This window comes from Ensifer sp. LBL (assembly GCF_050435225.1).
In the GTDB taxonomy this organism is placed as follows: Bacteria; Pseudomonadota; Alphaproteobacteria; order Rhizobiales; family Rhizobiaceae; genus Ensifer.
The window spans coordinates 112,475-169,682 of sequence record NZ_JBNDJY010000002.1 but is presented as its reverse complement, the minus strand read 5'-3'; the positions used below and the strand labels follow the sequence as shown (position 1 = coordinate 169,682).

The 57,208-nt window shown below is 63.4% G+C and carries 51 protein-coding genes (2 of these 51 cut by a window edge); 35 read left to right on the top strand and 16 right to left on the bottom strand.

The genetic code is table 11. The annotated features are described in order from the left end of the window. Both OKW20_RS08115 and OKW20_RS08110 read left to right on the top strand, forming a co-directional pair. Positions 1–11, top strand: partial view of a DNA translocase FtsK gene (locus tag OKW20_RS08115; RefSeq protein WP_429171372.1) — the 3' portion only. 2,842 nt of this gene lie to the left of the window's left edge; only the last 11 of its 2,853 coding nucleotides appear in the window; the start codon falls outside the window, past its left edge; it ends in the stop codon at positions 9–11. 449 nt (positions 12–460) lie between these two features. Continuing rightward, entirely contained in the window at positions 461–853 is a 393-nt protein-coding gene (locus OKW20_RS08110) for a DUF930 domain-containing protein (RefSeq protein WP_429171370.1), read from the top strand. Positions 854–931: 78 nt separating this feature from the next. On the opposite strand, the gene OKW20_RS08105 is transcribed toward OKW20_RS08110, so the two are convergent. From OKW20_RS08105 to OKW20_RS08080, 6 genes are all read right to left on the bottom strand, one after another. After that, complete coding sequence (locus OKW20_RS08105; protein WP_429171368.1) at positions 932–1,810, bottom strand: SDR family NAD(P)-dependent oxidoreductase; 879 nt, start codon at positions 1,808–1,810, stop codon at positions 932–934. Further along, on the bottom strand, positions 1,807–2,589 hold the full coding sequence (locus OKW20_RS08100; protein ID WP_429171366.1) for a hypothetical protein: 783 nt from the start codon (positions 2,587–2,589) through the stop codon (positions 1,807–1,809). Before OKW20_RS08100 ends, OKW20_RS08105 begins: the two co-directional genes overlap by 4 nt. A 10-nt stretch (positions 2,590–2,599) precedes the next feature. Then, complete coding sequence (locus OKW20_RS08095) at positions 2,600–3,187, bottom strand: protein-S-isoprenylcysteine O-methyltransferase (RefSeq protein ID WP_429172294.1); 588 nt, start codon at positions 3,185–3,187, stop codon at positions 2,600–2,602. 181 nt (positions 3,188–3,368) lie between these two features. Beyond that, on the bottom strand, positions 3,369–3,938 hold the full coding sequence (locus OKW20_RS08090) for a hypothetical protein (RefSeq protein WP_043616286.1): 570 nt from the start codon (positions 3,936–3,938) through the stop codon (positions 3,369–3,371). A gap of 144 nt (positions 3,939–4,082) precedes the next feature. Continuing rightward, complete coding sequence (locus OKW20_RS08085; protein ID WP_082006004.1) at positions 4,083–4,214, bottom strand: ABC transporter; 132 nt, start codon at positions 4,212–4,214, stop codon at positions 4,083–4,085. Positions 4,215–4,403: 189 nt separating this feature from the next. Further along, positions 4,404–4,991 carry a L,D-transpeptidase gene (locus tag OKW20_RS08080; protein ID WP_082006005.1) on the bottom strand — a complete coding sequence of 196 codons (588 nt, stop codon included), beginning with the start codon at positions 4,989–4,991 and terminating at the stop codon, positions 4,404–4,406. Positions 4,992–5,326: 335 nt separating this feature from the next. On the opposite strand from OKW20_RS08080, the gene OKW20_RS08075 reads away from it, so the two are divergent. The 13 genes from OKW20_RS08075 to OKW20_RS08015 all read left to right on the top strand — a co-directional run bounded on the left by OKW20_RS08075 (position 5,327) and on the right by OKW20_RS08015 (position 22,830). After that, positions 5,327–6,082 (top strand): SDR family NAD(P)-dependent oxidoreductase, encoded by a 756-nt coding sequence (locus tag OKW20_RS08075; RefSeq protein WP_043616289.1) that lies wholly within the window; start codon positions 5,327–5,329, stop codon positions 6,080–6,082. A gap of 178 nt (positions 6,083–6,260) precedes the next feature. Next, complete coding sequence (locus OKW20_RS08070; protein ID WP_429115844.1) at positions 6,261–7,334, top strand: LacI family DNA-binding transcriptional regulator; 1,074 nt, start codon at positions 6,261–6,263, stop codon at positions 7,332–7,334. 19 nt (positions 7,335–7,353) lie between these two features. After that, entirely contained in the window at positions 7,354–8,100 is a 747-nt protein-coding gene (locus OKW20_RS08065; RefSeq protein WP_043616293.1) for a transporter substrate-binding domain-containing protein, read from the top strand. Between the two features lie 78 nt (positions 8,101–8,178). After that, on the top strand, positions 8,179–9,834 hold the full coding sequence (locus OKW20_RS08060; protein ID WP_429171364.1) for an amino acid ABC transporter permease: 1,656 nt from the start codon (positions 8,179–8,181) through the stop codon (positions 9,832–9,834). 10 nt (positions 9,835–9,844) lie between these two features. Further along, the gene (locus OKW20_RS08055; RefSeq protein ID WP_429172292.1) at positions 9,845–10,507 is read left to right on the top strand and encodes an SDR family oxidoreductase; all 663 of its coding nucleotides are present in this window, start codon (positions 9,845–9,847) and stop codon (positions 10,505–10,507) included. Positions 10,508–10,520: 13 nt separating this feature from the next. Then, the gene (locus tag OKW20_RS08050; protein WP_429171362.1) at positions 10,521–13,553 is read left to right on the top strand and encodes an aminotransferase class III-fold pyridoxal phosphate-dependent enzyme; all 3,033 of its coding nucleotides are present in this window, start codon (positions 10,521–10,523) and stop codon (positions 13,551–13,553) included. A 198-nt stretch (positions 13,554–13,751) separates the two neighbouring features. Further along, the gene (locus OKW20_RS08045) at positions 13,752–14,900 is read left to right on the top strand and encodes an ABC transporter ATP-binding protein (RefSeq protein WP_429171360.1); all 1,149 of its coding nucleotides are present in this window, start codon (positions 13,752–13,754) and stop codon (positions 14,898–14,900) included. Between the two features lie 20 nt (positions 14,901–14,920). After that, a complete protein-coding gene (locus tag OKW20_RS08040) occupies positions 14,921–16,150 on the top strand; it encodes an ABC transporter substrate-binding protein (RefSeq protein ID WP_429171358.1) in 1,230 nt (409 codons plus the stop codon). Between the two features lie 25 nt (positions 16,151–16,175). Beyond that, entirely contained in the window at positions 16,176–17,129 is a 954-nt protein-coding gene (locus OKW20_RS08035; protein WP_429171356.1) for a carbohydrate ABC transporter permease, read from the top strand. Continuing rightward, positions 17,122–17,934, top strand: a complete 813-nt coding sequence (locus OKW20_RS08030; RefSeq protein WP_043625687.1) for a carbohydrate ABC transporter permease — start codon at positions 17,122–17,124, stop codon at positions 17,932–17,934. Before OKW20_RS08035 ends, OKW20_RS08030 begins: the two co-directional genes overlap by 8 nt. A 4-nt stretch (positions 17,935–17,938) precedes the next feature. Continuing rightward, positions 17,939–19,642 (top strand): amylo-alpha-1,6-glucosidase, encoded by a 1,704-nt coding sequence (locus OKW20_RS08025; RefSeq protein WP_429171355.1) that lies wholly within the window; start codon positions 17,939–17,941, stop codon positions 19,640–19,642. Positions 19,643–19,656: 14 nt separating this feature from the next. Continuing rightward, the gene (locus OKW20_RS08020) at positions 19,657–20,691 is read left to right on the top strand and encodes a LacI family DNA-binding transcriptional regulator (RefSeq protein ID WP_402325034.1); all 1,035 of its coding nucleotides are present in this window, start codon (positions 19,657–19,659) and stop codon (positions 20,689–20,691) included. Between the two features lie 126 nt (positions 20,692–20,817). Then, on the top strand, positions 20,818–22,830 hold the full coding sequence (locus OKW20_RS08015; protein WP_429171353.1) for a beta-galactosidase: 2,013 nt from the start codon (positions 20,818–20,820) through the stop codon (positions 22,828–22,830). 281 nt (positions 22,831–23,111) lie between these two features. On the opposite strand, the gene pcaF is transcribed toward OKW20_RS08015, so the two are convergent. From pcaF to OKW20_RS08000, 3 genes are read right to left on the bottom strand one after another with little or no spacing between them, the layout of a single operon-like run. Beyond that, a complete protein-coding gene (pcaF, locus tag OKW20_RS08010) occupies positions 23,112–24,317 on the bottom strand; it encodes a 3-oxoadipyl-CoA thiolase (protein WP_429171351.1) in 1,206 nt (401 codons plus the stop codon). Beyond that, positions 24,317–25,099, bottom strand: a complete 783-nt coding sequence (locus OKW20_RS08005) for a CoA-transferase subunit beta (protein WP_429171349.1) — start codon at positions 25,097–25,099, stop codon at positions 24,317–24,319. Before OKW20_RS08005 ends, pcaF begins: the two co-directional genes overlap by 1 nt. 11 nt (positions 25,100–25,110) lie before the next feature. After that, on the bottom strand, positions 25,111–25,971 hold the full coding sequence (locus OKW20_RS08000) for a CoA transferase subunit A (RefSeq protein WP_429171347.1): 861 nt from the start codon (positions 25,969–25,971) through the stop codon (positions 25,111–25,113). 177 nt (positions 25,972–26,148) lie between these two features. Between OKW20_RS08000 and OKW20_RS07995 the strand changes: the two genes are divergently transcribed. The 4 genes from OKW20_RS07995 to OKW20_RS07980 all read left to right on the top strand — a co-directional run bounded on the left by OKW20_RS07995 (position 26,149) and on the right by OKW20_RS07980 (position 34,655). Then, complete coding sequence (locus OKW20_RS07995; RefSeq protein WP_429171345.1) at positions 26,149–26,904, top strand: IclR family transcriptional regulator; 756 nt, start codon at positions 26,149–26,151, stop codon at positions 26,902–26,904. Positions 26,905–27,458: 554 nt separating this feature from the next. Beyond that, the gene (locus OKW20_RS07990) at positions 27,459–28,442 is read left to right on the top strand and encodes a GAF domain-containing DNA-binding protein (protein ID WP_429171343.1); all 984 of its coding nucleotides are present in this window, start codon (positions 27,459–27,461) and stop codon (positions 28,440–28,442) included. A gap of 258 nt (positions 28,443–28,700) precedes the next feature. After that, entirely contained in the window at positions 28,701–33,683 is a 4,983-nt protein-coding gene (locus tag OKW20_RS07985) for an autotransporter domain-containing protein (RefSeq protein ID WP_429171341.1), read from the top strand. 309 nt (positions 33,684–33,992) lie between these two features. Next, entirely contained in the window at positions 33,993–34,655 is a 663-nt protein-coding gene (locus OKW20_RS07980) for a sulfite oxidase-like oxidoreductase (RefSeq protein WP_429171339.1), read from the top strand. Here the strand turns inward: OKW20_RS07980 and OKW20_RS07975 are convergent. Continuing rightward, positions 34,640–35,305, bottom strand: coding sequence for a TetR/AcrR family transcriptional regulator (locus OKW20_RS07975; RefSeq protein WP_429171337.1), 666 nt, complete (start codon positions 35,303–35,305; stop codon positions 34,640–34,642). The genes OKW20_RS07980 and OKW20_RS07975 overlap by 16 nt on opposite strands. Further along, positions 35,290–36,759 (bottom strand): amidase, encoded by a 1,470-nt coding sequence (locus tag OKW20_RS07970; protein ID WP_429171335.1) that lies wholly within the window; start codon positions 36,757–36,759, stop codon positions 35,290–35,292. Before OKW20_RS07970 ends, OKW20_RS07975 begins: the two co-directional genes overlap by 16 nt. 31 nt (positions 36,760–36,790) lie before the next feature. Here OKW20_RS07970 and OKW20_RS07965 point away from each other — a divergent pair, with 31 nt between their 5' ends. Next, positions 36,791–37,234 carry a hypothetical protein gene (locus OKW20_RS07965; RefSeq protein ID WP_429171333.1) on the top strand — a complete coding sequence of 148 codons (444 nt, stop codon included), beginning with the start codon at positions 36,791–36,793 and terminating at the stop codon, positions 37,232–37,234. Then, on the top strand, positions 37,234–38,175 hold the full coding sequence (locus OKW20_RS07960; RefSeq protein WP_429171332.1) for a sterol desaturase family protein: 942 nt from the start codon (positions 37,234–37,236) through the stop codon (positions 38,173–38,175). The genes OKW20_RS07965 and OKW20_RS07960 overlap by 1 nt, the downstream gene beginning before the upstream one ends. A gap of 29 nt (positions 38,176–38,204) precedes the next feature. On the opposite strand, the gene OKW20_RS07955 is transcribed toward OKW20_RS07960, so the two are convergent. After that, complete coding sequence (locus OKW20_RS07955; RefSeq protein WP_429171330.1) at positions 38,205–39,092, bottom strand: LysR substrate-binding domain-containing protein; 888 nt, start codon at positions 39,090–39,092, stop codon at positions 38,205–38,207. A gap of 272 nt (positions 39,093–39,364) precedes the next feature. On the opposite strand from OKW20_RS07955, the gene OKW20_RS07950 reads away from it, so the two are divergent. From OKW20_RS07950 to OKW20_RS07930, 5 genes are read left to right on the top strand one after another with little or no spacing between them, the layout of a single operon-like run. Further along, a complete protein-coding gene (locus OKW20_RS07950) occupies positions 39,365–40,360 on the top strand; it encodes an ABC transporter substrate-binding protein (RefSeq protein WP_429171328.1) in 996 nt (331 codons plus the stop codon). Between the two features lie 42 nt (positions 40,361–40,402). Next, positions 40,403–41,767, top strand: coding sequence for an MATE family efflux transporter (locus tag OKW20_RS07945; protein WP_429171326.1), 1,365 nt, complete (start codon positions 40,403–40,405; stop codon positions 41,765–41,767). After that, positions 41,764–42,771, top strand: a complete 1,008-nt coding sequence (locus OKW20_RS07940; RefSeq protein WP_429115880.1) for a FecCD family ABC transporter permease — start codon at positions 41,764–41,766, stop codon at positions 42,769–42,771. Before OKW20_RS07945 ends, OKW20_RS07940 begins: the two co-directional genes overlap by 4 nt. Beyond that, positions 42,771–43,799: a FecCD family ABC transporter permease gene (locus OKW20_RS07935; RefSeq protein WP_429115882.1), complete on the top strand. Its 1,029-nt coding sequence runs from the start codon at positions 42,771–42,773 to the stop codon at positions 43,797–43,799. The genes OKW20_RS07940 and OKW20_RS07935 overlap by 1 nt, the downstream gene beginning before the upstream one ends. Positions 43,800–43,806: 7 nt before the next feature. After that, complete coding sequence (locus OKW20_RS07930; RefSeq protein ID WP_429115884.1) at positions 43,807–44,589, top strand: ABC transporter ATP-binding protein; 783 nt, start codon at positions 43,807–43,809, stop codon at positions 44,587–44,589. A gap of 46 nt (positions 44,590–44,635) precedes the next feature. Here OKW20_RS07930 and OKW20_RS07925 read toward each other — a convergent pair whose 3' ends face one another. Next, complete coding sequence (locus tag OKW20_RS07925; RefSeq protein WP_043626402.1) at positions 44,636–46,084, bottom strand: NCS1 family nucleobase:cation symporter-1; 1,449 nt, start codon at positions 46,082–46,084, stop codon at positions 44,636–44,638. A 246-nt stretch (positions 46,085–46,330) separates the two neighbouring features. Between OKW20_RS07925 and vapB the strand changes: the two genes are divergently transcribed. Both vapB and vapC read left to right on the top strand, forming a co-directional pair. Further along, positions 46,331–46,564, top strand: coding sequence for a type II toxin-antitoxin system VapB family antitoxin (gene vapB, locus OKW20_RS07920; RefSeq protein ID WP_043626405.1), 234 nt, complete (start codon positions 46,331–46,333; stop codon positions 46,562–46,564). Further along, the gene (gene vapC / locus OKW20_RS07915; RefSeq protein WP_043626407.1) at positions 46,564–46,971 is read left to right on the top strand and encodes a type II toxin-antitoxin system tRNA(fMet)-specific endonuclease VapC; all 408 of its coding nucleotides are present in this window, start codon (positions 46,564–46,566) and stop codon (positions 46,969–46,971) included. The genes vapB and vapC overlap by 1 nt, the downstream gene beginning before the upstream one ends. 12 nt (positions 46,972–46,983) lie before the next feature. Here vapC and OKW20_RS07910 read toward each other — a convergent pair whose 3' ends face one another. Beyond that, a complete protein-coding gene (locus OKW20_RS07910) occupies positions 46,984–47,871 on the bottom strand; it encodes a helix-turn-helix domain-containing protein (RefSeq protein ID WP_429115887.1) in 888 nt (295 codons plus the stop codon). Between the two features lie 121 nt (positions 47,872–47,992). Between OKW20_RS07910 and pobA the strand changes: the two genes are divergently transcribed. Then, positions 47,993–49,165, top strand: a complete 1,173-nt coding sequence (pobA, locus tag OKW20_RS07905; RefSeq protein WP_429171324.1) for a 4-hydroxybenzoate 3-monooxygenase — start codon at positions 47,993–47,995, stop codon at positions 49,163–49,165. On the opposite strand, the gene OKW20_RS07900 is transcribed toward pobA, so the two are convergent. Beyond that, on the bottom strand, positions 49,159–49,698 hold the full coding sequence (locus OKW20_RS07900) for a GNAT family N-acetyltransferase (RefSeq protein ID WP_429115890.1): 540 nt from the start codon (positions 49,696–49,698) through the stop codon (positions 49,159–49,161). The two genes, pobA and OKW20_RS07900, sit on opposite strands and share 7 nt — an antisense overlap. Positions 49,699–49,785: 87 nt before the next feature. Next, a complete protein-coding gene (locus OKW20_RS07895) occupies positions 49,786–50,700 on the bottom strand; it encodes a LysR substrate-binding domain-containing protein (RefSeq protein WP_429115892.1) in 915 nt (304 codons plus the stop codon). Positions 50,701–51,068: 368 nt separating this feature from the next. Between OKW20_RS07895 and OKW20_RS07890 the strand changes: the two genes are divergently transcribed. From OKW20_RS07890 to OKW20_RS07865, 6 genes are all read left to right on the top strand, one after another. Further along, the gene (locus OKW20_RS07890; protein WP_429171322.1) at positions 51,069–52,109 is read left to right on the top strand and encodes an extracellular solute-binding protein; all 1,041 of its coding nucleotides are present in this window, start codon (positions 51,069–51,071) and stop codon (positions 52,107–52,109) included. Between the two features lie 111 nt (positions 52,110–52,220). Continuing rightward, positions 52,221–53,207, top strand: coding sequence for an ABC transporter permease (locus tag OKW20_RS07885; protein WP_156133980.1), 987 nt, complete (start codon positions 52,221–52,223; stop codon positions 53,205–53,207). Beyond that, the gene (locus tag OKW20_RS07880) at positions 53,207–54,001 is read left to right on the top strand and encodes an ABC transporter permease (RefSeq protein WP_043612760.1); all 795 of its coding nucleotides are present in this window, start codon (positions 53,207–53,209) and stop codon (positions 53,999–54,001) included. Before OKW20_RS07885 ends, OKW20_RS07880 begins: the two co-directional genes overlap by 1 nt. After that, the gene (locus tag OKW20_RS07875) at positions 54,001–55,083 is read left to right on the top strand and encodes an ABC transporter ATP-binding protein (RefSeq protein ID WP_043612758.1); all 1,083 of its coding nucleotides are present in this window, start codon (positions 54,001–54,003) and stop codon (positions 55,081–55,083) included. Before OKW20_RS07880 ends, OKW20_RS07875 begins: the two co-directional genes overlap by 1 nt. A 69-nt stretch (positions 55,084–55,152) precedes the next feature. Beyond that, positions 55,153–56,262, top strand: coding sequence for an NAD/NADP-dependent octopine/nopaline dehydrogenase family protein (locus OKW20_RS07870; RefSeq protein WP_197067101.1), 1,110 nt, complete (start codon positions 55,153–55,155; stop codon positions 56,260–56,262). Next, positions 56,263–57,208, top strand: partial view of a glycine C-acetyltransferase gene (locus OKW20_RS07865; RefSeq protein WP_429171319.1) — the 5' portion only. Its footprint extends 242 nt past the window's final position; only the first 946 of its 1,188 coding nucleotides appear in the window; its start codon is at positions 56,263–56,265; its stop codon lies beyond the right edge, outside the window.

The following is a 57,208-nucleotide window of genomic DNA, read 5'->3' as shown; positions in this document are numbered from 1 at the left end:
ACATGGATTGATACCGGTCGCAGGCGTCGCCCAAAACACGGATATCAAGCCGTCGCTGACAGATTGTCGGCGGCGGCTTTTCTATTGTCGCGTTGGTGCTAGTGTCGCCTGCGCCAGGAGCGGCCGTGATGCTTTCGGCCCTGATATCGCGCATGGGATGATCTGATCGGTGCAGGCAGTAACGCATCGTCGCAATGAGACACCGATCTGGCCAAGCCTGACGCTTGCTTTCATCCTTCATGCGCTAGCCGTGTTGGCGCTTTTCCTCCTCCCGTCACCGCGGCCACCTGTTCCGAGCCCGGACGAGGGGGTCGCCGTTCAGATACTGGAATTGCCGCCCCCACGCCCTGAGGTGGTGCAGCCAGTTCTCGGACCGCAAAATGCGCCGGCCGTCGCACATTCCGTTGGGGAGACGGCGCCTGCTACGGAAAGAGCGACGCTGCCACAGGCTGCCCAGCCGATGGTGCAAGCAAAGCGGTTCTTCTCGGCGGCGATACTGGCCGATTCACGCAGCAGACAGGCGCTGGAAGGACTTTCGCAGCTTGCCGCCGATGAGCGGATCGTCCAGCTCTGCAATCTCGAGGCGATGGAACAGGTTCATCGCTGGCGCGTCGACTTTATCCCCGACTTGCTCGTCGCCTACGCCACGTCGAATGTCCGCCTGACGGGGCGGGACCTCCGCGCCGATGGCGCCGCCTTCCGCAGCAGGGGGCGTTGGTTCAGCATCAAGTTTGGCTGCGCCGTGGCGCCGGATATCAAAAGCGTCGTGCGGTTCGAGTTTCAGGTCGGCGATGAAATTCCGAAAAGGGAGTGGGAGGCGCATTTCCTCCCTGCAGGCGCCGAAGCCCACTGATCGTCGCCATGGCCAGGGTCCGCCTGCACCCGGCGCATTTTGGTGAGGCGCCGGACGAGAACAGGCTGCGAAGGGGGATCACGCCGGGGCCGGTCCGCCTTTGGCGTGGCCTGCGCGACAGCAGTGCTTGAGTTGCTTGCCGGATCCGCAAGGGCAGGGGTCGTTGCCGCGCAGTTGCAGGCGACCGACAAGCGGCAGGAGCGCTGAGGAGGGAAGGAGGCTCGCGATCAGGATCGCCAGCCTGGCGGAAATGCCGGGAATGACCAGCCGCCGCCGGGCCTTGAAACCGCGCCAAGCGCATCTTGCCACGTATTCCGGAGTGGCCTTCGGAAGCGCTTTGAACAAGGCCGCCCTGTTGGCGCCGGATTTTTCGAGGAATTCGGTCGACACCGGTCCCGGCGCAACGCAGGTCACGGTTACGCCCGTCTTTCGCGTCTCCTGGTAGAGCGCCTCGGAGAAGGAACGAACGAAGGCTTTGCTCGCATAATACATCGCCATGTACGGGCCGGGCGTGAAACTGGCGACGGAGGCCAGATTAATGATGCCGCCGCGGCCGCGCGCGACCATGCCCGGCAACAGGTGCAAAGTCAGGGTAGCAAGTGCGCGGATGTTGACGTCGATCATGCCAATCTGGTCGGCAACCGGCAAAGCGGTCGCCGCGCCGCGCAGGCCGTAGCCGGCACTGTTGACAAGAACGTCGCAGACGAGGCTTTCGCGCGAAAGAAATTCGTCGAGAATGCGCGTGGCATCGGGGGCGGCAAGATCGACTGGCAAGGAGAATGCCTCGCCGCCCGCCTGGTTGATCGCAGCCTCCACGACGTGCAAGCCTTCGATGGACCGCGCGACCAGAACGACCGGCGCGCCGTCTCGCGCGGCAAGCTCCGCAATTGCTCTGCCGATGCCCCGGGACGCTCCGACGACGACAATGGCGGCTCGTGGTGATGGCTGCAATGTCATGCGGAAGGCTCCGGCGCAGCGATGGGCGCATTGTCGGCTTTCGTAAGACCTGCCACCTCATCGGCGATCTCGCCGTTCAATATTTCCTCGAAACGCGCCAGAGCGCGCGCGACGTTGGCGCCGTCCATGACGCGGTGGTCATAGTGGATTCTCACGGTAACCGACCCGTCGTCGCCGATCGGCCCATAGTTGAAGATGGTGGTGAGCGGCGTCAGCGGATTGAGCGATTCTGCACCCAGGCCGGAATAGACAGACAATTGGAAGGTGCCGAAGCGGTGGCCCCGCTGGCGCCCCATGTTCAGGCTGAGCCACATCAGCAGCCGCCGCAACGGCGCCGGCAGGCGCGCGATCTTCAACGCCCGCCGGAACTCCCTGATCTCAAGCACGGGACGGGAACGGGCCTCCTGGAGCAGGGCGCTCAATTCGCCAATGGATCGCCGTTCGGGTGTCTTGATCGTGCTGAGAAGAACGACCCGCTCGCCTTCGTACTCGCGCTCGTGCGCCACGGACGCGATGCTTCCGGGGTACTCATAGAGTTGCGGCCTCGGAAGCTTGATATAGGCCCGGCGGAAATCTGGCGTCTCCTGCGAGAGTAACCCGTAGCCCTTGAGAAACAACACCATCCACGAGGGCCGGTCCGAGCGGCTTGCCCGGGCTTTGTGCAACGCGCTGATGTCCATCTGCCGCTGCACCGTGACCCGAGGCACGCCGATGGAAAAACGCATCAGATCGCCGACGAGGCGTCGTGCGGCGGAAAGCTTGATCGGTCGGCCCCGCATAGTGCCACCTCTAGTAGATGTAGGGTATAATTCGCTTCGTCCTGTCCATGTAGTCGCGATATTCGGGCCCGAAGAATTCCAGCATCAGGCGCTCCTCCTTGCCCACGCGCAGGAAGAAAAGAACAGCGAATCCAACGAGCCCTGCAAGTCCGACCACCCAGTTCGACAGCAGCAGCATCTGGCCGAGGCCCATAAGCAGGAAGCTCGTATACATCGGGTGGCGGACGGTGGCGTAAGGGCCCGTGCTGATCAGCTTGTGTTTTTCGCGGATTTCCAGCGAAATGGACCAGTTGCGGCCAAGTTCCTTGTGCGTTCGACGGAAGGTCCAGATCGCCGCGGCGAACACAAACGCCCCGAGTCCGACCAGCCATGGTTGGGCGACGTAGTCGGCAAATCTCGGAATTCCTGTCGCCACATAGAGTGCTGGCACAATGGCAAGGCCGAGCGAAGCAGCAGCCAGGCCAATCGTATCGGTCGTCGATCGACGGTTGCTCATCACCCGCACACGCCTTGCACGGCGTTCGAACGGGTAACGGACGACATACCAGGCAATGATGCCCACGACCCAGACGATTTCGCCGATGGAAGCGGCAGACATGTTCACGTTGGCTCACCCAAGCTTTTTTGTGCGGATGCTGGTCCGCAGGTGGCAATCACGCACGAGACTGCCATGCGTCGCTCGGACCTGACAAGGCAATAAAACCGTAGCGGTCGAGAACGCCGTTGACGGGCGATGGAGGCGCTTCCTTGTGCCTGGTCAGGCGTGGCGTGCTCGCCCGCTAGCCGCCGTTCATCTCACGCAGCCGCGTGATGAACTGCTGCGGCCGAAGCCAGATGCCAGGTGTCTTGTAACCCATGGAGCGCGCGATGTCGGCCACGAAAGCGTTGCAGTTGTAGATCGACGCCTGCCAGAAGCGGGCTTCGGACTTGAGCTTTCGGATCTTGGCAACGACGTCGCGATATTGCGCCTCCGTCAACATGACGCGCCAACTCGCGGACCTGTATTGTTCTTCAAGGTCGCCGTCGCTGGCGCCAGTTTCGGCCGGGACCGGCAGAAGGTGGCCAATAACATAGGGAGCGGTATCGCTTGTCGCGGGTGCAAGCCCCGCAACTTCCGGATTGACCATTGCTCCGGACTTGCTGAGCTGGCCGAAAATTACATAGGAGTGCCCGTAACTGAGCGCATAACGAGAGCGGAACTCGATGAAGTAGCCCTGATTGCTCTGTTGCGACGTGCCCGCATAGCTTGAGACAAACCGCGGCTGTGGGCCCTTATCTTGCGATTGACACGCCGTGAGCGCCATTGTGGCCAATACGGCGAACGAAATAAGACCTCGTGAACGCATCATTCCTGCGCCATCTTTCCCGAATTCTGATGAGCACGCGAGAATGCCACCTAAGGCTTTCGGTCCGCGCGCCCCTACGAGTGGCCGGGCTGGCCACGATCAGATAGGGCGGGGAGGACCATGGTCCTCCCCGAACCAAGGTCAGAATTATTTGTAAACGGGCGCCGGTTCTGCGGCCACCGGTGGTGGGGCCTTGCCTTTGCCTTTGCCGATGGTCCCGCACGCCGCGAGGCTGGCGACGGAAAGCAACGCAACTGTAACGATTAGGATTCTGCTCATCAATATGTCCTTTCCTCTGTGGTCGGAATGGTTATTCGAAGGCAACGCTTACAGTATTAGTAGCAATTCACGATTCGGCCTAGTGCGGAAAGAACACACTCCCTGTCCGCTTTATCGTTACCAAAATCCAAACTGTGTTTCGGAACATTCCCGCCCTACTCCAATACGGAAGAGAGATAGAGTACGCTATCAAATGATCAATACCGGAGTTCCAATTGGTGTCCGCGCGTAAAGATCGACTATATCATCATTGGTTAGACGTATGCAGCCGTTTGAAACGGCCTGGCCTATAGTCCAGGGTGCATTCGTGCCGTGGAGGCGGAACTTGGTGTCCTGTCCGTTGCGATAAAGGTATAGAGCCGACGCGCCCAAAGGGTTGTGAGGGCCGCCTGTAACGCCGCCGGCGTATTGCGCCAGTTCCGGTTTGCGTCGGATCATGCTTGCGGTGGGCGTCCATGACGGCCACTCGGCCTTGCGACCGACGATGGCTCGCCCTTTGAGTGTGAGCCCTTCCTCTCCGACGCCGATTCCGTAACGCATCGCCCATCCGCCGTTTTCGATCGAATAGAGGTAGCGTTGCGATGTATCGACGAGAATTGTTCCGGCCGGTTCCTTGCCGTCATACCGGACGTGTCTCTTTCGGTAGCGTGGATCCACACCCGGTGTGCCACCGTACAGCGATGGGAACGAAACGCCCTGCCAGCTTGAACTGCACCCGGCCAGCAAGCCAAGGCTGCTGATAAACAGGGCTCTCCGAGTAATGCGCTGATTGTCCATCTTTACCTGCTGAGAAAAATGGTACACCCCGACTCGCTTTTAGCATTGCAATATTTGCCGGCAAAGTTCCGATCAGTCAAACTAAACCATGCGTCAGCCTATGCGTTCGGAACAGGAGATATTTTTGCACGTTCCGCGGGAAAGTCTGCGCAAGAATAATGTATTCGTGCGGACGAATCTGAATGGTGCTCGGAAATCTCATTAAAATTGCTGGTGTTTTTCGCGTCTTTCTGTGGACGGTGGGTCGATAAATCTGTGCCTCGCATCGAATGCATGAAATGATTTGCGACATCGCACACGTTCGATTGGTCGAATGTGACAACTGGAATGACGGTATGAATTTAGGCTTCACTGGCAAAGTCGCTGTGGTGACCGGCGCCGGTTCAGGAATCGGCGCGGCCGTATGCCGGCAACTCGCGGCCGAGGGCGCGGAAGTCATTGCTGCCGATGTCGATGCGGACGCAGTGCGTCTCGTCGTTGAAGATATTTGCGCGAATGGAGGCAAGGCCCATCACGTCGCGCTTGATGTCGCGGATGCAGCCGCCGTTGAAAAGCTGGTGAACTACGCCGTTCAGACCTGTGGTGGCCTGCATCTCGCAGTCAACAATGCAGGGATCGACGGCGTGCGCAAGGCAACCGCCGACTATCCAATCGACAGCTGGCACGCGCTGATGGACGTCAACCTTCATGGCGTTTTCTATTGTATGAAATACGAGATCGCGGCCATGGCGGCGCAGGGTGGCGGCGCGATCGTAAATACAACGTCCATTCTCGGTTCGGTCGCCTTGCCGACCGCCGCCGCCTACACGGCGGCCAAGCACGCAGTGGTCGGGCTGACGAAGGCCGCTGCGATCGAGTACGCCCGTAGCGGTATCCGCATCAATGCGGTGGCGCCCGGCTGGATCGACACGCCGCTATCGGGCGAAAATGCCGACGTGTCCAGCAGCCGGCGCATGATGTCGCTGCAGCCGATGGGACGCCGTGGCACGCCGCAGGAAGTGGCGGCCCTGATCTGTTTCCTGTTGTCGGAACAGGCAAGCTTCATCACGGGAAGCGTTCACCTCGTCGATGGCGCCTACACCGCTCACTAGCGGGCCGCGCACGCACCGTTCCAATCCCCTCCCGTTGTTCAGGGCACGCAGACGCGTGTCCGGCTTCGCGTAGCGTTTGCTGTGGCGCATGAATAAAAACGTTTTTATTTTTCTTGAAAACGTTTTTATTGGCTGTTACCTCTAGTCTCCAGGAGAAGGCCTAAGCCTGGGAGGGCGCATGGCGACTGAGATGCACAGGGCGCGACGCACGCCGACGCCGACGATCAAGACCCTGGCGGAGATGACCGGCTATTCCATTGCCACGATCTCCAAGGCCCTGCGTGAATCGCCCGTGGTTGCACCGGCGACCAGAGACATCATCTACAAGGCGGCACGCGAAGTCGGCTACCAGGCCAACGCCCGCGGCATGGCGCTTCGCACCGGCAAGAGCTTTCAGGCGGCCGTGCTGATGCCGGTGACCGCGGCGCGCGACTATGAATGGGACGGCGTCGAATACACCCAGACCCTGAGCGGCATCAGTCAGGCGCTCGAAGGCACCGACTACCGCATGTCCGTGCATGTCATCCGCGATGCCGCCGATGGCGCGGATGCGGCGCGCCGCATCGTCGACCAGGGGCTTGCCGACGGGCTGATCTTCTCCGGCATTCTCGCCGACGATCCGCGCATCGATCTGCTCGTCGGCGAGGATTTCCCCTTCGTCTCGATGGGACGTTGCCGCGGGGATCTCGACTATGCCCATGTCGACATCGACAACGAATGGGCTGCGCATGCGGCGACCGCGCGGCTGATCGCCGGCGGCCACCGGCGGATCGCGCTGGTCAATCCGGAACGGCGGCTTTCCTACGCGCTCGACAGGATCGACGGCTTTGTCCGGGCGTTTCGCGAGGTCGGCCTGGAAGCCCCGACGGATCTGATTGCCGAGGGTGATCTCTCGACCCATTTCGGACGGCAGACGGTGATCGATTTCCTGCAATTCGACGACGCGCCGACCGCCTTCGTCTGCATCAACGAATCCACCACGCTCGGCGTGCTCTCGGGCCTCGGCAGCCTCGGGCGCCAGGTCGGCGTCGATGTCGATGTCATCGCCTATGACGACATCAATGTCAGCGCCTATTTCACGCCACCGATCACCACTTTCTATCAGCCGATCGAGGTGCTCGGTCGCACGCTCGGTCAATTCCTGCTGCGCCGCATGGAGGGGGAGGACCCTGGGGCGTTGCGGCAGGTCTTCCGGCCGACGCTGATCGAGCGCCAACCCGACAATCTCGGCGGCCGTCTGATCCAAAACTAATCATCCAAGGAGGAGAACCATGAAAAAACTGATGATTGCCATGGCCATTGCGGCCCTTGCTTCGAGCGTGTCGCACGCCGCCGATCTCGGCGGCAAGCTCTTGAAGGTCGGCTCCGACACGACCTCGCCGCCGATGGAAAGCATCGATCCGGCAACCGGACAGGTCGTCGGCTTCGACGTCGATGTCGTCAATGCCGTCTGCGCCAAGATCAACTGCCAGGCCGAATTCATCACCACCGGCTGGGACGGCATCTTCGCAGCCCTCGACCAGGGCAGCTTCGACCTCGTCGCGTCGGGCGTCTCGATCACCGAGGAACGCAAGAAGGCGATGGACTTTTCTGACCCTTACATCGTCAACAGCCAGGCCGTGCTGATGCGTGCTGACGACCAGGGCATCACGCTCGACGCCTTCAAGGACGCCGGCAGGAAGCTTTCGGCCCAGGCCAACACCACCGACGCCCAGGTTGCCGAAAGCGTCGTCGGCAAGGAGAACGTCGCCGCTTACGACACGTTCAGCGCCGCGATCATCGCGCTCAAGAACAAGGACGTCGACGGCGTCGTCATCAACGGCGCCAATGCGGCCGCCTACGAGCGCGAGTTCGCCGGCGAGCTCGTCGTTGCCATCAAGGATCTCGAATCAGATCCGCTCGGTCTCGTCTTCCGCAAGGGTGACGAAAACGTCGCGGCCTTCAACGAGGGCCTGAAGCAGATCAAGGACGACGGCACGCTCGACCAGCTGATCAGCAAATACTGGGGCCTCAAGTAAGCCTTTGAAATCGATCGGATCCGGAGCGTGCCGCGCTCCGGGTCGTCTGTTTGTCTGTCCTGTGCCCCGGAGGAATGAATGTCGTTCCTGAGAAGCGTGCGTCCGAGCAATCTGATCATCCTGACCGCGCTGCCCTTCATCATCTATCTGTTCATCTCCTCCGGCGACTATCAGCGCTCGCTGCGTGCGATCCTCGGCGTCGAGAACGGTTCGTCGGCCTTCGTGCCGGGCTTTCTGGCGCTGGCGATCGCGTTTTGCTCGGGCATCGCGGTGCTCGTGTTCTCGCGCGCCAAGGCGCCGCGCCCGCGGCTTGCGAACGTTGCCGCGCTGCTCAATCTCGCTGCCGCCGCCGTTCTCGTCATCGGCCACAACATCCACCCCTTCGTCGCATCCGTCGTCGCCAACGGCGTCGATCCGTTCAAGTCGACGCTGATCGTCAAGGGCGTGACGCCCCGGCAGTTGACGGAAGCCGCGGACCTGATGGTGCAGGGCGTCGAAGCCTGGCTGTTCCCCGCCTATCTCGCCGTCACGCTGGTTGGCCTCGGGCTTCATTTCTTGAGCAGCCGTCCAGATGCCCCTTCCGACGGAAAGGCGCGTCGCGTCGCCCGCTGGATCCTGGGTCTCACCAATGGCGCCGGTTTGGTCTTCGTCTTTTTCTTCGCCCATATCGCCTTTGCGGCCGGGGTCGCGACCACCATCCGCGCCGCGATCGCAGCCTATATCCTGGCGGCGCTCATGGGCCTTGTCTGGGTCGGACTGCTGCAACTGCATTCGACCGTCAGAACCAGCCTCTATTTTGCCATTGCCACCCTTGTGCTGGCGGTTGCGGCCGGCTGGTTCCTGATGCAGCCGCGCGACACCTACGTGCTCGCCGGCACGCTTGAGGGCAAGGTCGGCATCGTCACCAACACGCCGGCGGGCCTGATCAGCGCGGTGCGCTTCGGCCAGTATGACGGTGCGCCGCAGACGGAAACGCCGGTGCGCACCTTCGTCGGCCCGGCCGAGGCGCTCGCCTCGATTGCCAAGGGTGAAGGCGTTTCAGGTGCCCTGCTGCCGGCCGCTTCCGCGCCCGCCGACATGCCCGTCCTCTGGAAAACCGAGGCGCTGAACGATCGCGATCGTGCCGCCGGTGTCACCGTTGCCGTGCTTGCGATCATACTTGGTCTCTTGACCTTCGGCGGCTATCTGCATCAGCGCCATCCGCTGGCGATCGGCTCGGAGTTCATCGTCGACACGATCCGCGGCATTCCGATGCTGGTGATCGTGCTCTATGTCGGCCTGCCCTTGAGCGGGGCGCTCAAGGACGCGACACAAGGCGTGCTCGACCCGCCAAATCTGATGCGCGGCATCGTCGCCATGGCGCTCGCCTATTCGGCCTATCTCGCCGAAATCTTCCGCTCCGGCATCAACGCGATCCCGGTCGGCCAGATCGAGGCGGCGCGCAGCATCGGCCTCAACCGCTGGAAGACGGCGCGTCTCGTCGTGCTGCCGCAGGCCTTCCGCATCATCATTCCGCCGCTCGGCAACGAGCTGATCGCGATCCTCAAGGACACGTCGCTCTTGTCGATCCTGTCGATCCGCGACATCACCCAGCGCATGCGCGAGTTCCAATCGGCAAGCTTCCTGCCGTTTGCACCCTACAACTCGGCGGCGATCTTCTACATCTTCCTGACGCTGGCCGCGGCAAGCCTCGTCAACATGGTCGAGCGGAAATATGACATCAAGCACCGCTAAATCTCGCACGGTGCTGATCACTGGCACCTCGCGCGGCCTCGGCGCGGAGCTCGCGCGGCTCTACGCCGAAGATGGCTGGCGGGTGATCGCCTGCCAGCGGGAGCCGATCTCGAGCGAAGGCTCGGCGGATCGCTTGGCGCTGGATGTTGCCGATCCGGCATCAATCGACGCCCTTGGGCGGTCGCTACAGGGCGTCGCGATCGACTTGCTGATCAACAACGCGGCCGTGCGCGGCGATGTCGGGGGCCTTGCGGCGCTTGAGCCGGGCGACTTTCTCGACGTGATGCGGGTGAATGCGCTGGCGCCGCTCTTGGTGACGCGGGCGCTGCTTCCGAACCTGCGCGCCGGCAAACAGACTGTCGTCGCCAATATCAGCAGCCGCGCCGGGTCGCTCGCCGAAGGCACGCTCGACGATGACGACGGCGACTATGCCTACCGCTGCTCCAAGGCGGCGTTGAACATGGCGACGGTCAAGCTCGCGCAGGACCTGAAGCGTGACGGGATTTCCGTCATCTCGCTGCATCCGGGCTGGGTGCAGACGGACATGGGCGGCAACGACGCCGTCGTTTCGGTGGCCGAAAGTGCGGTCGGGTTGAAGGCGATCATCGACCGCACCGGTTTGGCCGATAGCGGCAGTTTCCGCGCCTATGACGGGCGCAGGGTTTCGTGGTGACAGGACAGTGAATATGGCAGACAGAGATTTGAGAACCGAGCAGGAACTGGCGACGATCCGGGCCTGGCTCACCGAGACCTACGGCATCGAGGCGAGCCTGTCGCCGCTACCGGGCGAGCACGATCTCAACTATCGCGTCTCCGCCGCCGATGGCCAGGAGTACCTGCTGAAGCTGCACGCCGCCGGCGATGCGGACGAACTGGACATGCAGGTGGCTGTGCTCGAACACCTCGCGGCTAAGGCATCGGGCCTGCCGATATCGCGGGCGTTTCGTGATCGTTCAGGCGGTGTCGCCAGCCGGGTCGAACTTCGGGGTCCGCGCACCGCACGGCTTCTCTCCTGGCTGCCGGGCGATATCTGGGCGAAGGCGCCGCGGCGCGATACGGCAAGCGCCGAAAGTCTCGGACGCCTGCTCGCCGGACTTGATCGCAGTCTCGAAGATTTTTCCCACAGCGGCGCCAAGCGGCTTTACGGCTGGGACATCGGCCGGGCCGACATGCACCGCAAACATGTCGAGCTGATCGACGGCGTGGAAAAGCGGTCGGCCGTCGATGGCATTCTTGACCGTTTCAGCGCGGTCGTCCTGCCGCGACTTACGACCTGCCCGATGCAGGTCATTCACAACGACGCCAACGATTACAACGTGCTGCTCGACGAGAACGGCGCGGTCAGCGGTCTTCTCGATTTCGGCGACATGGTCGAGACCTGGCGGGTGATCGAGATTGCGGTCGCTTCCGCCTATGCGCTGATCGGGGCTGCCGATCCTGTCGGCACGATCGCAGCCCTTGCCGGTGCCTACCACCAGGTCAATCCGTTGAGCGAAACGGAAATCGAACTGGTCTTCGATCTGGTCGTGACCCGCTACGCCGTCAGTATGTGCATGGCGGCAAAGCAGATCCGCGATAATCCCGAAAATACCTATCTGCTCGTCAGCCAGGAGGACGTCTGGCGCGAACTCAATCGCCTGCAGGGCGAGAACCGCGCAATCGCCATCGCGCGCATCCGCGACGCCTGCGGTTTCGCACCGATCCCGCAGGCCGCCGCCGTCGTTCGCTGGCTGGAAAAGAACGCGCATGACTTCGCGCCGATCGTTCAGCCCTCGGTCGAAAAGCCGAAGGTGACGGTGTTCGATTTCTCCGCCTCGGGACCTGAAGCCGCACAATGGGCGAGCCTCGATGCGGCGGAAGCTGAAGCCCGCATCATGGCCCGGATCGGCAGCGAAGGCGCCGCCTTCGGCATCGGCCTTTACGGGGAGGATCGCGGGATCTACCGGGGCGAGGCCTATGAGACGGCGATCGAAGGCGCTCGGCGCTCGGTGCATCTCGGCGTCGACATCTTCGCGCCGGCAGGCGAGCCGGTCTCGGCGCCCTTTGCCGGCAAAGTCGCTTTCATTCATGACGATGCAGTTGCCTTTGGTTTCGGTCCGACCGTACTTCTCGAGCACGAGATCGAAGGCGGTCTGCGCTTCTGGACGCTCTACGGCCATCTTTCTCGCGACAGCGTCGCCAAGCTTTCGCAAGGCCAGGCGATCGCCAAGGGCGAGGTTTTTGCCACCTTCGGTTCCGCTGACGAAAACGGCAACTGGGCGCCGCATCTGCATTTCCAGGTCGTCACCGATCATCTCGGTCTTGGCGGACAGATGCATGGCGTCGGCGTTGGCGACCAATGGCAGGTGTGGCGCGAGGTGAGCCCGGATCCGAGCGTCGTGCTTGGCCTTTCGGTTCCGGTGTCGGTGATCGTGCCGCGCGACAAGGCGTTTCTGGTACGCGAGCGCCATCGCCGCATCGGCCGGTCGTTGAGCATCGCCTATAGCGCCACCCCCTTGAAGATCGTTGGCGGCGAGGGAGCGCATCTGATCGACGAGGACGGCACGCGCTGGCTCGACATGGTCAACAATGTCTGCCACGTCGGCCATTGCCACCCGCGCGTCGTCAAGGCGGCGCAGACGCAGATGCAGCGGCTGAACACCAATTCGCGCTATCTGCACGATTCGCTGGTCGAATATTCCCGCCGGCTTGCCGCGCAGTTTCCGGATCCGCTCAACGTCTGCTTCTTCGTCAATTCCGGCAGCGAGGCGAACGACCTCGCGATCCGCCTGGCGCGTGCCTATACCGGCAACCGCGACATCATCACCGTCGACCATGCCTATCATGGCCACCTGTCGAGCCTGATCGACGTCAGCCCCTACAAGTTCGCCGGCAAGGGCGGCGAAGGGCAGGCGTCGCATGTGAAGGTCGCCGAAATGCCGGATCTCTATCGCGGGCGCTATCGCTACGGCGACGCGGATGCCGGTCGCAAATATGCCGAGGACGTGCGCAGCCAGGTGGCGGCCCTTGCCGCCGAGGGTCGCCGCCCGGCATTGTTCTTCAGCGAAGGCATTCTCGGAACCGGTGGGCAATTATCGTTGCCGGAAGGGTACCTGCGCGAAGCCTATGCGCATGTGCGCGCGGCCGGCGGCCTCTGCCTTGCCGACGAGGTGCAGGTCGGCTTCGGCCGTGTCGGCAGCCACATGTGGGCGCATGAACTCCAGGGCGTCGTGCCTGACATCGTCACCATGGGCAAGCCGATCGGCAACGGCCACCCGATGGCAGCTGTGGTCACTACCGAGGCGATCGCGGCCTCCTTTGCGAACGGCATGGAGTATTTCAACACCTTTGGCGGCAATCCGGTCTCGGCCGAGATCGGCCTTGCCGTGCTCGATGTCATCCGCGACGAGCGGCTGATCCATCATTGCCGCGTCGTCGGCGAACGGCTGATGGACGGCGCACGGGCACTCGCTCAAAAGCACGCGATCATCGGCGATGTCAGGGGGCATGGCCTCTTCAACGGCATCGAGCTGGTGCGCGACCGCGAGACGCTGGAGCCGGCGGCGCGCGAACTCGATTTCGTCATTGCCGAGATGAAGCGCAAGCACCGCATTCTCCTGAGCAGCGAGGGGCCGCACCACAATGTGCTGAAAGTGAAGCCGCCGGCGCCCTTCAGTGCTGAGGATTGCGACCGCTTCCTCGATGCGCTCGACGATACGCTCCAGCGTCTAACCGTCTGAGACAAAAGACCAAAAACGGCCGCCTCCGGGCGGCCGTTTGTCTTTGCCCGCTGCTCTCAACAGCAAAATCGGATCGATGTGATTTTCCGCTTTACAAGAAAGTTAAACGTTTTTATCGTACATATAAACGTTTAACTAGTCGCGCTGAACTCCGGCCTTGGGTCGCCGTTACAGCGCTCCGCCGGCAGGGAGGGCCCGTTGGCAGCGATCCGCATCGACAATTTGCGCAAAGGCTTTGGTTCGCTCGAAGTCTTGAAGGGTATCAACCTCGATATCGCCGACGGCGAGTTCGTCTGCTTCCTTGGGCCATCGGGCTGCGGGAAGAGCACGCTGCTGCGCTCCATCGCCGGGCTCGAGGATCTCGATGGTGGCTCGATCCATCTGGGTGAGCGCGACATCACCGACGTCGCCTCGGCCAAGCGCGATATCGCCATGGTCTTCCAGAACTACGCGCTCTACCCGCACATGAACGTGCGCAAAAACCTGTCCTTCGGCCTGGCGCTGAATGGCATGAAGCGTGACGAGATCGATCGTCGTGTCGACAACGCCGCCGACATTCTGCGCATCAAGGAACTGCTCGCTCGCAAGCCGCGCCAGCTTTCCGGCGGCCAGCGCCAGCGCGTGGCGATCGGCCGCGCGATCGTGCGCGAACCGAAACTCTTCCTTCTCGACGAGCCGCTGTCGAACCTCGATGCTGGCCTGCGCGTCACCATGCGCGTCGAGCTCGCAGCCCTGCACGAGCGCCTCGGCGTAACGATGATCTACGTCACCCATGACCAGGTGGAAGCGATGACGCTTTCCGATCGAGTCGTCGTGCTCGACAAGGGCAAGGTCAGCCAGTTCGGCACGCCGCTCGAACTCTTCTATCAGCCGGCCAACCTGTTCGTCGCCGGCTTCATCGGCTCGCCGCGCATGAACTTCGTGACAACAGAAGTGACATCGCAGGTCGATACGGCGGTGACGCTCAACGGCGGCGGTCTTGCCCATCCGCTCACGCTCGAAATGCTCTCGGCCACACCGATCGCAAAGCCCAAGGCGGTGACGCTCGGCATTCGTCCGGACAAGATCGAGCTGGTTTCGGCCGAAGAGGGTCATCTTGTGGGCGACGTCCGCCTGGTCGAACGCCTCGGTACCGAAAGCCACGTCCATATCAGCCTTCAGAACGGCGGCGACATGACCGCGGTCGTGCGCGGCACGCATCCGGTTTCTGCCCGCGAGCGCGTGCATCTGCGTCTGCCGGCCGAGCATTGCCATCTGTTCGACGGCGAGGGCCAGGCGGTTGCGCGGCGTCTCGACGTAGAGACGCAGGCGCTCATCAATCAGGAAAAGGCAAAGCGGGTCGCGTAACCCGAAGGAGGAGGAGAAACATGCTCAACAGGAAGTCGATCATCGGCTCGCTGATGGTTCTGGCGATGGCCGGAGCCGCGACGGCCCGCGCGGAAGAAGTGCTGCGTTTTGCGACCTGGGACACGGATGAAAGCCTGGCGATCCAGCAGGAAATCGCCAAGAAGTTCGAGGAAAAGCACCCGGGCGTGAAGGTTCAGGTCGAGCCCTATGCAGACGGCTACGATCAGAAACTGATCGCCGCCTTCGGTGCCGGCAACCCGCCTGATGTCATGTATATGTGGAACTTCCCGCAATACTACACGTCGCTGAAGCCGCTCGACGATCTGATCGCCAAGGACGCGGCCGAGATCAAGCCGGACGATTTCCCTAAGGGCCTGATGAACACCGTTCGCGTCGAGGGTAAGACCTACGGCATGCCGTCGGGCTTCACCACCCAGGTTGTGTTCTACAACAAGGACATGTTCGCCAAGGCCGGCGTCGAGGAGCCGAAGGACGGCTGGACCTGGGACGACCTGCGCGCCAAGGCCGCCAAGTTCCGCGACGAGCCGAACAAGGTCTACGGTTTCGCCGTCGACGCCAAGCCCGACCCGTACGACTTCGAGCAGTTCCTCTGGTCGAACGGCACCAAATACATCTCCGACGACGGCAAAAAGATCGACGGCTACATGAACAGCGATGCGGCCGCTGAGGTGCTCGACATGTTCGGAGACATGGCCAAGAAGCAGGAAGCGATCACGCTCAACCTCGGCGACGACACGTCGGGCAGCACGCTCTTCAAGGGCGGCAAGATCGCCATGTTCCAGAGCGCCATGTGGTCGAAGTCCGGTATCGACGCGTCCGGCATCAAGTATGGTGTCGCGCCGCTGCCGAAGTTCGGCGACAAGACCGCGCACTCGGCGCTTGGCGTCTCGGCCATCTCGATCGCCAAGGATGCGGCCCATCCGGACCTCGCCTGGGAATTCGTCAAGTTCTTCTCGTCGCCGGAAGCGGTCGCCATGCGCATCAACGACCTGCCGGTGCGCACCAGCGTCGCGGAAGAGAAGGGCATGACCAAGGACCCGATCTACAAGCCCTTCTTCGACATCCTTGCGACGTCCAACACCGAGACCCATGCGTTCCTGAAGAACGCCAACTGGGGCAAGGTTCAGGACAATCTCGCCCGTGCCATCGAGGCGACGATGATCGACCAGGGCAATGCCAAGCAGCATCTCGACGAGGCGGTCGCCCGCTCGAAGCGGCTGATCAAGTAAGAAAAGGGAGCCCGGGGAGATGGACATGACCTACGCAACAGCCGCAGTGCCGGCCGCGGCCAAGCGCAAGCGCTCGGCCTTCGCCCGCCACGTCGCGGCCTATCTGTTCATCTCCCCGTGGATCCTTGGATTCCTGTTTTTCACGCTCGGTCCGCTTGTCTTCTCGCTGACAATGAGCTTCTACGACTGGCCGGTCGTCGGGGAACGCACGTTCGTCGGATTCGAGAACTACCGCTCCATGCTCTTCGAGGATCCGCAGTTCTGGGAAAGCCTCTGGATCACGGTGAAGTTTGCGGCGATCTACGTGCCGTTCAACATCGTCATGTCGTTCCTGCTGGCGCTGATGCTGCATAACATCACCTTTGCCAGCGGCTTCTTCCGCACCGCCTTCTACCTGCCGAGCGTCATTTCCGGCGTCGCCCTTGTGACGATCTGGAGCTGGATCTACAGCCGGGAATACGGCCTTTTGAACTTCATGCTCTCCTTCATCGGCATTGACGGGCCGAACTGGCTCGGCGATCCGAACCTTGCGATCGTCGCCATCATCATCGCCAGCCTCTGGGGGCTTGGCGGCACCATGCTGATCCTTCTGACAGGCCTGAAGGCGATCCCGAAGGAACTCTATGAGGCGGCGACCGTGTCCGGCGTTCCCGGCTGGGCGCAGATGCTGTTCATCACCCTGCCGATGCTCGGGCCGATGCTGCTCTTCACCTTCATCACCTCGATCATCTCGGCCTTCCAGCAACTGACGATCGCGCTGCTCCTGACCAAGGGCGGCCCGCTCGGCTCCACCTATTTCTTCGCCATGTACATCTACGACAACGCCTTCAAGTATTTCGACATGGGTTATGCCGCCGCCGGCTCCTGGGTGATGTTCATCATCGTGCTCTTGCTCAGCCTCGGCGTCATGCGCTGGTCCGCCGCCTGGGTCTATTACGAAGGCGAAGTCCGCGAGAACGATGGAGAACGCAATGCGTAAGACGCTGCTCTATTCCGCGCTCATCCTGCTGTCGGCGCTGTTCATCGCGCCGTTCTACTGGACCTTCATGACGGCGATCAAAAGCTCGGCCGAACTCTACCAGTTCCCGCCGGTCTTCTGGCCCTCCGAATGGCACTGGGAGAATTTTGCCGCCGCCTGGAACAAGCAGCCGTTTGGCACCTACCTCACCAACTCGCTGATCGTGGTGGTGCTGTCGACCATCGGCCAGCTGATTTCCTCGTCGCTGGTCGCCTATGGCTTTGCCCGTTTCCGTTTCCCCGGCCGCGACCCGCTGTTCATCCTGTTGCTCGCGACGATGATGATTCCGTGGGACGTGAAGATGATCCCGCTCTACATGGAGTTCAACCTGCTCGGCTGGATCAACACGCTGAAGCCTTTGATCGTGCCCGCCTATTTCGCCGATGCCTTCTTCGTGTTCCTGCTTCGCCAGTACATCATGACCGTACCGATGGAGATCGACGAGGCCGCCCGCATGGACGGCGCCAACGCCTTCGACATCTACTGGCGCATCCATCTGCCGCTGATGATGCCGGCGCTGGTGCTGGTCGGCACCTTCCACTTCATGAACGCCTGGAACGACTATCTCGGCCCGTTGATCTTCCTCAACGACCAGTCGAAGTACACGCTGACCCTCGGGCTTTCGATGTTCAAGGGCCTGCACGAGGTGGACGTGACGTCGATTGCCGCGATCACCGTTATCCTCTGCCTGCCGCCGCTCGCGCTCTTCTTCGTCGCCCAGCGCTACATCATGGACGGCGCGGTCGGCTCGTCGGTGAAGGGCTAACGGCATGCTGTTTGACATCGATACCGTGCCCTTCAGCCGCAGGGGCCGCTTCCTGACGCTCTCGATGATGCGGGTGCCGGGCCGCGACGGCGAGCGGGCGCTTTATCTTCGCCACGTCGCCGGCGGTGACGAGCGGCCGTCGCTCGGCCGCCTCTGCCGCGTCGAGTTTTTCGATGCTGAGGGCGCGAGCGTGACGCCTGTGCTCGTGCTTTCCCCGGAACGGCTCGATGCCCGCATCGGTGACGGTGCGGTCGCCTTCGTCATCGGCGAAGGAGAGCGGCTGCACATCTCCGGCAGACAAGCCGGCGTGCGTTTCCATCTTGAGGGCTCGCGTTACGATTATGTCTACCGCACACCGACCGGCGAGGATTGCCTGGTGGCCGCGGTCGAAAACGTCAAATTCATCCCGCGGGCGATCACTGGTGACCTGAAGGTCACCGGCGCCTGGCAGCGCGACCATTCCGAAGACGTGTCCTTCGCGTTCTCGGGGACCGGCGCCTTCGAGGGCAATGTCGATTTCTTCCGCACCGTGCCACCTGTTGACCGTCCCGGCCGCTTCGCAGAAGCGCTTGCGGATGCGACGGCCGAATTCGGCGAATGGCACGCACGTGTTCCGAAGGGCGTGGAAGGCCAGGACGATGCACATCGTCTCGCAAGTTACCTGCTCTGGGCGAACGGCGTGCCCGCGGGTGGCGCGCTGACGCGGCCGGCGATCTACATGTCGAAGAACCACATGATCAACATCTGGAGCTGGGACAACGCCTTCTCCGCGCTCGGTGTGGCGGCCTTCGATCAGGATCTCGCCTTCGACCAGTTCGCAGCGATCTTCGACCATCAGGACGCCTCGGGCCTGCTGCCGGACTACATCAACGACCGCGACGTGCTCTTTGCCTTCACCAAGCCGCCGGTGCACGGCTGGGCGGTATCGCTGATTGCGGCCACCGATCCGGACTTCCTGACGGCGGAGCGCAAGTCCTACCTGCGCGATGCCATCGGCCGGCAGGTCGATTACTGGCTGACCCATGGCCGCGGGGATGCCGCGAGCCTGCCCTCTTACTTTCACGGCAACGACAGCGGTTGGGACAACGCCACCTTCTTTGCCGAGGGCGGCCCGGTGATCTCGCCTGATCTGCCGGTCTTCCTGATCCTTGCCTGCGAGGCGCTGGCCGATCTTCTCGAAGACGATGGAGAGCGCCGGGCGATGTGGCGGCAGAAGGCTGCAGACCTGCAGGCGCTGCTGTTTGAACGTCTGTGGACCGGCGAAACCTTTGGCGCTCGGCTCGCTGCGGATCCAGAGCGGATCTTGCCGGGCGAAAACCTCATCCAGTTCATGCCGCTGCTGCTGGGAACACGTCTGACGCCCGACATGCGCGAGAAGCTTGTGGCGCGGCTCGTCGCCGGCGACTTCATCACCGAATGGGGACCGGCGACCGAGAGCCCGAAGAGTTCCTTCTACGAGGACGACGGCTACTGGCGCGGCCCGATCTGGGCGCCGACCACGATGCTCCTCTGGGATGGGCTGCGCCAGCAAGGGGAGATTGAACTGGCCAACGAGGTCGCGGAAAAGTTCTGTTCACTGGCGAGCAAAAGCGGTATGGCCGAAAACTTCGACGCGCGCTCGGGGAGGGGCCTTCGCGATCGCGCATTCGCCTGGACATCCGCAGTCTATCTTGTGCTGGCAGCATCGCTCAGCGCCAACAGCCCGTGACGAGCAGAACCGCCATGCAGAGACCGACGATCAAGACCATTGCGCAGGAGACGGGGCTTTCCATCGCCACCGTTTCCAAGGCCCTGAAGCATTCGCCTCAGGTTCGCCCGGAGACGCGCGCGATCGTGATCGAGGCGGCCGAGCGCGTCGGCTATGAGCTCAACATGCACGGCGTGCAACTGCGCACCGGCAAGACCTATCAGGTCGCCGCCATCATGACCGCGCCTGGCCCGAAGCAGAACGAATGGGAAGGCGTCGAATACGCCCAGCTCCTGAGCGGCATTTCCTGGGCGCTCGAAGACAGCCCCTATCGCGTCTCGCTCTATGCTGTGCGCAATTTCGAGGAGAGCCAGGCGGTCATCAAGCAGATCGTGTCGCTGAAGAAGGCTGACGGCATCATCATCTCTGGAACGCGCGCCGACGATCCGCGCATTCGCACCATGCAGGCGGCGGATTTCCCCTTCGTCACTTACGGCACCAGCATTCACAATGCGCCGCATGCCTATGTCGATGCGGACAACGAGCAGATGATCCGGGTGTCGATGGCGCGGCTTACGGAGCGCGGCCATCGTCGCATCGCGCTGCTCAACCCGCTGTCGGACCTGAGCTACGGCATCACGCGGCTCGAAGCCTACAAACACGCGCTCGAAGTCGCGGGGCTTCCCTACGATCCGGCGCTCGTCGCCCATGGCCGCCTGACGCCGGCCTTCGGCCGCGAGAACGTGTTGACCATGTCCGAGCTCAGCAACCCGCCGACCGCCTATATCTGCGCCAACGAAGCCTCGGCGCTCGGTGCCTTCTCCGGTTTCCACGAGCGTGGTCTGGTGCACGGGCGTGACGCCGTGATCAACGCCACCGACGATCTCAATGTCAGCCAGTATTTCGCGCCGCCGATCACCACCTATTACCTGCCGATCAGCGAGCCGAGCAGCCTGCTCGGCGCCTATATCCTCAGGCGCATGGAGGGCGAGCCGCCGGAGGCGCTGCAGACGCTGCTCATGCCGAACCTGATCGAGCGCTGCGACGACCGCCTGAACCCGAACCGTTGACGAATTTCGCGCCCGCGCAGGGCGCTCATTCATGCCTTTGAATATAAACGTTTATATTCGAGGCCGTACTGACAAAACCTGAGGCCGGACCCAACCGGCCGTAAGACATGACGAAGGACCGGACCCGTGCACATGCCCCTGACGAGATCGAACCGCTTCAACGCCAAAGAGCAGCAGACCGACATGCTGGAACTCGGCGTCTGCTACTATCCGGAGCAGTGGCCGCGCGAAAAATGGGAAGAGGATGCCCGCCGTATGGTCGAGCTCGGCCTTGCCTGGGTGCGCATCGGCGAATTCGCCTGGGCGAAGATCGAGCCCCGCTCGGGCGAATTCCACTGGGAGTGGCTGGACGACGCGATCGAGGTGCTCGGCAAGGCCGGTCTTAAGGTTATTCTGGGAACGCCGACCGCCGCACCGCCGAAGTGGCTGATCGATCGCTATCCGGACATCCTGCCCGTCGACGTCAAGGGCGTGGTGCGCAAATTCGGCGCCCGCCGCCACTATTGCTTCTCCAGCCGCCGTTATCGCATCGAGGCCGCGCGCATTTCCGAAGCCATGGCCGAGCGCTATGGCAAGAACGCCTTCGTCCATGCTTGGCAGACGGACAACGAGTACGGCGACCACGACACGATCTACAGCTATTCCGACGAGGCGCTGCGCGCCTTCCGCGAATGGCTCGAGGCCCGCTATGGCTCGGTCGAGGAGCTGAACCGCGCCTGGGGCACGGCCTTCTGGGCGATGAACTATCTGAGCTTCGACGAGATCGAGCTTCCGAACAACCTCGTCGAAGAGCCGAGCCCGACCCATATCGTCGACTACATCCGCTTCTCCTCCGACCAGGTGAAGAGCTTCAACAAGGCGCAGGTCGACATCATCCGCAAGCACTCGCCCGGTCGTCCGGTGACTCACAATTTCATGTCGCAGAACACCGACTTCGACCATTACAAGGTCGGCGAAGACATCGATATCGCCTCCTGGGACGTCTATCCGATGGGCGGGCTGCTCAACGGCCGCCTCTCCTCGGAAGAAAAGGGTCGCTACCTGCGCGTCGGCGATCCCGACCAGCCGGCCTTCAACCACGATCTCTACCGTGCCGTCGGCAACGGCCGCGTCTGGGTGATGGAGCAGCAGCCAGGCCCGGTGAACTGGGCTTCGCACAACCAGTCGCCGGCTGATGGCATGGTGCGGCTGTGGACCTGGCTCGCCTATGCTCATGGTGTCGACATGGTCTCCTATTTCCGCTGGCGCCAGGTGCCGTTTGCGCAGGAGCAGTTCCATGCCGGCCTGCTGTTGCCGAACAGCGAAGCGGACCAGGGTTATCTCGAAGTCGCGCAGGTGGCGGACGAGATGAAGCGCCTGCCCAAGGGCGAACGTCGCGAGAAGGCCAAGGTCGCGTTCCTGCTCGACTACAATTCGCGCTGGGCGACACGTGCTCTGCCGCAGGGCCGCACCTATCTGGCGTCGCAGATCGCGCTCGACTGGTATTCGACCGTTGCCCGCCTCGGCGTCGACGTCGATATCATCGGCCAGCACTCGGACCTCGAAGGCTACCAGCTGGTGCTGGCGCCGGACCTTGTCATTCCGGATCAAGCCTTCGTTCAGAAGCTTGCCGCATCTGGCGCCAAGGTGCTCTTCGGACCGCGCAGCGGCAGCAAGACCGAAGACATGCATATTCCCGAGGGCCTGCCGCCGGGACCGCTCGCCGCGCTGATCGACGTCAGTGTCGCGCGTGTCGAGTCGCTGCCGGAATTCCACGGCGAGAGTGTGCTCTACGGCAACGAGACCTATCCGGCCGGCGTCTGGCGCGAAACGGTCCGCACCAGCGAAACCGTGCTTGCGACCTTCGAGGGCGACTACCGCAACGGTGCCCCGGCGCTCGTCGGCAACGACAAGGCGCGCTATATGGCAACCGGCGCGCGGGGCGAATTGCTCGACAAGGTGATCGGTGATGCGCTCGGCTGGGCTTCGGTCGAGGCGCTCGCCGATCTTGGCGATCTGCGCATCACCCGCCGCGGCAAGCTCACCTTCGCCTTCAACTACGGCAAGACCGCCGTGGACGTGCCGGCGTCTGCGGGCGCAACTTTCCATGTCGGCGGCCGCAAGCTCGGCCCGGTCGACGTCGCGATCTGGTCGGAATAGCAGAGGGCCGAGTGGCCGCTTCGGACGTTGACGGTGGTGTTTGGCGGGAGAGCCACACAATCTGCCTCACCCTCGCCCTCGTGGCGGGGATCCAGCGACCCGACGTCCGTCGGGTCAGGAGACTCTTTCGGCCCAAAGACTTGGGCCTGCTGGATTCCTGTGACAAGCACAGGAATGACGGAGACATTGGTTACCTCCGGCTTCTCAATCGCTCGAATCAAAGAGCCCGGCCTTTGAAAAGGTCGGGCTCTTTGCTTTTCAGACGGCAATTGGTTCCGTGCTCAGACCCGTTCGAGCGCCACCGCGATGCCCTGGCCGACGCCGATGCACATGGTCGACAGCGAATAGCGGCCGCCGGTCTCCTGTAGTTCGAGTGCTGCCGTGCCGGTGATGCGGGCGCCGGACATGCCGAGCGGGTGGCCGAGCGCAATTGCGCCGCCGCTGCGGTTGACACGCGGGTCGTCGTCGGCAATGCCGAGGTCGCGAAGCGTGGCGAGCCCTTGCGAGGCGAACGCCTCGTTGAGTTCGATGACGTCGAACTGGGCCTGCGTGAGCCCGAGGCGGGCCATCAGCTTCTTCGATGCCGGAGCCGGGCCGAAGCCCATGATGCGCGGCGGTACGCCGGCGGTAGCACCTCCGAGAATGCGGGCGATTGGACGCAAGCCGTATTTCTTCGCCGCTGCTTCCGAAGCGATGATCAGTGCGGTCGCGCCGTCATTGACGCCGGAGGCATTGCCGGCCGTCACCGTGCCGCCTTCTTGTCTGAACGGCGTGCCGAGTTTGGCGAGCGCTTCCATCGTGGTGGCACGCGGGTGCTCGTCGCGATCGACGATAACAGGCTCACCTTTTCGCTGCGGGATCGTTACCGAGACGATCTCCTTCGCCAGCCGGCCGTTGGCTTGCGCTGCCGCGGCCTTCGCCTGGCTGCGAACGGCAAAGGCGTCCTGGTCCTCGCGGCTGACATGGAAGTCCGCCGCGACGTTTTCGCCGGTCTCCGGCATCGAATCGACGCCGTATTGCTTCTTCATCAGGGGATTGATGAAGCGCCAGCCGATGGTCGTGTCGTAGATCTCGGCATTGCGTGAGAAGGCGGTATCCGCCTTTGGCATCACGAAGGGCGCGCGCGACATGCTCTCGACGCCGCCGGCGATCATCAGCTCGGCTTCGCCCGACTTGATGGCACGCGCTGCTGCGATGACAGCGTCCATGCCGGAGCCGCAGAGCCTGTTGATCGTCGTGCCGGTGACGCCGACGGGCAGGCCGGCCAGAAGCAGCGACATGCGCGCAACGTTGCGATTGTCCTCTCCCGCCTGGTTGGCGCAGCCGAAAATCACGTCGTCGACGGCGTCCCAATCGACATCGGCATTACGCTCCATCAGCGCGCGAAGTGGGACCGCGCCGAGATCGTCGGCGCGGACCGAGGAAAGCGAGCCGCCGAAACGGCCGATCGGCGTGCGGACATAGTCGCAGATGAAAGCCTCGGCCATCACGCAGCCTCCCTGTCGCCCTGGTGGGCCTTCTTGGTGCGGGCGTTGATGTCGCGGAGGGTCTTGAGTTCCAGTTCCGTCGGTGCCGGCGTCTCGATCACCTCTTCGGCGAACTTGATGGACCAGCCGCAATTCTCGACGATCTGCTCGCGCGTCACGCCGGAATGGATGGAGACGACGGTCAGTTCCTTGGTCCGCGGGTCCGGTTCCAGGATGCAAAGATCGGTGATGACGCGCGTCGGTCCCTTGGTTTTCATGCCCAGCCGCTCGCGGTGGTCACCGCCTTCGCCATGGCCCATGGAGGTGATGAAGGGGAGCTTCTCGACGAAGCCGCGCTTGGAAAGCGCCATGGTGATGAAGATACGGCCGCAGTTGGAGGCGATCTCCGGGGCCCCGCCGCCGCCGGGCAGGCGGACCTTCGGGTGGTCGTAGGGGCCGACGACCGTGGTGTTGAGGTTGGCGAACTTGTCGATCTGCGCGCCGCCGAGGAAGCCTGTCGTGATACGTCCGCCCTGCAGCCAGTAGCGGAACATCTCCGGCACCGAGACGGTGAAAAGCGCGGTATCGCAAAGCTCGCCGTCGCCGATCGACAACGGCAGCACGTCCGGCTTGGTGCCGACCGTGCCGCTCTCGTAGATCAGCGTGATGTCAGGCGCATGCGTCAGCCGCGCGACGTTGCAGGCCGCAGACGGCGCGCCGATGCCGACAAAGCAGACGTCATCGTTGGAAAGCGCCCGGGAAGCGGCAATCGTCATCATTTCGGTTGGGGTAAAATCGCTCATCCTATCCTCCCTCAAGCCGCTTTTGCCGGCTTGCTGCCGGCATGCTTGGCGAAATCTTCCGGCCGGGCGTCGAGCACGTTTTCCTTGATCCATGCGGTGAAGCTGTCGCGGTCGCGGGCGATCTCGTCCCAGCCGATGTAGAAGGCGTTGGAGCGCGGGTAGTAGCCGTGCGCATAGGATGGGAAGGCGCCCCCCGGAACATGGGCAACAGATGTGACGGCCCAGCTGGGAAGTACGAGAGAATTGGGCGACGGCGGGTTAAGCTCGTCGACGATCTCCTCCACCGTGACGATCGAGCGCTTGGCGGCAAGAACCGCCTCCTTCTGCACGCCGACGATGCCTTCGATCAGCACATTGCCCTTCCTGTCGGCCCGTTGCGCATGGGTGATCGTGACATCGGGGCGGATCGCCGGCACGGCGGCCAGCACCTCGCCGGTAAACGGGCAGGTGACCGACTTGATGTTCGGGTTCACCTTCGGCAGGTCGGCGCCGATATAGCCGCGCAACGTCGCAAACGGCAGGTTGGCAGCGCCCGCCTCATAGGCGTTGGCCATGGCGGCGTGGGAGTGCTCCTCGATCTCCAGCGGCCGCGGCCACTGGTTTTCGACCGCGTCGCGGAAGCGATGTAGCGAGCCGACGCCGGGATTGCCGCCCCAGGAAAACTTCATGCCGCGCGCCGCACCCACGCCGATCAGCTGGTCGTAGAGAATGTCGGGCGTCATGCGCACCAGATAAAGGTCCTTACGGCCCTGGCGGATCACCTCATGGCCCGCGGCATAGGGGATCAGATGGGTGAAGCCTTCCATGGCGACGGTGTCGCCATCCCTGACATTGTCGCCGACGGCCTCGGCGAGCGAAACGATCTTCGCCATGTTTCCTCTCTTCATCTCAGTGATCTCTTGGCCTTCGTCGCCCGGTGGGCGGCAGGCGCCTTCCTCTTCCGGATGCCAATAAGCGCCGATCGAAAGGCTCGGTCAAATATTTTGTGCGATATTTGACTTTTGTTCGTATATCGCACAAAATCGAACGGGATGATTGGGGAGGCAGGGATGCGGGAAACAGACTTCGTCAGCGGCTTTGCGCGCGGGCTGGCAGTGATCGAAGCCTTCGATGAAACGCGGCCGAAACTGTCGATCGCCGAGGCGTCGAAGATCACCGGGCTCGACCGGGCGACGGTGCGCCGATCGCTGCTGACCCTCTCCGAGCTTGGCTATGCCGACTATGACGGCAAGTTCTTCGCGTTGACGCCGAAGATCCTGCGCCTCGGCCATGCCTATCTCTCGGCAACGCCGCTGCCGACGATCATCCAGCCCTATCTCGATCAGCTCTCCGACCGCGCCGGCCAGAGCGCCTCGGCCTCGGTGCTGGACGGGACCGAAATCGTCTACATCGCCCGCGCCTCGCAGAAGCGGGTGATGTCGATCAACCTGACGACCGGTTCGCGCCTGCCGGCCTATTGCGCCTCCATGGGGCGGGTGTGGCTCGCAGCACTTCCAGAAAATGAGGCGCGCGAGATCCTTTCGCGCTCGAACCTCAAGGCGAACACGCCCTATACGAAGACGGATCCCGAAGACCTCGTTGCCGAATTCCGCCGCGTGCGCGACCAGGGCTACGCGCTGATCGACCAGGAACTGGAACTCGGCCTTTGTTCCATCGCGGTGCCGCTCGAAAACGATCGCGGTCGGATCGTTGCGGCACTCAACATCGGCGCACCGGCAGCGCATGTGGCCGCAGCCGAGATGGTGGAGCGCTACCTTCCGCTGTTGAGGGAGACGCAGGCCGCCTTGCGTGTGGTGCTGAGGTAGCAGCTTTCAGCCTCGGCGCTTGATGTCTTGCGCGCGCGGTGTGGGTGCGAAAACGGTAGGAACCGCGCCAGCGCCGCAAGGGACTGGCGCGCCTTGCCGCCGCCGGCTCCGATGGTCGAAGCGGCCAGTGACGGACGTCGGAGATCTCAGCGCGCGCCCTTGGCTGGCAACATGTCTCGTGGCCAGGCAGGTCCCTCTGCGCTTCATGCCGTGGATGGTTTGGTGGTGCTCGTCCCACCGGCAAGAACCGGTCTGGGACGCTGGAACGCGTGAAACCGACCCAAAAATGTTTCCGTGAGGCAATGCAGTTTAGGCTTGCATTTGTTTTCCCCACAAATTCAAGTGGTCGCGCGGGTGGATGTCGACGGCGAAGAGCGCCGACACTGGACGATGGAGGGGGGCCATCGCACCGCGATAACCGAATATTTTGTCGAATTTTGTCCACGGCCGCCTCTCGGTCACGTCTGGCTTTACTGCCGCTGTTACGACCCGGATTGCCGGGAAACCCGAAATTTTACAGAGCGATTCCTTTTCGCCTTTAGCTATCGAGCGTCATGAATGAGCAATTGCACCCGTCCGATCATTCCATAGGCCTGCCGCCCTACGAACTGATCGCGACGAACGAGCCGCCTTGCCCTGCCGTGGGACAACCCACACACGACTGGGCCTATCTGGCTGCCACCCACCTCATCGGTTCGCCGGCCAAAACGGCGATCGCCGCGATCCTGGAGGAAACCGGCAAGCTTGCCGGCGCCGACCGGGCGTGGATGTTCGAATACAGCGACGATCTTCTGCGCTTCCGCAACACCGACGAATGGGTGCGAGGCGGCGTGTCGTCCCATGTCGATGACCTGCAGCAGACGCCGGTGACGATGATCGGCTGGCTGCATCAGTGGCTGGTGGCCGGCAAGGCAGTCATGATCAACGATGTCGCAAGGCTACCGCGTCCGGCGCGGGCGCTTCAGGCGGAAATGCTTCGTCAGAACGACAAGAGCGTTCTCTGCGTCCCGGTCTTTCACGAGGGCAGGTTGCGTGGCTGTATCGGCTTCGATGCGACGAGGGCGTTGCGTCGGTGGCCGATCGAAGAAATCCACCAACTCGTCCGCTGTGCAAAGCTGATCGGGATCGCACGCTACGGGCGCACGCAGACATATGGCGCCCGGGACGATGCGGGCGCCATTCCGTCCGCCGAGACCGACCCGGTCGTCCATCTGCATATGCCGGGACGCACCCGCGGCGTGCCGCTGTCTTCGATCGTCGGGCTTCGCTCCGCCAAGGACTACACCCAGATCTGGCTGAAGGACGAAGCCGCGGTCCTGGATCTTCGTCCGCTTTCATTCTGGATCGGTCTGCTGCCCAAGGCGAACTTCCTGCGCATCCATCGGACGGCGGTGATCAACCTGGCGCACGTGACCGAGCTCGACCGTCATTCCGGTCCGACCAAACAGGCATGGGCCGTGCGTCTGCGCAGGGCAGGCGAAACCTGGACCGTATCCCGCCCCTACAGGCAGGAATTGCGCAGTCGTCTCGGAATCTGAGATTTTTCCACAGTGGCTGATATCGCGGTTTGTCGTTTCGTCGAACCCGTAGGTTGCTTCGTCGATAAGGCGTTGTCGCTGTAGGGTTGTCGTGTCAGCCAGCACCCTGGAGAATTTTAGGGGTGCGGGGCGGAGGGCAAGCCTTTGAAAAAAATCAATTGTCAGAATCAGGGCTTGGGAGCCGGGCGTGAGAGCGAAGAGCGCAACGACCGGCGGCCGCCATCGCGTCGGTCTGCAGCGGGGCGTCAGCGCTCGCTGATGAGCAGTACCGCTCTGTGGTTGTTTGCAGCCTCGGGTCTGGCGCTTGGCATGGCCACAGCCGTGCCGCTGGCGCATGCAGGAGGCAAGGGCGGCGCCGGTGGGAGCACGAGCGGTACCGGCGGTGATATCGACGGCAATCTGCAGGGGACGCCTGGCAGCAATGCGACCTATTCCGGAAACGGTGGCGGCGGCGGCGGGCCGGGTGCGGCCGGTGGCGCGGGAAGCCAGAGCGGCGCCGGGGTTGGCGGCACTGGTGGTGCCGGCGGCACCAGCGGCAGCCCGAACGGAGGAACCGGCGGAAGCGGCATCGGCAACGGCAGCGACTTTGGCGGCGGTGCGGGTGGCGGCGGCGGTGCGCACGGCAGCGTCGGCAATGTCGCTGGCCGCGGTGGCGAAGGTGGCACGTCTCCGAACGGGGACGGCGGTGGCGGCGGCGCCGGCGGTTACGGCCGTATTGTTGCCTCCGGTGGAACAGACAGCATCTCCGGACCGGCAGTGTCCGGCGGACGGGGCGGACACGGCGGTGCCGGTGGGACAATATCAGGAATCGGAATCGGGGGCAGCGGCGGTGACGGCGGCGATGGTGCGGCACTCGTCGGTGGCGGCACATTGACGGTGAACACGAACGTGACGGGCGGCAACGGCGGTAACGCCGGCGCTGGCGGGCACGTTCTCGAAAAATACAATGGTGACGGCGGTCACGGCATCAGCGCTCTGAACGGCGGGACGGTGATCATCAACAGCGGCAGCGTGACGGGCGGCGTGGCCGGAAGCGGCGGGACCGGCGTCGTGCACGGAGCCGGCATCTTCGGCCGGAACCTGGACGTGACCCTGGGCGCGTCGGGCTCGATCATCGGCGGTAACGGCGGGACCGCCAACGCCTTGACCTTTGATGGTGGCGCTAACACGTTCCGGTTCTCTGCGGCGAGCCCAGGTCTTTCCGGCAACATCGCGATCAACAATTCCGCCAGCCTGACGATCGACCAGACCGGCAACGGTAGGATCAGCAATACGATTACTGGTGACGGCTCGCTCATCAAATCCGGCAGCGGCACGCTGACGCTGACGGGCATGAACACCTATACCGGCGCGACGAGCATTGCCGCGGGCGGCACACTGGCATTGTCGGGCCAGGGACGCATCAATGCCTCCAGCGGATTGACGGCCAACGGCACCTTCGACGTTTCCGCCGCCGCCTCTGCACAGGTCAAGTCGCTCGCCGGCAGCGGACAGGTCACGCTTGGAAGCCAATATCTGATGATCCACAACGCCACGGGTACCTTTTCGGGCGCGATCAACGGCACCGGTGGCATCAATGTCATGGCCGGTACGCAAGTCCTGACCGGTACCAACACGTTTACCGGTGGTGCAGGGACGAATACCGGCGCAACGCTGCGGATCGGTGATGGCGGCACGGGGGGCTCGCTCGTGTCGAACATTACCAACGGCGGTGCGGTGATCTTCAACCGTTCCGATAACGTGACCTATGGCGGCGAGATCACCGGCAACGGGACGTTCTCGCAGATCGGCAGCGGCACGCTGACGCTGACGACGACCAGCAGCACGCGCGGAGCGGTGACGATCGGTACGGGCAGCACGCTGCAGCTCGGCAATGGCGGTACCACAGGCTGGATCGGCGGCACCGGCAACTTCGTCGGCTCGATCACCAACAATGGCGCGCTGATCTACAACCGCTCGAACAATGTCAGCTATGCCGGCAAGGTCTCGGGCAACGGCACGATTTCGCAGGCGGGAACCGGCAAGCTGACGCTGACGGGCGACAGCTCGTTGTTCTCCGGTGCAACGTCGGTGACGTCCGGCACGACCTATGTCAACGGCCAGCTTGGTGGCAACGTTCATGTCGGCTCGGCCGGCACACTCGGCGGATCGGGCAGGATCGGCGGCAACGTCACGGTCGATGGCACGCTCTCGGCGGGAAACAGCCCGGGCACGATAACGATCGGTGGCGATCTGACGCTCAATGCCGGCTCTAATTCGGTTTTCGAGCTGAATACGCCCGGCCTCGTCGGCAGTGCGGCCGGCAACGATCTGGTGAAGGTCGGCGGCAACCTGACGCTCGGCGGCGCGCTGGACGCGCAAGTCGCGTCGGCCGGCTACTACCGGCTGTTCGAGTATGACGGCACGCTGTCGGGCAGCTTTGCGACGACGACTGCGACATCGACGGCGCCGAGCTTCACCGTTGCCAGCCATCAGGTCCAGACGGGGATTGCCAAGCAGGTCAATCTGTCGGTGCTCGGCGCCGGCCAGACGATGCACTTCTGGGACGGCGCGGACACAACGGGCAACGGCACCGTCAACGGCGGCACCGGCACCTGGACATCCGGTGGCACCAACTGGACCGGTGCACCGGGGCGCGCCAACATCAACGGCAGCTTCGGCGGATCGGTCGGCGTCTTTGCCGGCGCGACCGGCGGCACCGTCAATGTCGTCGGCACGCAGGGCTTCGACACGCTGCAGTTTTCTGCCACGACCGACGGCAGCGGCTACACCATCAATGGCGGCGTGCTGGCCTTCAACCCGGCGAGCGGCACGGCGGCGACGATCAATGTCGGCAACGGCGTTGCCACCACGATCGGCTCGGTGCTGCAGAACGGTGCGACCGGGACAGGGCTCAACAAGGTCGGCAACGGCACGCTGACGCTGACGGGCATGAACACCTATACGGGTGCGACGTCGATTGCGGCAGGCGGCACGCTCGCGCTTTCGGGTCAGGGCCGCATCAATGCCTCGAGCGGTTTGACGGCCGATGGCACCTTCGACGTCTCGGCGGCGGCCTCGGCCCAGGTCAAGTCGCTTGCCGGCAGCGGGCAGGTTGTGCTCGGTAGCAAGACGCTCATCATCAACAACGCCACGGGCACGTTCTCGGGTGCGATCACCGGCGCAGGCGGCATCTCGGTCGGTGCCGGCACCCAGGTCCTGAGCGGTGCCAACAGCTTTACTGGCGGCGCCGGCATCTCGTCCGGTGCCACGCTGCAGATCGGCAACGGCGGTGCCGGCGGAAGCCTGGCATCCAACGTCACCAACTTCGGTGCGCTCGTCTTCAACAGCGCGGGCAATTTGACCTACGGCGGTTCGATCACAGGTCCCGGCTCGTTCTCGCAGATCGGTACGGGCACGCTGACGCTCACCGCCAACAACAGCACATCCGGTGCGGTGACGATCGGCACGGGCAGCACATTGCAGCTCGGCAATGGTGGCACGACCGGCTGGATCGGCGGCAGCGGCAAATTCGTTGGTTCGATCACCAACGATGGCGCGCTGATCTACAATCGTTCGAACGACGTGACCTATGCCGGGGCGGTCTCTGGCAGCGGCACGTTGACCCAGGCGGGCACGGGCAAGCTGACCTTGACGGGTATCAATACCTTTACCGGTGCGACCAACATTGCGTCGGGCGACCTGATCGTCAACGGCTCTCTGGCGCATTCCAGCTTGACCACCATCCAGCGCGGAGCGCGTCTCGGCGGCACCGGCACGCTTGGCAACACGACCGTCCAGGCTGGCGGCGTCCATGCTCCGGGCAACTCGATCGGAACGCAGACGATCGCCGGGAATTACACCAACAACGGCGTGCTGCAGATCGAAGGCACGCCCACGGCCACCGACAAGCTGTTCGTATCGGGCAGCGTCGATATCTCCGGCGCGACCCTTGATCTCCTGCTCTCCCCCAACACGGCGGCGAGCTGGAACCCGGTCAACGGCCCGTTCATCCTGATCGACAAGACGAGTTCCGGGGCGATCACCGGCACGTTTGCGTCGATCGTCGACAATTTGGTGTTCCTCGATCCGACCGTCGATTACAGCGGCGGCGACGGCAACGACCTGTCGCTGCAGCTGACCCGCAACGATCTCAGCTTTGCCAGCGTCGCCCAGACCCGCAACCAGATCGCCACCAGTGGCGGGATCGACCGTCTGGGCATGGGCAATCCCATCTTCAACGCGGTCGCCTTTGCCGCAACGCCAGAAGCGGCGCGCAGGGCCTTCGATCTGCTTTCGGGCGAAGTGCACAGCTCGTTCCAGTCGATCCTGATCGAGGACAGCCGGTTCCTGCGCGATGCCGCGAACGATCGCCTGCGCACCGTGCTCGGCACGGTGGCGGCGAAGCAATCGAGCGAGATCACCGGCGCGATCGACAGCGGTGAACTTGCGCTCTGGAGCCAGGGCTTCGGTTCCTGGGGACGAATCGATGGTGACGGCAATGCCGCCAAGGCGGATCGCTCCATCGGTGGCTTCTTCGTCGGTGCCGATACGCAGGTGGACGAATGGACCGTCGGCGCGCTTGCCGGCTACTCGCGGTCCTCGATGGACATCGACGCGCGGTTCTCGTCGGCAACCTCCGACAACTATCATCTCGGGATCTATGCCGGTGGACGTTGGGGCGATGCGTCGCTGAGAACCGGCGCCGCCTTTAGCTGGCACGACATCGAGACGAGCCGCACCGTTTCGTTCCCTGGCTTAACGGACAGCCTTTCTGCCGACTACAGCGCCGGGACAGGCCAGGTCTTTGGCGAGTTCGCCTATGCCTTCAAGGCCGGGTCGGTCGATCTGGAGCCGTTTGCCAACCTGGCCTATGTGCATCTCAACCGCGACGGCTTTGTCGAGCGGGGTGGCGCTGCCGCTCTCATCGGCAAGGACGCCTCGCAGGACACGACGTTCACGACCCTTGGCCTGCGCGCAGCGTCCAGCTTCGACCTTGGCGGCGTGCTGGCGACGGCCCGCGGCACCATCGGCTGGAGACATGCCTTCGGCGACACCTTGCCGCTGTCGTCGAACGGCTTCTCGACAGCGAGCACATTTGCCATCGCCGGTGTCCCGATCGCCGAGAATTCTGCGGTGATCGAAGCCGGCCTTGATTTCGCCGTCGCGCCCGAGGCGACACTCGGCTTGACCTACACAGGCCAATTCGGCGGTGGTGTCAGCGACCAGAGCGTCAAGGCAAATCTGAGCGTCAAGTTCTGATTGAACGCAGTCGAGCCAAACGGCCGGCGCCGGGATCCCGAGGACCCTGCGGCGGCCGTTTGGCGTTTCAAGGCTGGATTGACGTGCGCATGCGCGTGGCATGCCGGAGCCCACGCGTCCAAGCTTCGCCCGCTCCGCACGCCGCCACGACGGAGCAGGCCAAGCGCTATCTGCCGCTGCTGAAGGACATACAAAGGTGCAGTACGCATGGTGCCGAGCCAGGGACGCCGTGCGTTCGCGCTTGACGTTCCGCGACGCCGCGCTTTCTATCTCGCCTGGGGTGTGAATTCGGGCTGGGAGTGGACCATCATGACTGACGATACGCAGCCGCCGGAAACCAAGCTTACGACGACGAAGCGGCGCTGGGCCGCCGACGGCAAATTCCTGACGGGGCGGATCGTGCGCCCCGAGGACGAGCGCCTTCCGCCTGGGCAACATCTGGTCAAAGACTGGCCGGTGCTCGACCTCGGCCAGCAGCCGATGATCCGGACGGAAAGCTGGCGGCTCGATATCACCGGCCACATCGAACACCCATTGTCGCTCGATTGGGCCGCGTTCAAGGCCTTGCCGCAAAGCGACCGGCTCTCCGACATGCATTGCGTGACGACCTGGTCTCGCTACGACAACCGCTGGCAGGGCGTGGCCACACGCGATCTGCTCGACCAGGTGATGCCGAAACCCGAGGCGAGCCACGTCATGCTGACGAGCTATGACGGCTACTCCACGAACATGCCGCTTGCGGACTTCGCCTCCGAAGACGCGATCCTTGCGACCGACTGGGAGGGCCAGCCGATCGGCCGTACCCATGGCGGACCGATGCGGCTCGTCGTTCCGCATCTCTATTTGTGGAAGAGTGCCAAGTGGCTGACGCGCATCGACTTTCGCGAAGGTGACATGCCCGGATTCTGGGAGCGTAACGGCTACCACATGCGTGGCGACCCGTGGCGCGAGGAGCGCTATTCGGACGATTGATCGGGGCCGGCGAAGGCCTGACGACCGCCGCCCGGCGCGTCCGGGTCCAGAAGCGACTGCAGTCCCGCAAGCTGGTAGCGCCAGAAGAGCGCTATGGCCTGCTGGATGGAGGGAGCGTCACGGTATTCACTGAGCGTATCGGCGATGGTGTCCAGCGTTCGGGTGAAGGTTCGCTCGAGCATGAAGCCCATCAGCGGCGTCAGGGCTTGCTCGCCGCCCTTGTCGGTCAGGTAGCCGGAAGCCAGTCGCACCATCTCCCGGATCATCAGCTTGCGGACATGGGCGTAGCGCGTGCCATCCGCGCCGCGAAGCAGGATCAGCACCGCGAGGCGCTGTTCGATCCAGAAGGATAGCAGTGCCCGGGCATGCTCGGATCCGGAAGCATCGGCCTCCAGCCAGATGCCAACTGATCGCAGTTCCCGAACGCGGGCGCGCAGCAGGCGCAACAATCGCCCGGCAAGCGCCGGTGTCACGATCTCGTAAAACAACGCTTCCTTGTCGGCGACGTATTTGTAGATGTTGCTCGAGCTGGTGCCCGCCCGTTCCGCCACGTCGGCGAGCCGGGCCCTTTCGAAGCCTTGCTCGGCAAACACCGCAGCCGCAGCCGCAAGCAGCCGCTCACGCACTTCCTGCTTCAGGCGCTGGGGCATGCGAGCCTTCCTGCAAGCTCGACGAGCCTTGCTTGCCACGGGGCCGCCTCTTCCAGCTGGAAGGCAAGCGACAAGAGCAGCGCGTCCTCGCCGGCTGCCGCCGCGAAATGGCAGCCGACCGGCAGCCCCGAGGGCGACCAGAAAAGCGGCACCGACATGGCGGGCCATCCGGCAAAGGAGGCCACGTTGGTGAAGCCGGCGAGGCGTTCGGTAAAGGCGATGAGCTGGTCCGGATCCTCGGTTGGGCCTCGCGTCCCCAGCGGAAAGGCCGTGAAGGGGACGGTGGGCGAAAGCAGCACGTCATAGCCAGAGATCGCCTGATTTGCGCTCGCCTCGGCCCTCAGCGTTGCGCCGATCGCCTCCGTGATTGACGTCTCCGGCAGCCGCCGGGCCCGGCGCACGAGCTCGACCGTGTAGGGCTCGAACAAGGTCTCATCGAAGGCGCCACCCATGGCGGCTGCGATCTGGTCGAACAGGCCGGAAAGAACGATTCCGGTCAAGTTGAAGAAGGCGCGGCTGGTTTCCTGCGCGTTGACGTCGGGGCCAGTGCATTCGACGACCTCGTGCCCCAAGGCCGCACACAGCGTGATCGCCGCGTTGAGTGCGGCCTCGACCACTTCGGACACGCCGCGCCCAAAGACATCGTGGCGATAAATGCCGATGCGCAGCTGCCTCTGCGGGCCACGGCGCATGTCGTCGATCGCAGGCAATGGTTGGGTCAAGTCCGGCCGTTCGGTAGCCGCCAACCAAGCGGCGCTGTCGCGCACGGAGCGGCTGACACAATGGTCGCTGATCAGCCGCGCCGTCGGCATCGCCGGCGGCAGGCCGGCATTCACCGTGCGGTCGCGGCTCGGCTTGAAACCGAATAGCCCGCAGAAGGAGGAGGGGCCACGGATCGAGCCGCCGCCGTCGGAGGCGTGGGCGATCGGCACCATGCCCGAGGCAACGGCCGCCACCGCGCCGCCGGACGAGCCGCCGGTCGAAAGAGCGAAATTCCACGGATTGTGGGTTGCGCCATGGGCGAGGGTCTCGGTGGTGCCGAGCAGGCCGAACTCCGATGTCGTCGTCTTGCCAAGAACGATCAGACCGGCCTTGTCGAGAGCGTCCGTGTAATCCGATCCGGCTTGTGCGGGCTGTCCCTTGAAGAGGCGCGAGCCGAAGCCGGCCGGGTGGCCGGGATAGGCAAGCAGGTCCTTGAGCAGGGTCGGCACGCCTGCAAACGGCATGTTCGCTTGCGGACGAAAAGCGCCGGCGCACTTGCGCGCGTGGTCGAAATCCGTGGATGCAAGCGCGTTGACGTGCGGCTCGCGCCTCTCGATGCGCCGGATGGCGGCTTCGACGAGTTCGAGCGGCGAGGCTTCACCCGTCGAGACGAGACGGGCTTGTTCGGTCACGTCCAGCGCGGAAAAGTCGTCCGATTCCAGTTGCGAGAGTTCGAGATTGGGAGCACGCATCGGTCCAGCTTCCATTGACGATGAAAAGAGAATGAATGATTCTCTTTTCATCGTCAATGAGCGGTTGCATCCACAGGCGACTGATTGCATCTTCCCGTCTCCTGCAATGCTGGTGCAATCCACTCCCCGCAAAGCTCGCGCAACGTTTCAACAAAGGACGTTGTCGATGCGCCTGGCCATTTTACCGATGTGGTTGATCCTTTTCAGCGCGAGCCCAAGTCATGCCGAAGAAAAGGGAATGTGGATTGCGGACAATCCGTATCGGACCGTGCAGCCTTTGTACGATCCCTGTCGTGATGGTCGGTTAAGTGATGGAACGCCGCGAACCTGCGCCGAGATCAGGCGCATGTACCGGCATGGAAGAGGCGGCTGGTCCGAAGAGGACCATCGCCTGGATGCATGTAGCGACGGGCGCGTCAGCGACGGCCGGCCGCGCACATGCCGGGAACTGCTTGAATGGATGGAGCGTCGTTGATGAAGGCAGAGCGCAGAGACACCGTGTCGAAGCTTGGACAGGGTTTCAGATTAGTGCTTGGGTATCTGTCCTGGCCGCTGGTGTTTTTCGGCGGGCTGCTCGGCGCGTACTACGCGTTCGCGAGCGCAAAGCCGATGGTCGGATTTGTGGCGGTCTATGCGGCCGCCGTCTTCATCCTGTTTCTTCTCGAACGCTACATTCCCTACGAGCGGGGCTGGCTTCAGTCGGACGGCGAAACGGTGAACGACATTGGCCACACGCTGGCGACGAAGGGCCTGCTGCAGGCGGCTGGCCTGATCGCCGCCGTCTTCCCCATGTATGCCGCCAATATCCTGCAGCCGCTCGCAGCGCTCAAGTTTGGTCTCTGGCCATCGGATTGGCCGATGGTGCTTCAGGTGGCGCTTGCGGTGGTCGTCGCCGAATTCGGCCTCTATTGGTCGCATCGGATCGCCCACGAGAAGCTGTTCTTCTGGCGGTTCCACGCGCTGCATCACAGCGTGGTTCGTCTCTGGGTCATCAATACCGGCCGCTTCCACGTGGCCGATTCGCTGTTCAAGATCGCCATGAGCCAGATCCCACTCTATTGCCTCGGCGCTCCCCTGCACGTTTTCTGGTGGCTCGGCGCGGTCACGGCCTTCATGGGCATTCTCACCCATTGCAACGTCGACATGCGCACAGGTCCCTTCGATTATCTCTTCAGCACGCCGCGGCTGCACCGCTGGCATCATTCGAAGGACCTCCGCGAGGGCAACATGAACTACGGCGAGAACGTCGTCGTCTGGGACCTTTTGTTCGGCACGTACTACAACCCCGACCGTCCGTCCTCGACCGACATCGGCATCAAAGGCCAGATCGCCCGAGGCTTCCTGGCGCAACTGGCGCAACCCTTCACCAAGAACGGCGTGCGCGAAATCCTCGGCCTCCCAAAGCGACGCTCATGACGGCGTCGCGTGCAGAGCGGCATCCCCGGCTAGAGTTCCGCGTGGCCCCATTGCGAAAGCCACGTGGAAAAGCTGTCCGGTGTGCCCGATGGTGCGCGCCTTGCGATCTCATACGCCCCGACGATCGGTGAAATCGACGGGCAAAGCGCGATCAGCTGGCCGCTTCTGAGCTCCTTCTCGATGAAGGCCGGGCTGACCTGGGCGATGCCGAGGCCGGAAATGCAGGCGTCGATGGCAGCCTCGTCCGTGTCGAAGCCGATGCTGCCGCCCTTCGGCTCGAAAGGGATCGCGGCCGCATCGCACCACCGCCGCCAGGACCAGGCGTCGGCGGTGTCGAGAAGGATCGGCAAGCCGAGCACGTCGCGGGCGTCGAACTCGCGTTCGGATCGCGCAAAAAACTGCGGCGAGCACACCGCGAGCGTGCGGTCCACCAGAAAGGCGAGCGCGTGATCGTCGCTGTCGCCGCAGCGGCGATAGGTGATCGTGATATCCGCTGGCTCGGCAGCACCCAGCGCCAGGGACTGGATGACAAGATCCTCGCTCGGTTGCGCCTGCCGATAGGAGCCGATCCGGGGGATCAGCCAGCGGCGTGCGATGGTGATCGGCGCCTGGATCACCAGGCGCGAGCGTTCGGGGCTGACCGCGCGTGCGCCCGTTTCAAGCGTGGCGAGCGCACCGTTCACGTGGGTGAGGAACTGGCGCCCGGTGGCCGTCAGCGCAATCGCGTTGTGGCTGCGGTGAAACAGCGGCGTGCCCAGTGCGTCTTCGAGCGCCTTGATCTGGCGGCTGACCGCGCCCGGCGTCAGGTGCATCTCGGCGGCCGCGAGCGTCAGGCTGCCCGTGCGCGCCGCCGCCGAGAAAGCCGGCAGCACACTGAGCGGCGGAAGCTTGAACCGTTTGGCTTGCGATTTTTTCATGCCGGCGTGAGAACCTTTCGCTTGCAAATAACTTGACCATAAATATCAACAATCCTCCATATTGGAAGGCAGGAAGCCTGATGTCGGGAGGTTTGTTGATGGCGATCGCGCGTTTTCTTGGTCTGAGGTTCGGCGCCCCGCAGCGGCGCAAAGACGCCGTCCGCGGTTATCGGCATGTGCCTGCCGCAAGCGGCGAGCCATGCGGCGACGCGGGTGCCCGTCGGCTTTCGTCCTCCGGCAACGTTGACACCGCAATGGCAAGAGGAGCCCCCATGCCCCGCCCGCTTTTTGCAGCCGCACGCACGCAGCTGATCGGCGCCGTTGTTCTTGCTGGCTGCGTTCTCGGCCAGGCGGCCGGTGCCGCCGCCGAAGACGCCGTCACCTTCAACGTGATCGACGATCGCGGTGTGGCGGTCACCATTCCGGCGAAAGCACAGCGGGTCGCCTCCGTTTCCTATTTCGCTGCGGATGTCGCGCTCGCCCTCGGCCTGAAGCCGGTTGCCACAACCTACATGGTGGAAGGCCGCCATCCCGATTTCCTCGGCGGCAATCTGGATAACGTCAAGCAGATCGGCCAGCGCGCCACTCCGAACATCGAGCTGCTCGCGGAGGCAAAGCCGGATCTCACGGTTGCGATCCGCCGCTACACCGAAGGCAACGCCGCCCAGTACGAGAAGGTCGCACCCTATCTCGCCTACGACCTCGAACTCTATGCCGACAGCGACCGCACCATCGCGCAACTGTCGACGATGCTCGGCCAGCCGAAACGCGGGCAGGAGATCAACGCTGCCTTCAAGAGCGACCTCGATGCCTTTGCAGCGAAAGCGCCGAAGGACAAGCATCCGCGGTTCGTCGTAATGTGGGGCGGTGACATTCCCTGGGTCTTCCGTTCGGAAAACATGACCGCGGCCATCCTGGTGGCGCTTGGTGGCGACAACATCGCCGGTCAGAACCCGACGCCGTCCGTTCCGGGGAACTGGGGCATGGAAATGAGCCTCGAAACCCTGCTGGAGAGGGATCCGGAGGTCATCTTCGTCTACGACTACGGCCCGGATCGCCCGCAGGAAAACAATCCGATCTGGCAGCAGCTCTCGGCGGTGAAGAACGGACGCGTGCATTATGTCGGCGACCATTGGGTCGAGGCGCATGGCCCGATCGCCCGCCAGATGGTGTTGCGCGAGGCAGCGCATCTGCTTTACCCCGATGCCTTTCCAGCCATCGACGTGAAGGCGGAAGCCCGCAAGTTCATCCCCGCCTCCATCCAGTAACAGGTGAACCGGCCCTTCCGTTTGCGGGGCCGGTAAATTCTCATGCCTCGTAACCGCCCCACAGTTTCCGAAGCGCACCGCATCGTCCAGCTGGCAACGCCGCTGGCGCTGATACAGCTTGCACAGGTCGCGATCTCGACCACCGACCTGCTGATGCTCGGCTGGGTTGGCGCCGAGGCGCTGGCGGCTGCCGCACTCGGGCTCGCCGTGTTCAACCTGCTGCGCACTATCGGATTCGGCCTGATCGTCGGCACCTCCAATCTGGTGGCCGAGGCATCAGGCGAAGAGGTTGCGCTGTCCCATTTGCTGGGTGCACTGAGCATTGCCGTTGTTGCCGGGCTGATTTCGGCTGCGTTGATGATGATCGGCGGCAGCGGCCTGCGCTGGCTCGGTCAGGATGCCGGCGTCGTTGAGCTTGCGCGGGAATATCTGCTGTTCCTGGCGCCCGGCATCATCCCGCTCTTCTGCTTCTACGCCTATCGTGGGGTCGTCGTCGGCCGGCGTCAGGCGAATGTCCTGCTGGCGATCACGCTTGCGACCATTCTGGTCAATGCCCTGCTCGACTATGGCCTGCTGTTCGGTGCCTTCGGCCTGCCGAGGCTCGGCGTTCCGGGCGTCGCAGCCGCAAGCACGCTCGCCTACCTCTCGCAGTTCGCCGCCATTGCCTGGATCACGCACAGGCGGCTGTCGTTCTCGCGTCTCTCGTCGATAGGGGAGCTCGTCGCAGCGATCCGGCGGCTGCTTGCGATCGGCCTCCCGACGGCCGGATCCTACGCATCCGAGGCCGGGTTCACGGCGCTCGTCACCCTCATGGTCGGTGCCTGGGGTGCCGCCGCGCTCGCCGCGCAGGCGGCGGTCAACCAGGTCGCCTATGTCGTCTTCATGCTGTCGGTCGGCCTTTCGCACGCGGCTTCGGTCGGGGTTAGCGAAGCCTCTGCGGCCGGCGACCGAGAACGCGCCCGGCGGGTCGGCAGAACGGGGCTTCTGCTCGGCATCTCGGTTGCCTCCATCTTCTCGTTGGCATTCCTGCTGTTGCCGGGGCCGATCCTGGCTCTGTTTTCCTTGTCGCCGGCAGGCGCCGGGGGCGCAACCTACCTGGCTGCTTCCGCGCTGCTGTCCGTCGCGGCGCTCGCCCAACTGCCCGATTTCGCTCAGAACATCGGTATCGGTGTGCTTCGCGGCGTCGGCCGCGCCGCGAGCGGCTTCTGGATCACGCTTGCAAGCTATTGGTTGATTGGCGCTCCGGCCGCCTGGGTCATCGGTTTCTACCTCGCTCCCGGCGCCACTGGCGTCTGGCTCGGCATGGCCCTCGGCTTTGCTGCCGCCGCGAGTGGCCTCTTCTGGGCCTTCCATCGGGCAACGACCGATCTGGCCGCAACAGGGTCCGTTTCGGAGCAACGGCCATGAGCGAACAGGCGCGCGCGCCGTTGTGGTTTGCAATGTTGCTCGCGGCGGCGCTGATCGTCAGCGTGGCGGCGCTGATCTTCGGCGCAAAGCCGATGACGCTTTCCCAGGCGTTGACGGCGCTGTCGTCGCCAGCAGGTGGCACCGACTCGATCATCGTCTGGACGCTGCGCATGCCGAGAAGCATCGCCGCCTATCTCGCGGGCGCGGCGCTCGCCGTCTCGGGCTACCTGCTGCAATCGATCACGCGCAATCCGCTGGCCGCGCCCGACCTCACCGGCGTCACCGCCGGCGCCGTCGCCTTCATCGTCGCGACCTTCGTCCTTTTCCCGGCCGTCTCCTCCACGCTCTATCCGGCCATCGGTATGGTCGGCGGTTTGGCGGCCGCTGCGCTGACGCTGTGGGCAGCACGGGGTGGCCGGGCCTCCCCGCTGCATCTGGCACTTGGCGGGATTACGGTTGCCCTGTTCTTGAACGCGGTCACCACCTACCTGCTTGTCCGGGGCGGACCACAGTCGCCCTCGGTGCTGTTCTGGCTTTCCGGTGGCTTTCAAGGGAGATCCTGGGCGCAGGTCGGCTACATGCTGCCATGGATCGTCGTCGGGCTCGGCATTGCACTTTCCTGCCACCGCATCATCACGCTCCTGTCGCTCGGCGACAAGGCCGCTGCCGGCATGGGCGCCAATCCCGCCCTGTGGAAGCTCCTGCTGCTTGTCGCCGCCATCTGCCTCGTTGCCGGCGTGACGCCGGTTGCAGGACCCGTTGCCTTTGTCGGGCTGGCCGCTCCTCATCTCGTTCGGCTGTTGCGGCCTGGCTCGGCGCTCTGGGCGCTTCTCCTCAATATCGCGCTTGGCGGATGCCTGTTGATGACGGCAGACGCACTCGCCCGCTCGGTCGCCGCACCTCGGGAAATTCCGGTCAGCATCTTTACCGCGCTGATCGGCGGCCCGGTGTTCATCTACCTGACGCAACGCGGGCCGCGGCCAGGTGCTGGAGGCGCGCGGTGATGACGAGGACCACGACGGAAGCACCGGCGCTGCGACACAGCTTGCTGCTGGTTGCCCTGTTTCCCGCGCTTCTCCTGGCAGCGATCCTGCTCGGGGTCGCGGACCTGCCCATGTCCGATGTCGTCGCCGTTTTGCTCGGCCGCGGAACCGACAACGCGCGGCTGATCATCGAGACCATCCGGATCCCGCGCATCCTGACCGGCATTCTCGCCGGCATGCATTTCGCGGTCGCCGGCGCGCTGCTGCAGACGGTCACGCGCAACCCGCTGGCCGACCCGACCATCATGGGGATTTCCCAAGGGGCAACGCTGGCGGTGACCCTCTTCCTCTTCGTCGCCGTCTATGGCGTCGCCTCCGATGCCAACACGCTCTACGCCCTGCCGGTTGCCTGGCTGCCGCTGGTCGGCGCCATCGGCGGGCTTGCGGCCGGGGCGCTGATTTACGGGCTTGCCGTGCGCAAGGGATTGAGCGCTCTGCGCGTGACGCTGTGCGGCATCGCGATCGGCGCCTTTCTTCACGCGCTTGCCATGGGCATCATCGTCGGCTGGGGCAGCGCCCGGTTCGAGATCGTCATGCAATGGCTGGCCGGCAGCCTCTATGCCCGCGGCTGGGAGCACGTGGTCTTTCTGCTGCCGTTCACGATCGCTGCTCTCGCCGTGCTTCCGTTCCTCCACCGTTCACTGGCGCTCTTGCGCTTCGAGGAGGACGTCTCGCGCTCCTTCGGGCTGAATTATCGCCTGCATTTCACGCTGGTTCTTGCCGTTGCCTGCGTCCTTGCCGCCAGTGCCGTCGGCGTCGTCGGTCCGCTGATTTTCATCGGGCTCGTGGTGCCGCATCTCGCACGGTTCCTGGCCGGCCGACATTTTTCGGCGGTCCTGCCGCTGACGGCACTCATCGGCGCGACGCTGGTCGTGGGGGCCGATCTCGTCGGACGGCTTGTCGGCGGCGCCGAGGAAATTCCGATCGGCGTCGTCACAGCCTTTGCCGGTGCGCCGTTCCTGCTCGTTCTTCTTCGCCGCTATCGATGAGGCCGTGATGCATCTCAAAGCCGCCGACGTCACCATACGCTATGCCGGGCATTGCGCACTCGCGACCTTCGCCCTCGAGCTCGGCCGCGGCGAAATCGTTGCGCTGATCGGCCCGAATGGCTCGGGCAAAAGCACCGCACTCCATGCGCTTGCGGGACTGACGGTGCCGGAGGCCGGCGACGTCACGCTCGACGGCCGGTCGGTGCGCTCATGGAAGCGTCGCCAGCTGGCGCGCCGGCTCTCCTTCCTGCCGCAGGCGCCGCTCTCGCCCGAGGGCATGACCGTCGAGCAACTGGTCCGGCATGGGCGCTTTGCCCATACCGGCGCCTTCGGTGGCTTTTCCACTGCCGATCGCCAGGCGGTCGATTGGGCGCTCGACAGCGCCGATCTGCGCGATATTGCGCACCGGGACCTGAGGGCTCTGTCGGGTGGTGAGCGCCAGCGGGCCTGGATTGCGGCGGCGCTGGCGCAGGAGGCGGAGATCCTGCTGCTCGACGAGCCGACCTCGTTCCTTGACATCGGCCATCAGGTGGAGGTGCTGGAGTTGCTTTGCCGTCTGCGCCGTGAGCGGCAGGTGACGGTCGTGGTTGCCATCCACGACCTCAACCAGGCCATGGCGATCGCCGACCGGATCGTGCTGCTGGCGAAAGGTCGGACCCTCTTTTGCGGCACGGCCGACTCGCTCGCCGACAGCGGCCTGATCGAAACGACGTTTTCGGTCAGCGGTGCTTTCGAGCGCCCGCGCGATCAGGCCGGTGCCGTCTATTTCAACGCTCACATTGCCACATGAGCGGCAATGTGCCCGGTGCACGTTGCCCGGGCGCATTGCTAAGCGGTCAGGCCGCAAAGGCCGGCTTGCGGGCGCCGATCCTCAAGACGTAGTAGATCGCCCCGCCGATGGCGACGCCGAAGAACCAGCCATAAATGCCCCACCAGGCCGGCAGGATGGTGGTGAAGGTCGGCAGGATCGACGAGAACAGAGCGCCGATCGCAAAGGCGATGAAGGCGCTGCCGTGCCAGCCGCCCTGGAAGCGGAACTCGCCATCCTCGTGATAGAGCGCCTCGACGTTTAGCTGGCCGCGGCGGATGAGGTAATAATCGACCATCATCACCCCGAAGATCGGCCCCATCGTCGAACCGATGAAGTTGACGAAATGCGCAGCCCCCGTTTCCCAAGGGGCGAAGGGGTAGAGGATGAGGGCGATCAGCGCTGCGATGTAGCCGCCGCGCTTGAAATTGATCTGTCGTGGGAAGACGTTGGCGAAGTCGAAGGCTGGCGACACGAAATTCGCGACGACGTTGATGCCGAGGGTCGCCACCGCAAAGGTGAGTGCGGCAAGCAGCGCCAGAAACCAGCTGTCGAATTTCGCCGAAATCTGGTCCGGATGCAGCAGCACTTCGCCATAGACGGCAAAGGCGGCGGTCGTCGTCACGCCGGCGACCAGGCAAAAGGCGAGCAGGTTGATCGGCAGACCCCAGAGATTGCCCTTGCGCAGCGTCTTCACGTCTGTGGCATAGCGCGAGAAGTCGCAGAAGTTCAGATAGAGCGCTGCAAAATAGGTGATCCAGGTGGCAGCGACCGCCGCAAGTGCGGGGAAAGTGCCCGGTTCCCAGGGAACGCCGGCGTCCTTGGTCTTTTCAATGAGAACGTCGCGCGGGATTTCCGAACCGAAGGAGAAGGTGCCCGATTTGACGATCAGGTAGACAGCAAGGATCAGCATCATGATCCAGACGGCCGGGCCGGCCCAATCCTGGAACTTGCGCACGGTTTCCATGCCGCGCTGGATGATCAGCAGTTGCAGCGACCAGACGACGACGTAGCAGATCACCTCAAGCGTCGAATGGCCGAGCATGTGGCTGTTCTGGTGGAAGGCCAACATGCCTTCGTTGCGAATGAGAAGGGCGACGATGGCGCCGGACGCCGCAGCCGTCTGCGCACCATACCAGAAGCAGGCGACCACGGCGCGAACGAGTGCCGGTACGTTGGCACCGAAGGTGCCGAAGGAGGCGCGGGCGAGAACGGGGAAGGGCACGCCGGTGCGCACGCCCGCGTTGCCGACGAGGCTCATCAGGAAGAAGATCACCAGCGATCCGATGCCGATGGCGATGACGAAGTTTATGAAGCTGCCGCAGAGCAGGAACAGGCTTGCTGCGAGGTAATAGCCCCACAGGCTGTGCACGTCGGATGTCCAAACATTGAAGATGCTGAAAGCGCCCCACCGGCGCTCTTCGGCCGGTGCCAGATCCTCGTTGTACAACGAGGGCGACGGATCGCGTACTGCCATGTCTTCCTCCGTATTTCCGCCGGGTCCCCCTCGGACCCGCCTTGATTCTGCTCCCGTTTTGAGTCGTTGCAAAAGTCTTTTTGGATTGCCGAGAGGCGGGAAGCCGGTCGTGGTCGAATATAGCCAAGGTCCCTTCGATCAAAGCGACCAACAGGAGACAGCTGAGAGAGATCTCGTATATCCCATTGACATATCCTGCGGCTGAAACCATCTTGGATATACGCAAAGTATATCCCGGAGGCGGCAATGCCGGAACAGGGCGCAGTTTTTCTCAGCAACCGCAGTCAGGCGATCCGCCTGCCAAAGGCCGTGGCGCTTCCGGAGGATGTCAAACGCGTCGATATCGTCGCGGTCGGGCGAACGCGGATCATTACGCCCGCTGGCGAAGCCTGGGACAGCTGGTTCGATGGCGAGCCCATAACAGCCGATTTCATGGTGGAGAGAGAGCAGCCGGAGGCCCAGGAGCGCGAGTCACTCTGATGCTGAAATACATGCTCGACACGAACATTTGCATCTACACGGTCAAGAACCGGCCGCAACAGGTTCGCGAGGCGTTTAACAGGCATCACGGACAATTGTGCATCAGCTCGATCAGCCTGATGGAGCTGATCTATGGCGCGGAAAGATCCGCCATGCCCGAGCGCAACCTTTCGGTCATTGAAGGCTTTTCCGCCCGTCTTGAAGTCCTCAACTATGATCAAGGGGCAGCGACCCATACGGGACAGTTGCGTGCCGAACTCGCCCGCAGCGGAACTCCGATAGGGCCTTACGATCAGTTGATCGCTGGTCATGCACGCTCCCAAGGTTTGATCCTGGTGACCAACAACCGCCGGGAGTTCGATCGCGTGCCCGGCCTGCGCGTCGAGGATTGGACCACAGCCCCCTGACACTTTGCGTTGCTAAGCGCCGAGCCTGTCGCGCTCGGCGAGCCGCCATGCCCGCGGCGTCATGCCCGTCTGGCGTAGGAAGAAACGGGAAAAATAGGCGGGATCGGCAAAGCCGAGGCGGAAGCTGATTTCCTGCACGCTGGCGCGGGTGAAGACGAGTTCGCGTCTAGCCTCTCCGACGAGCTTTCGCGAAATCATTTCGTGCGCGCTGAGCCCAGCGACTGCGCGCGTGATCCGGTTGAGATGGGTGAGCGACAGACCGAGTTCGCGGGCATAGGCGGCGGCCGGCCAATGGGCGCGATGGTGCTGCTGCAAAAGCGCCTGGAAGCGCTGGACCCGCCGTTCGTTTTCACTCTCGCTGCGGTCATCCCGCTCGTCGCTCGTCGCGTCGAGACGTGCCGTCAGCGTCAGGGCAGCGGTCAGATAGGCGTCGAGAAGATCGGCGCGGTTGCTGCGGTTGCTTTCCCATTCCCTGGCGAGGCGCGTGAGCGTTGCGGCGATGTAGGCCGCATTCTCGCCACCGCCGAGCCGGATCAGATGCGGGGCGGCGAGCCAGGCGCCAAGGCGGCTGCGCTCGCCCGGCGTCGTCTTCAAATGTGAAGCGAGGATGGTGAAGACGAAGCCGTCGATGTCACGTGAGAAGCGGAAGCCGTGGCTCAGCGCCGGCGGAACGGTGATGACGACAGGCGGTTCGATCATGTTGACCGCGTTGCCGAAGACGGCATCGCCGGAGCCGCCGGCAATGTACAAGATCTGAAAGAAGCTCTCATGCCGGTGCAGCCCGATCTCCCAGTGGTAGAGACTGCTTCGTGACGGGATCGTCTCGCAATGCAGCCAGAAATCCGGCCGTTCTCCAGACTTTTCGCCGTAGAGCTCGTAGGTCGGAACCGTCTTCTTCATGCCGCACATCCTGAAGCCATGTTCGATTTGTGCAATTTCATGGCGGATTTGTCCATTGAGAGTGAAGCCGGCCCAGCGCAGATTTTGCCAAAAGACAATTCCGCTAAATCCGGAGGAGAGCATGCGCACCAAGGTCGTCATCATCGGGTCGGGCCCGTCGGGTCTTCTGCTTGGGCAATTGCTGACTGAAGCCGGCATCGACAACGTCATCGTCGATCGTGTCAGCAAGGACTACATCCTCGGTCGCGTGCGCGCCGGCGTGCTGGAGGAAGGCACTGTCGGCCTGATGGATCGCGCCCGAACCGGCGCACGTATGCACAAGGAAGGGCTGCCGCATGACGGCTTCTCGCTCGCCTTCGACGGTCGCGACCATCGTATCGATCTCAAGCATCTGACCGGCGGCAAACGCGTGATGGTCTATGGCCAGACGGAACTGACTCGCGACCTGATGGAGCATCGCGAGCGTTCAGGGGCCGTCACGATCTACGAGGCGGCCAATGTCGAACCGCATGACTTCGATGGCCACCAGCCCTACGTGACCTTCGAGAAGGATGGTACGGCCCAGCGCATCGATTTCGACTTCATCGCCGGTTGCGACGGCTTTCACGGGATCAGCCGCAAGTCGGTACCGGAAAAGGCGCTCAAGACCTTCGAGAAGGTCTATCCCTTCGGTTGGCTGGGCATTCTCGCCGACGTGCCGCCGGTCGATCACGAACTGATCTACGCCAACCATCCGCGCGGTTTCGCGCTTTGCTCGATGCGTTCGACGACGCGCAGCCGCTACTACATCCAGTGCGCGGTGAGCGAAAAGATCGAGGATTGGTCCGACACGCGCTTCTGGGACGAACTTCGCCGGCGGCTGCCATCGCATCATGCCGAAGCAATGGTGACGGGGCCGTCCTTCGAAAAGTCGATCGCGCCGCTGCGCTCCTTCGTTGCCGAGCCGATGCGTTTCGGCCGCCTTTTCCTGGTCGGAGATGCCGCCCATATCGTGCCGCCAACGGGCGCGAAGGGCCTGAACCTAGCCGCCAGCGACGTGCATTATCTTTTCGAGGGGCTGCTCGAACACTACCAAGACCGTTCGAATGCCGGCATCGACGCCTATTCGGCGCGGGCGCTGGCGCGCGTCTGGAAGGCCGTGCGCTTCTCATGGTGGATGACCACGATGCTGCATCGCTTTCCGGATACCGGCGATTTCGACCAGCGCATCCAGGAAGCCGAACTCGACTACCTCACCCATTCGGTGGCGGCCGAGACGGCGCTGGCGGAGAACTATGTCGGCTTGCCCTACTGAGCGGCGGCGCGCTCGACCCATTCCCCTCTGAGCAGGCCGTAGATTGCGGTGTCCCACCTGGCATCGCCGACCTTCGCGGAGGAGCGTCTGACGCCTTCCTCGCAAAAGCCGAGGCTGCGGTAGGTGCGGATCGCCGCCTCGTTGAACGTGTAGACGTTGAGCTCCAGCCGCTCGAAGGCGGGGTCGGCGAAAAAGCGGCGGGTCACTTCGCTGAGGAAAGGCTGGGCGAGGCCCTGGCCGCGCATGCGCGGATTGATGGCAACACGGGCGAGGCGGCCGACTCCGTTTGCCCAGTCGAGTGCCACCTGCGCATGACCGGCGAGCTTGCCGTCGACGATCCCCGCAAACATCAGGCGCTCGGCTTCGGCGCCTTCGGTCCCGGCGAGCATCGCTTCGAGCTGTGCTGCTTCCAGGGGAAAGGAGAGGCCGGGGCCGCCCCATTGGACCAGCGCCTCCAGGCTCGAAAACCAGTCGAGCATCTCGGGAACATGCGCTTCGGAAAATGCGTCAACACGGAGGGGAGTGGTCGGCATGGATCACCAGTTCTGTCGGGCCCGTAATCTCGGTTTCTGATCGAGGCTTGTAAAGCCGCGAAATCCCGCGGGCCGCCACACGCGACCTCAGACCGTCTCCATTGCTTGTCGCATGTCGTGGACCGTCGCGCGGGTTGCCTCGACATAGGCATCGACCAGATGACGGTTCCGCGTGTCGCGCAACCAGCAGAGGCTGAGATCCGATGGGATGCTGGGCAGGAACGGCTTGATTGTCAGCCGGTCGCGCTGGCCAAAGGCGAACACCGGATCGACGATGGCGATCCCCAGTCCGTTGGCGACCATTTCGCAGACCGCCGGCGCAAGGGTCGCATCCATGATGTAGTTCAACCGCGTGCCATAGACATCGAGCGTGCTTTCGATCTTCTGCCGGATGCGGTTGTCGGCGGCAAAGCCGATATAGGGCTCGCCGTGGATGTCGGCGGGCACGATCTCCTGTCTCGCAGCGAAGCGATGATCGCTCGGCGCAATGCAGACGAGGTCTCCGCCGCGCAACGGAACGCACTCGATATAGGGGTTGTCCGTGTTGCGATTGATGAGGCCGATATCGACCTGCTTGGATAGCAGCCATTCGACGATGAACTGCGAGCTGCGGATCACCACCGAGATATAGGCGTCGCCGTGCCCGGCAAGGAAACGCTTGTTGGTGTGGCTGATGAAGAGGCCTGAGAGCGCCGGCATCACGCCGACCGAGATCTGCCCCAGTTCCTCGCGCCGGATCAGGTCGACGGCGCGCTCGATCTGCTTGATGCCGGCGAAGACGCGATCGATCTCCTTGTAGAGCCGCATCCCATGCTCCGAAGGAATGAGCCGCCCCTTGATGCGCTCGAAGAGTTCAAGCTCCGTATCTTCTTCCAGATGCGCCAGAAGTTTGCTCACAGCGGGTTGCGAGATGTGCAGGACTTCCGCGGCACGGCTGACCGTGCCGCATTCGATGACGGCCTTGAGAGCCTCGATTTGTCGTAGGTTCGGTGCGCGCTTCATTTCATAACTTCATGCAGGTCCGAATTGGCTCCAACCTAGCTTTGCGCGCGCAGGTTGACAATGCGTCCGCCAGGGGCCCCTGCAAAATATCGCCATTCGCCGTCCCGGCGCAAATCCTAGCCTATAACCTTTTGGAATGGACGCAGACTCAAAAACAATTAGACGGGTCAAATTTGCTGCGCTTATCTCTAGGCAGGCTGCAGTCGGGTCGATCCGGTTGCGCGATTGGCGACGGGATCAGGATAGCGCTCATGCGGCGCACTGACGCCATCAGGTCACGCTGGGAGGCGAGAGGAGGAACAATGATTATCGGGCAGAAAATCAATCGCAGGAGCGCGCTCAAGCTGTTGGGGGCAGGGGGCGCTACGATGCTCACCGCGCCTTACATCATCCGGTCGGCGCATGCGCAGAGCTCGGTTCTCAACATCACCACCTATGACAAGTTCCTGCCGCAGGATTTCATCGAGCAGTTCCAGAAGGATAGCGGCATCGAGGTGCGCATCCGCCTGACCGACGACCAGGGCAAGCAGTACAACCTCCTGACGGCGGAAGGTGCCAACCCGACGACCGATATCGTGACCGTCGCGGGCCACCGCTACGGGCAGTTCATCGGCTCGAAGCTGGTGCAGGCGCTGGATACGGCAAAGCTGCGCAACTGGTCGAACCTCAACCCCGCCTATCAGGACGCCGCCTGGGCGCGCTATGAGGGCAACCTCTGGGGATTGCCGATCCTTGCCGGCTACGAAGGCCTCGTTCGCAACACCGACTACGTGCCGGAAGCCGACAGCTGGGGCATCATGTTCGACGAGAAGTACGAGGGCCTGACCGCTTACATGGCCGGCGATTTCATGTCGATCACCATGAAGTATCTCGGCCATGACGGCGACTTCGTCACCTACACCGACAAGGTCGAGGCGGCCCAGAAGGCCGCCAGCGAAGCGCGCGACCACCTGATCAAGCACAAGCATATGGTTCGCAAGTACTACGATGCGGCCAGCGAAGTGCAGCAGATGTTCATCAACGAGGACATCCACCTGGCGCAGGCCTGGTCGGGTCCTGCCGCCAAGTTGATCATGGACGGCGTGCCGGTCAAGCTCTCCGTTCCGAAGGAAGGCACCTACGGGTTCTGCTACACGCTGAACATCGTCAACAACGCGCCCAATGCCGAGAACGCCTACAAGCTGTTCGACGCGATCCTCGCCAATCCCGAGGTCGGCGCCGCGATGACCCGCACCTCCGGCTTCAGCTCGACGATCTCCGGCGTCGACAAGCTGCTCGACGACAGGGAGCGGCTGGCATCGACGCTGCCGCAGGAAGAGCTCGAGCGTGTCACCTTCTTCAGCTCGCTCAATCGCTCGATGAAGAACGAGATTATCGATCGCGCCGTCGCGGAACTGAAGGCCGCCTGAGCAATCGCATCGTGACGACTGACTGACTGACCTCGCCGTGGCGGCGGGGTCGGAACGGTGACGCATGTCCTGCCAACCCGTCGGGTCGCGGACAAGCTTTGGGATAAAACAATGGCCGTGGGAACACATGCGGCAGGTGGCGGTATCCCCGTCCGCGCCGCGCACATGAAATACTCGACCGGTGTCGCGAGGGTGATCAACTCACCGCTCTATCGCTACACCCTGGGCGCCGTTGCCGAATGGCGATATGGGCGCATCCTGCTTCTGGCCGGCGTGCCGGTCGTCTGGATGCTGATGATGCACATCGGCCCCATCTACGAAATGCTGCGCATCAGCCTGCTCTCCAGCTATCCGCCGCAGCCGGGAGTGGAGGCCGAATTCACGTTCGACAATTACGCGCTCTTCTTCAGTGAAAAGCTCTACTGGATGCCGCTGCTGCGCAGCTTCATCTATGCCTCCATCGCAACGGCCGTCACCTTGGTCGTGGTCTATCCGGTCGCCTATTACGTGGCGAAGGTGGTTGCGACCGGCAACAGGTCGCGCGCGCTGCTCCTGCTCCTGGCGCCGTTCTGGGCGGGTGAAATCATCCGCATCTTCTCGGTCATCATGCTTCTCGCCAATCGCGGTGCCGTCAACGTGCTGCTGCGGGAGATCGGCCTGACCGAGCGACCGATCCAGATGCTCTACACCTCGTTTTCGATCAGCTTCGGCCTGGTCTACATGGTCTGTCTCTACATGCTGCTGCCGCTCTATTCGGCGATCGAGAAGATCCCGAAGTCGCTGCTCGACGCGTCGGCGGATCTCGGCGCGGGGCCGTTCACGCGCTTCCGCCGCATCATCCTGCCGCTTTCGCGCGATGGCATCGTGTCGGGATGCTCGCTGGTCTTCCTCACCTGCATGGGCGTGTTCGCCGCTCCCATTCTTCTCGGCGGGCCGACCACCAGCATGTTCTCCGAGACGATCAGCAGCTTCTTCCACGGCGCCAGCAGCCGTTGGCCGGCCGGTGCCGCCTTCGCGATGATCATGCTTGCCGCATCCCTCGTCACCGTCGGTCTGTTCATGCGGGTCGTCGGCGGCTCGAAGCAAAGGACATTCTGATGCGCGCCATGTTTTACGATTGGCCGGGACTGGCTCTGAAGTCCTTCTACTGGCTGTTTGTCCTGTATCTGTTTCTGCCGCTGTCGCTGATGGTGGCGGTCAGCTTCAAGGATGCAAGCTTCATTTCGTTCCCGCTCGGCAACCTGACGATCGACTGGTATGCCAAGGTCATTCAGGACAAGCAGTTCCTGGACGCCTGCCTCTACACGATCATGATCGCCGCGGCGACGACCGCCATCGCGACGGTCATCGGCGTCTGGATCGCAATGCTGATCGGGTCGCTTCGTGGCGCCGCTCAATACGTGGCCTTCGCCGTCGCTTGCCTGCCGGCCGTCGTGCCGGGCATGATCTCGGCGATTTCGCTGCGCATCTTCATCACCACCATCGACCTGCCGACCGGCACGGTCGCCATCATCCTCGGTCACGTCGTCCACGCCGTGCCCTTCGTGGTGGTGATGGTGCTGACGCGGCTGCGCTCGATGCCGGGCAATCTCGTCGATGCCGCCCGCGATCTCGGTGCCGACAGCATCGTCACCTTCTTCCGCGTCACGCTTCCCTACCTCGGACCGGCCATCTTCGGCGGCATGATCTTCTGCCTGCTGCTTTCGAGCGATGACTTCGTCCGCACCTTCTTCCTCGGCGGCTACCGCCCGACGCTGCCGATGCTGATCTTCGCCCGCGTGCAGTCCGGCATGTCTCCGGAAATCAACGTCATGGCGACGCTCGTCCTGGTCGTGACCGCCGTGGTCGGGCTCTACGCAGAATATCTCACACGTCGTTCGAGGATCCGCTGATGCAACCGGTTGTTCAGTTCGAAAATGTCCGCAAGAGCTTCGGCAGTTTTGTCGCCGTCGATAATCTCAACCTCAACATCGAACGCGGCAAGTTCGTCACCCTGCTCGGCCCTTCCGGCTGCGGCAAGTCGACGACGCTGCGCATGCTCGGCGGGTTCGAAACGCCGACGGAGGGCCGCATTCTGCTCTCCGGCCGCGACGTGACAATGGTTCCGCCGAACCGGCGCAACGTCAACATCGTGTTCCAGGATTATGCGCTGTTCCCGCACATGTCGGTCGCAAAGAACATCGCCTTCGGCCTGGAGTTGAAGGGCGTCGACCAGAAGCAGATCCAGAGGCGCGTCTCCGAGCTTCTGGAACTCGTGCAGTTGCAGGATTTTGCCGGCCGCCTTCCGTCCGAGCTGTCGGGAGGCCAGCGCCAGCGCGTCGCCCTGATGCGTGCTTTGGCGCCCGATCCCGACGTTCTGCTTCTGGACGAGCCGCTCTCGGCGCTTGACGCCAAGCTTCGCCAGACCATGCAGATCGAACTCAAGGCGATCCAGGAGCAGACTGGCAAGACCTTCATGTTCGTGACCCACGACCAGGAAGAGGCGCTCACCATGTCGGATACGATCGTGGTCATGAACAATGGCCGGATCGAGCAGATGGGCGATCCGGCGAGCCTCTACAAGCGGCCCGGTTCCGCCTTCGTGGCGACCTTCCTCGGCGAAACCAATCTGTTGCAGTCGGATGTCGTCGGCACCGAAGCCGGCGAAGCGGCGGTGCGGTGGAACGGCATGACGATCAAGGCGTCGGCCGGCGCGCTGTCTCCCAAGGCAGGCGATGCGATTTATGTCGTCCTGCGGCCGGAAGCGATCCAATGTTCGGCGCAGGAACCGGGCGTCGCCAACCGGATCCGGGGGCGCATCCGCCAGCGCGTTTTCAAGGGCAACCACACGTCGCTCAAGGTCGAGATCGGCGAGGGGCATCTGCTCAACGCGCTCGTTCATCCAAGCGAGGTGGAAGGCCTCAGCCGCGACGACATCTGGGTCGGCTGGTCGTCCGAAGCGACCACGCTCATCCCCGCCCGCAACGCGGCTTAGCCGCAACATCTCGACGGCGGGCGCCCCGGTTGCGCCCGCTACCCGATATCAATGAAAGTGGAAAACGACATGCGCGTAGGTATCGCAGGTGCTGGCTCTATTGCCTTCGGCACCGCTGCACTTCTTGAAAAACTGGGACACAAGGCAACGCTCTGGTCGCCGTCCGGCACCGGAACCCAGGCGCTCACTGCGGGAGAGAGCCTGACTGCCGAAGGCGCCATCGAAGGCACCTTCCTTCCGGCCGTTGCCGAAAGCGCGGAAGATCTGGTCAGCGATGCGGATGCGATCCTCATCGCGCTGCCGGCCTATGGCCACCGTTTCGTGCTGGACGCTATCGCGCCGCATCTGACCGCCGGCCAGGTGGTGATCTTCAGCTCGCACACCTCGTTCGGAGCGCTCTATCTCTCGTCGCTGCTGGCCGCACGCGGCATCACCTTGCCGATCGTTGCTTGGGGCACGACGATCGTCAGCGGCCGGAAGCTCGGCCCGGCGCTGGCGCATGTCAACACCATCCGCAAGCAGGTCGATCTGGCGACGGTTCCGGCATCGGAGAGTGCGCGCGGGCACGCGGTCTGCACGGCGCTTTTCGGCGAACATTTCGTCGATCGTGGCAGCCTGCTGGCGATCGCGCTTTCGAACCTCAACCCGCAAAACCACCTCGGCATCGCGCTCGGCAACATGTCGCGCATGGAGCGTGGCGAAAGCTGGGTGCAGGCCCAGAACGTCACGCCCAACATCGGTCGCCTATTGGAGACGCTCGACCGTGAGCGTTTGGCCGTCGCTGAGAGGTTGCAGCTGAAGGTGCGTGACATCTTCCAACATTTCCACCTGTCGTTCCATGTGCCGGTCAGCACCATCTCGCAGATGAACCAGGAAATGTACCAGGCCGGAAACAACGGCACGGGCCCTGCTACGGCCGATAGCCGTTACGTGACGGAGGACGTCCCATTCGGCCTGGTGGTCACGGCGCAGCTCGCGCGTCTCGCCGGATGCCCGGCGGACCTGCACGAGGCGGGAATCCGCATCTTTTCGGCCATGTACGGCCGGGACTTCGAAGGCGAGAACGACCTCCTTCCGGAGCTGGGTCTCGAGCAATTGGATCTTGAAGGTCTCGATGCGCTCTGCCGCACCGGCTTTCCGCCCGTTGCCGCTGTCGATCGAGCCGAGGGGCGTGCCTGAATGAGCGACCGCTTCCTGTCCCATCTCCGCAGCGAACTCGAGGGCCTGAAGACGGCCGGGTTGTACAAGTCGGAGCGTGTGATCACCTCGAAGCAGGCGGGTGAGATCAAGGTCGCCTCGGGCGAGCGGGTGCTCAACTTCTGCGCCAACAACTATCTCGGCCTTGCCGACAACGAGGAGCTGGCCGAGGCCGGCAAGCAGGCGCTCGACCGCTACGGCTACGGCATGGCCTCGGTGCGCTTCATCTGCGGCACGCAGGAGGAGCATAAAGCACTCGAGGCCCGGATTTCGTCGTTCCTCGGCCTGGAAGACACGATCCTCTATTCGTCGTGTTTCGACGCCAATGGCGGCCTGTTCGAAACGCTCTTGGGCGAAGAGGACGCGATCATCTCCGACGCGCTCAACCATGCCTCGATCATCGACGGCGTGCGGCTGTCGAAGGCCAAGCGCTTCCGTTATGCCAACAACGACATGGCAGCCCTTGAAGAGGAACTGAAGAAGGCGGAGGGCAGCCGCTTCAAGCTGATCGCCACCGACGGCGTCTTCTCGATGGATGGCATCATCGCCAATCTCGGAGGCGTCTGCGATCTCGCCGACAAGTACGGCGCCATGGTCATGGTCGACGACAGCCATGCGGTCGGCTTCGTCGGGAAGAACGGTCGTGGCTCGGCCGAGCATTGCGGCGTCGAAGGCCGGATCGACATCATCACCGGCACGCTCGGCAAGGCGCTTGGCGGTGCCTCCGGTGGCTACACCTCGGCCAAGGCGGAGGTGGTCGACTGGCTGCGCCAGCGCTCGCGTCCCTATCTCTTCTCCAACACGCTGGCGCCGGTGATTGCCGCGGCCTCGCTGAAAGTGTTCGACCTGATCGACAACGGCGATGCGCTTCGCGAACGGCTCTATGCCAATGCCAGCCTCTTCCGCACCGAGATGTCGAAGCTTGGCT

Excerpts from the sequence above, each read along its gene's own strand:
- OKW20_RS08110 (WP_429171370.1), top strand. The coding sequence starts at position 461 with ATGGTGCAAGCAAAGCGGTTCTTCTCGGCGGCGATACTGGCCGATTCA.
- OKW20_RS08105 (WP_429171368.1), bottom strand. The coding sequence starts at position 1,810 with ATGACATTGCAGCCATCACCACGAGCCGCCATTGTCGTCGTCGGAGCG.
- OKW20_RS08100 (WP_429171366.1), bottom strand. The coding sequence starts at position 2,589 with ATGCGGGGCCGACCGATCAAGCTTTCCGCCGCACGACGCCTCGTCGGC.
- OKW20_RS08095 (WP_429172294.1), bottom strand. The coding sequence starts at position 3,187 with ATGTCTGCCGCTTCCATCGGCGAAATCGTCTGGGTCGTGGGCATCATT.
- OKW20_RS08090 (WP_043616286.1), bottom strand. The coding sequence starts at position 3,938 with ATGATGCGTTCACGAGGTCTTATTTCGTTCGCCGTATTGGCCACAATG.
- OKW20_RS08085 (WP_082006004.1), bottom strand. The coding sequence starts at position 4,214 with ATGAGCAGAATCCTAATCGTTACAGTTGCGTTGCTTTCCGTCGCCAGC.
- OKW20_RS08080 (WP_082006005.1), bottom strand. The coding sequence starts at position 4,991 with ATGGACAATCAGCGCATTACTCGGAGAGCCCTGTTTATCAGCAGCCTT.
- OKW20_RS08075 (WP_043616289.1), top strand. The coding sequence starts at position 5,327 with ATGAATTTAGGCTTCACTGGCAAAGTCGCTGTGGTGACCGGCGCCGGT.
- OKW20_RS08070 (WP_429115844.1), top strand. The coding sequence starts at position 6,261 with ATGGCGACTGAGATGCACAGGGCGCGACGCACGCCGACGCCGACGATC.
- OKW20_RS08065 (WP_043616293.1), top strand. The coding sequence starts at position 7,354 with ATGAAAAAACTGATGATTGCCATGGCCATTGCGGCCCTTGCTTCGAGC.
- OKW20_RS08060 (WP_429171364.1), top strand. The coding sequence starts at position 8,179 with ATGTCGTTCCTGAGAAGCGTGCGTCCGAGCAATCTGATCATCCTGACC.
- OKW20_RS08050 (WP_429171362.1), top strand. The coding sequence starts at position 10,521 with ATGGCAGACAGAGATTTGAGAACCGAGCAGGAACTGGCGACGATCCGG.
- OKW20_RS08040 (WP_429171358.1), top strand. The coding sequence starts at position 14,921 with ATGCTCAACAGGAAGTCGATCATCGGCTCGCTGATGGTTCTGGCGATG.
- OKW20_RS08035 (WP_429171356.1), top strand. The coding sequence starts at position 16,176 with ATGACCTACGCAACAGCCGCAGTGCCGGCCGCGGCCAAGCGCAAGCGC.
- OKW20_RS08030 (WP_043625687.1), top strand. The coding sequence starts at position 17,122 with ATGCGTAAGACGCTGCTCTATTCCGCGCTCATCCTGCTGTCGGCGCTG.
- OKW20_RS08025 (WP_429171355.1), top strand. The coding sequence starts at position 17,939 with ATGCTGTTTGACATCGATACCGTGCCCTTCAGCCGCAGGGGCCGCTTC.
- OKW20_RS08020 (WP_402325034.1), top strand. The coding sequence starts at position 19,657 with ATGCAGAGACCGACGATCAAGACCATTGCGCAGGAGACGGGGCTTTCC.
- pcaF (WP_429171351.1), bottom strand. The coding sequence starts at position 24,317 with ATGGCCGAGGCTTTCATCTGCGACTATGTCCGCACGCCGATCGGCCGT.
- OKW20_RS08005 (WP_429171349.1), bottom strand. The coding sequence starts at position 25,099 with ATGAGCGATTTTACCCCAACCGAAATGATGACGATTGCCGCTTCCCGG.
- OKW20_RS08000 (WP_429171347.1), bottom strand. The coding sequence starts at position 25,971 with ATGGCGAAGATCGTTTCGCTCGCCGAGGCCGTCGGCGACAATGTCAGG.
- OKW20_RS07995 (WP_429171345.1), top strand. The coding sequence starts at position 26,149 with ATGCGGGAAACAGACTTCGTCAGCGGCTTTGCGCGCGGGCTGGCAGTG.
- OKW20_RS07990 (WP_429171343.1), top strand. The coding sequence starts at position 27,459 with ATGAATGAGCAATTGCACCCGTCCGATCATTCCATAGGCCTGCCGCCC.
- OKW20_RS07985 (WP_429171341.1), top strand. The coding sequence starts at position 28,701 with ATGAGCAGTACCGCTCTGTGGTTGTTTGCAGCCTCGGGTCTGGCGCTT.
- OKW20_RS07980 (WP_429171339.1), top strand. The coding sequence starts at position 33,993 with ATGACTGACGATACGCAGCCGCCGGAAACCAAGCTTACGACGACGAAG.
- OKW20_RS07975 (WP_429171337.1), bottom strand. The coding sequence starts at position 35,305 with ATGCCCCAGCGCCTGAAGCAGGAAGTGCGTGAGCGGCTGCTTGCGGCT.
- OKW20_RS07970 (WP_429171335.1), bottom strand. The coding sequence starts at position 36,759 with ATGCGTGCTCCCAATCTCGAACTCTCGCAACTGGAATCGGACGACTTT.
- OKW20_RS07965 (WP_429171333.1), top strand. The coding sequence starts at position 36,791 with ATGAATGATTCTCTTTTCATCGTCAATGAGCGGTTGCATCCACAGGCG.
- OKW20_RS07960 (WP_429171332.1), top strand. The coding sequence starts at position 37,234 with ATGAAGGCAGAGCGCAGAGACACCGTGTCGAAGCTTGGACAGGGTTTC.
- OKW20_RS07955 (WP_429171330.1), bottom strand. The coding sequence starts at position 39,092 with ATGAAAAAATCGCAAGCCAAACGGTTCAAGCTTCCGCCGCTCAGTGTG.
- OKW20_RS07950 (WP_429171328.1), top strand. The coding sequence starts at position 39,365 with ATGCCCCGCCCGCTTTTTGCAGCCGCACGCACGCAGCTGATCGGCGCC.
- OKW20_RS07945 (WP_429171326.1), top strand. The coding sequence starts at position 40,403 with ATGCCTCGTAACCGCCCCACAGTTTCCGAAGCGCACCGCATCGTCCAG.
- OKW20_RS07940 (WP_429115880.1), top strand. The coding sequence starts at position 41,764 with ATGAGCGAACAGGCGCGCGCGCCGTTGTGGTTTGCAATGTTGCTCGCG.
- OKW20_RS07935 (WP_429115882.1), top strand. The coding sequence starts at position 42,771 with ATGACGAGGACCACGACGGAAGCACCGGCGCTGCGACACAGCTTGCTG.
- OKW20_RS07930 (WP_429115884.1), top strand. The coding sequence starts at position 43,807 with ATGCATCTCAAAGCCGCCGACGTCACCATACGCTATGCCGGGCATTGC.
- OKW20_RS07925 (WP_043626402.1), bottom strand. The coding sequence starts at position 46,084 with ATGGCAGTACGCGATCCGTCGCCCTCGTTGTACAACGAGGATCTGGCA.
- vapB (WP_043626405.1), top strand. The coding sequence starts at position 46,331 with ATGCCGGAACAGGGCGCAGTTTTTCTCAGCAACCGCAGTCAGGCGATC.
- vapC (WP_043626407.1), top strand. The coding sequence starts at position 46,564 with ATGCTGAAATACATGCTCGACACGAACATTTGCATCTACACGGTCAAG.
- OKW20_RS07910 (WP_429115887.1), bottom strand. The coding sequence starts at position 47,871 with ATGAAGAAGACGGTTCCGACCTACGAGCTCTACGGCGAAAAGTCTGGA.
- pobA (WP_429171324.1), top strand. The coding sequence starts at position 47,993 with ATGCGCACCAAGGTCGTCATCATCGGGTCGGGCCCGTCGGGTCTTCTG.
- OKW20_RS07900 (WP_429115890.1), bottom strand. The coding sequence starts at position 49,698 with ATGCCGACCACTCCCCTCCGTGTTGACGCATTTTCCGAAGCGCATGTT.
- OKW20_RS07895 (WP_429115892.1), bottom strand. The coding sequence starts at position 50,700 with ATGAAGCGCGCACCGAACCTACGACAAATCGAGGCTCTCAAGGCCGTC.
- OKW20_RS07890 (WP_429171322.1), top strand. The coding sequence starts at position 51,069 with ATGCTCACCGCGCCTTACATCATCCGGTCGGCGCATGCGCAGAGCTCG.
- OKW20_RS07885 (WP_156133980.1), top strand. The coding sequence starts at position 52,221 with ATGGCCGTGGGAACACATGCGGCAGGTGGCGGTATCCCCGTCCGCGCC.
- OKW20_RS07880 (WP_043612760.1), top strand. The coding sequence starts at position 53,207 with ATGCGCGCCATGTTTTACGATTGGCCGGGACTGGCTCTGAAGTCCTTC.
- OKW20_RS07875 (WP_043612758.1), top strand. The coding sequence starts at position 54,001 with ATGCAACCGGTTGTTCAGTTCGAAAATGTCCGCAAGAGCTTCGGCAGT.
- OKW20_RS07870 (WP_197067101.1), top strand. The coding sequence starts at position 55,153 with ATGCGCGTAGGTATCGCAGGTGCTGGCTCTATTGCCTTCGGCACCGCT.